Origin of the sequence: Pseudomonas karstica (assembly GCF_009707515.1) — a bacterium.
GTDB lineage: Bacteria > Pseudomonadota > Gammaproteobacteria > Pseudomonadales > Pseudomonadaceae > Aquipseudomonas > Aquipseudomonas karstica.
In genome coordinates this window covers 168,213-223,686 of the sequence record NZ_WLYI01000004.1, presented here as the reverse complement: position 1 = coordinate 223,686, position 55,474 = coordinate 168,213, and the positions used below count along the sequence as shown (strand labels likewise).

Genomic DNA, 55,474 nt, shown 5'->3' with positions numbered 1-55,474 from the left:
CCAAGCTCACTTGCAGAAGTATTACGAGCGATACGGATTTGTGGTGGCTGGAAAGGAATACCTGGAAGATGGTATTCCCCATACCGGTATGCGTCGGGCTCAAGGGTAGCCCAGCACCTGCTTGATCTGCCTCAGGTTGCCTTCGATCCAGCGCCGATCGATCGCGCCCCAACTACGAATCCGATAGCGCCCGGCATGATTGCGGGCGCCATCCTCCTGCTCAAACTCACAGACGATATCCAGGTCCGCCAACGCCGCAAGGGTGTCCTGGGCCGTGCGTCGAGGCATACCGGTGGCTTCGGTCAGTGCTGGAACGCTGCTGGCCAGTTGGCTGTCAATCAGGTACGCCACATACAGGCGGCGGTAGAAACTGCTTTTGGTCTTGCTGACTTCCATGCTCGCTGTCCTCTTTCGTTTATTCCCGCGTCTTGCCCTGCAAATCCCGATACGTCAGGTACACCCGCAGGTCGAACTCCACCTGGTGGTAGCCCGGCAGCATATGTTCGCAGAGTTTGTAGAACGCCTTGTTGTGGTCCGATTCCTTGAAGTGCGCCAACTCGTGCACAACGATCATCCGCAAAAACTGCGGCGCCGCACCCTTGAACAGAGATGCGATGCGAATCTCTTTTTTCGATTTGAGATTGCCACCCTGGACCCGCGAGATAGTGGTGTGCAGGCCCAGGGCGCGATGGGTCAGGTCCAACCGGTTGTCGAACAGCACCTTGTCGATGGCCGGCGCGTTGCGCAGATGCTCCTGCTTCAAGGCCAGGGCGTAACTGTACAGCGCCTTGTCACTCTGCACGTCATGGCGCTCTGGGTAGCGCTGGTTCAGGTAGGCGCCCAACTGATCCTTGGCGATCAATTGACGGATCTGGTCCTGCAAGGCAGTGGGGTAGGCCTGAAGGTATTTCAGTGCGGTCATTGGCTCGGCGACAGAAGACTTGGAGGGCGCCAGTGTAACGAATTCAGCGAGACGCGGTGTGCAGGGCAACAGTGGCGACAGTAAAGGAGGCGCAAAGGCGACTTTTGCCAAGCTGGCCATTGATCACCAATAAGGCTGATTCGCTTCAGCGAGGCATCCCACGACGCTTTAGGACAGAACCGCGACGCAGGGTCTCGACTTTCCTGTAGGACAATCTGAGTATGGCGCCGCGCGCACGCGCCACACCTATAAGAAAGTCACGGAGACCCACCCAATGCCCTTCCCGCGTACCCTGCTCGCCCTCTCTCTGGGCATGGTTTTGTTGCACAACCCGGCCTTCGCCGCCCCACCGTTGTCCATGAGCGATGGGGTAGCCCAGGTCAATATCCAGGACAGCAATGCCTGGGTCGAAATCAACAAACTCGCCTTCGAACACAACATCCGCACCTTGCAAGCGACCCTCGCGGATAAATCGAAAATCTGCGCCGTACTCAAGGCCGATGCCTACGGCCACGGCATCGGCTTGCTGATGCCTTCGGTAATCAAGCTGGGCGTGCCCTGCGTCGGCATTGCCAGCAACGAAGAAGCCCGCGTGGTTCGCCAAAGCGGCTTCAAGGGCCAACTGATCCGCGTGCGCACCGCCGCCTTGAGCGAGCTCGAAGCGGCGCTGGCGTATAACGTAGAAGAATTGGTGGGCAACCTCGACTTTGCCGTACGCGCCAGCCTGATCGCCGAAAATCACGGCCGTCCGTTGGTGGTCCATCTGGGCCTGAACTCCAGCGGCATGAGCCGCAACGGCGTGGAAATGACCACAGCCAAGGGCCGTCGCGATGCCGTGGCCATCACCAAAGTGCCGAACCTCGAAGTGAAGGCAATCATGACCCACTTCGCCGTCGAAGACGCCGCCGACGTGCGCACCGGCCTCAAGGCCTTCAACCAACAAGCCAACTGGTTGATCAACGTCGCCCAACTGGACCGCAACAAAATCACCCTGCACGCCGCCAACTCCTTCGCCACCTTGGAAGTACCCGAGTCGCGCCTGGACATGGTTCGCCCTGGCGGCCTGCTGTTCGGTGACACCGTACCCTCGTTCACCGAATACAAGCGGGTGATGCAGTTCAAATCCCACGTAGCATCGGTCAACATCTATCCGAAGGGTAATACCGTCGGTTACGACCGCACCTATACCCTGGCGCGAGACTCAAGACTGGCGAACGTCACCGTGGGCTATTCCGATGGTTATCGTCGGGCATTTACCAACAAGGGCATTGTGCTGATCAACGGGCATCGGGTGCCGGTGGTGGGCAAGGTGTCGATGAATACCTTGATGGTCGATGTTACCGATGTACCAACCGTGAAAAGCGGAGATGAGGTGGTGTTATTCGGCAGCCAGGGGAATGCGCAGATTGCCCAAGCGGAAGTAGAGGACATCAACGGCGCGTTGTTGGCGGATTTGTACACGGTGTGGGGCAACTCCAACCCGAAGGTATTGGTGGACAAATAGAGAACAGCTGAATCATGACCACAAAAAAACCCGCATCACTGCGGGTTTTTTCTAAACACCTGAGACTTAGTTGACCTTGGCGTTCAACTCACCTTTCAGGTAACGCTGGTACATGGCTTCCAGGGAGACCGGCTTGATCTTCGAAGCATTACCGGCTGTACCAAACGCTTCATAACGCGCGATACACACATCACGCATCGCGGTAACGGTGGCACCGAAGAATTTACGCGGGTCAAATTCGCTCGGGTTGGTGGCCATCAGGCGACGCATCGCACCGGTGGACGCCAGGCGCAGGTCGGTGTCGATGTTGACCTTACGCACGCCGTGCTTGATGCCTTCAACGATTTCCTCAACCGGCACACCGTAGGTTTCCTTGATGTCGCCGCCGTACTGGTTGATGATCGCCAGCCACTCTTGCGGAACCGAGGAAGAGCCGTGCATCACCAGGTGAGTGTTGGGGATGCGCTTGTGGATTTCCTTGATCCGGTCGATGGCCAACACGTCGCCAGTAGGTGGCTTGGTGAACTTGTAGGCGCCGTGGCTGGTGCCGATGGCAATAGCCAGGGCGTCGACCTGAGTGCGCTTGACGAAGTCGGCGGCTTCTTCCGGATCAGTCAGCATCTGGCTGTGATCCAGCACACCTTCGGCACCGATGCCGTCTTCTTCACCAGCCATGCCGGTTTCCAGCGAACCCAGGCAGCCCAGCTCACCCTCTACCGATACGCCGCAGGCGTGGGCCAGGGCCACGGTTTGTTGAGTAACACGCACGTTGTAGTCGTAGTCGGTCGGAGTCTTGCCGTCTTCGCCCAGGGAGCCATCCATCATTACCGAGGAAAAACCCAGTTGGATGGAGCGCTGGCAGACGTCAGGGCTGGTGCCGTGGTCCTGGTGCATGCACACCGGGATATGCGGGAACTCTTCAATGGCCGCGAGGATCAAGTGACGCAGGAACGGAGCACCGGCGTATTTGCGGGCGCCGGCCGAAGCCTGGACGATCACTGGGGAGTCGGTCTTGTCAGCGGCTTCCATGATGGCGCGCATCTGCTCAAGGTTGTTGACGTTAAAGGCTGGAACGCCGTAGCCGAACTCGGCTGCGTGGTCCAGCATTTGACGCATGCTGATAAGTGCCATTGTGTGTCTCTCCCGGTCGAGGGTCGTTAATCGTGCAAGCCTGCCGTAGCGGCGGCTGCTATTCAAGTTATTGAGGGTCAGGGTTTCACACCCTGCCCTGCTGAATCGTTATTGCTGTCAGGTTTACGGTGCCTTGCAGCCCCGCCCGATCAAATCGTCGGTGGCAACCCAGTAAACCAGGCCTTCCTCACCCTTTGTGTGAAACGCCAACTGGTCGTTGCTGTACAGCACGCCCGAGGCGGCAGGTTCCTGCTTGAGACGATAGAGCTTATCCGAGCCGCCCAAGCGTACATCCACCTGGCTGCGGCTGGCATCGGCAAACCGCCAGAACACCTTTGCCTGGCTGTCGCAGGCCCAGGCAGTCCATGTGTCTTGCGGTTCTGCCTGGTTGCTGAACATGTTCAGGTTGCTGCAGCCGGCCAATAGAGCCAAGGCTGCCAGGGCGATAACGCCTTTCATTGCCAATCCTCGAACGGCGGCCTGGCGCCGCCACTGCTGTCGGTTAATCAGTCAGACCCGTCAAGGGCAACCCTGTTCCTTACCTTTGGGCGGGGAGTCGTACTTTTCCAGCCTGTCCGGCCCGATGCGCTTGCTGATCACCGGCATCGTCTCCGCTTGCCAGTCCGCTTGATAGCAGCTCTTGTCCGGCGCTGCCTGTTCTGCCTCGTGCGTTGCTTTGGATGCACTGCCGCAGCCGGCCAGCAGGCCCGCCACAATTACCAGTGCCAACGACTTGCCCATGGGAATGCTCCTTTTCCTGATCGCAAGCCTTAGCCTTTGGCCCGGCCTTCCAGAACTTCCACCGCAGGCAGCACTTTGCCTTCGACAAATTCGAGGAACGCGCCACCACCGGTAGAAATATAGGAGATCTGGTCAGCCACACCATATTTATCGATGGCCGCCAGGGTGTCGCCGCCGCCGGCGATGGAGAATGCCGAGCTTTCAGCGATGGCGTGAGCCAGCACTTTGGTGCCGTTGCCAAACTGCTCGAACTCAAATACGCCCACTGGACCGTTCCACAGAATGGTCCGGGAGGACTTCAACAACTCAGCGAAGTTGGCTGCCGTTTGCGGGCCGATATCCAGGATCATATCGTCCGCCGCAACGTCAGCGACCAGCTTGACCGTGGCTTCGGCGCTTTCAGCGAACTCCTTGGCCACCACCACATCCACCGGCAGCGGTACGCTGACCTTGGCGGCGATGGCGCGAGCCGTGTCCAGCAGATCCGGCTCGTACAGGGATTTGCCAACCGGGTGACCAGCCGCCGCCAGGAAGGTATTGGCAATGCCGCCGCCAACGATCAGTTGGTTACAGATCTGGCTCAGGCTGTTGAGCACGTCCAGCTTGGTCGACACCTTCGAGCCGGCCACGATCGCCGCCATCGGCTGGGCCGGTGCGCCCAGGGCCTTGCCCAGTGCGTCCAGTTCAGCGGCCAGCAATGGACCCGCAGCAGCAACCTTGGCGAACTTGGCCACGCCATGGGTCGAACCTTCGGCGCGGTGAGCAGTGCCGAAGGCGTCCATCACGAACACATCACACAGGGCCGCATATTGCTGGGCCAATTCGTCGCTGTTGTTTTTCTCGCCCTTGTTGAAGCGCACGTTTTCGAACAGCACGATGTCGCCGGCCTTTACGTCAACGCCGCCCAGATAATCAGCTACCAACGGCACTTCACGGCCCAAGGCTTTGCTCAGGTAATCGGCTACCGGCTTGAGGCTGTTTTCGACGCAGAACTCACCTTCGGTCGGACGCCCCAGGTGGGAGCAGACCATCACGGCCGCGCCTTTTTCCAGGGCCAGCTTGATGGTCGGCAGCGAGGCCAGGATTCGCGCATCGCTGGTGACAACACCGTCCTTGAGTGGGACGTTGAGGTCTTCGCGAATCAGTACGCGCTTTCCTTGCAGATCGAGGTCGGTCATCTTCAACACGGTCATGGGTCGCAATTCCTGAGTTTCTGTCAATTAGAGAGCAGGTTTTGGTGAGGCTGTTTGCAGATAGTGCTCTGCAACGTCCAGCATTCGGTTGGCAAACCCCCATTCGTTGTCGAACCAGGCCAGGATGTTCACCAGCCGTGGGCCGGAAACGCGAGTCTGGCTGGCGTCGACGATGGCCGAATGCGGGTCATGGTTGAAATCACAACTGGCGTGAGGCAACTCGGTGTAGGCCAGAAGCCCCTTGAGCGGGCCGCTGGTGGCGGCTTCGCGCAGGATCCGGTTGACCTCGCCGGCGTCGGTGTCGCTGACAGTCTGCATCGTGATATCCAGGCACGACACGTTCACCGTCGGCACCCGCACTGCTTTGGCCTGGATTCGCCCGGCAAGTTCCGGCAACAAGCGCTCGATGCCACGGGCCAGCCCGGTAGACACCGGAATCACAGACTGAAACGCCGAGCGTGTGCGGCGCAGGTCTTCATGATGGTAGGCATCAATCACCGGTTGGTCATTCATCGCCGAGTGAATGGTGGTGATCGACACGTACTCAAGACCAATGGCCTGGTCCAACAAGCGCAACAACGGTACGCCGCAGTTGGTGGTGCAGGACGCATTGGACACCAGCAACTCCGCACCTGTCAGGCAATCCTGGTTGACGCCGTAGACGATGGTGGCGTCGACGTCCGCCTCGCTGGCCATCGGCTGGGAAAACAGCACACGCGGCGCGCCGGCGTCGATGAAACGCTGGCCATCGGCACGGGTGTTATAGGCACCGGAGCATTCCAACACCAGGTCGACGCCCAGCGCCGCCCAGTCGATGCCCTCGGGCGTGGCGCTGCGCAAGACCTGCACGCAGTCGCCATTGATATTCAGACAATCGTCCTCGATTCGCACTTCGCCGGGGAACCGGCCGTGGGTGGAGTCAAAGCGTGTCAGGTATTCGATGCTGGCCAGGTCCGCCAGATCGTTGATTGCAACAATTTCAAACCCGGCAGCCGGCCCTCGCTCGAACAGCGCACGCAAGACACAACGACCAATGCGGCCGTAGCCATTGAGTGCAACTTTGTAGGGACGCGGTTGAGGCATGGGGTTCTCACATTATGGGCGACACAAACCATTGCAGGAGTGAGGGGACGCCTGGTGCTTGCTCGCGAAGAACTCAAGAGCGCCGCGTTAAACCAGAAACGCTGCGTTATCGTTGACGATCTTCGCGAGCAAGCTCGCTCCTACAGTGGGTGCGGCAACCAAATGGCCACCGCGCTCAGGCTGTTAGTCTTCCAGCAGCTCTTCAGCCTGACCCAGGATGTTTTCCAGGGTGAAGCCGAATTCTTCGAACAACGCTGGCGCCGGCGCCGACTCACCGTAGGTGGTCATACCGATGACGCGGCCCTCCAGGCCCACATACTTGTACCAGTAGTCGGCGTGAGCCGCTTCGATGGCGATACGAGCGCTGACCTGCAACGGCAGGACCGCTTGCTTATAGCCCGCATCCTGGGCTTCGAAGACGCTGGTGCAAGGCATGGAAACCACACGCACATTACGACCTTGCTCGGTCAGCTTGTCGTAGGCCTGAACCGCCAGGCCTACTTCGGAACCGGTGGAGATCAGGATCAACTCCGGCTCGCCAATGCAGTCCTTGAGCACGTAGCCACCACGGCTGATGCCTTCGATCTGAGCGGCGTCGCGGGTTTGATGCTGCAGGTTCTGACGAGAGAAGATCAGCGCCGAAGGGCCATCCTTACGCTCGATGGCGTGCTTCCAGGCCACGGCCGACTCGACCGCGTCCGATGGACGCCAGGTATCCAGGTTCGGCGTGGTGCGCAGGCTGGTCAGTTGTTCGATCGGCTGGTGAGTCGGGCCGTCTTCGCCCAGGCCGATGGAGTCGTGGGTGTAGACATAGATCACACGCTTCTTCATCAGCGCCGACATACGTACGGCGTTGCGAGCGTACTCCATGAACATCAGGAAGGTTGCGCCGTAAGGCACCAGGCCGCCGTGCAGGGCCACACCGTTCATGATGGCGCTCATGCCGAACTCGCGCACGCCGTAGTACATGTAGTTGCCGCTGGCATCTTCAGCCGAGACACCTTTGCAACCTTTCCACAGGGTCAGGTTGGAACCGGCCAGGTCAGCCGAGCCGCCGAGGAACTCCGGCAGCAGCGGGCCGAAAGCGTTCAGGGTGTTCTGGCTGGCTTTACGGCTGGCAATGGTTTCGCCCTTGGCAGCCACTTCGGCGATGTAGGCCGAGGCTTTTTCAGCGAAGTCTGCAGGCAGGTCACCGGCCAGGCGACGGACCAGTTCGTTGCCCAACTCAGGGAATTCGGCGCTGTAGGCGGCGAAACGCTGATCCCACTCGGCTTCGGCAGCCTGGCCGGCTTCCTTGGCGTCCCACTCGGCGTAGATATCGGCCGGGATTTCGAACGGGCCGTGGCTCCACTTCAGCGCTTCACGGGTCAGGGCGATTTCCGCGTCACCCAATGGGGCGCCGTGGCAGTCTTCCTTGCCTTGCTTGTTCGGCGAGCCGAAACCGATGGTGGTCTTGCAGCAGATCAGGGTCGGCTGCTCGCTCTTGCGAGCAGTCTCGATGGCGGTCTTGATCTCTTCAGGATCGTGGCCGTCGACGTTGCGGATCACCTGCCAGTTGTAGGCTTCGAAACGCTTTGGTGTGTCATCGGTGAACCAGCCTTCGACTTCGCCGTCGATGGAGATCCCGTTGTCATCGTAGAAGGCAATCAGCTTGCCCAGGCCCAAGGTACCGGCCAAGGAACTGACTTCGTGGGAAATGCCTTCCATCATGCAGCCATCACCCAGGAATACGTAGGTGTGGTGGTCGACAATGTCGTGGCCAGGGCGATTGAACTGCGCCGCCAGGACTTTTTCAGCCAGGGCGAAACCCACAGCGTTGGCCAGGCCTTGACCCAGGGGACCGGTGGTGGTCTCGACGCCTGGGGTATAACCGAGTTCCGGGTGGCCCGGGGTACGGCTGTGGAGTTGGCGGAAGTTTTTAAGGTCGTCGATCGACAGGTCGTAGCCGGTCAGGTGCAACAACGAGTAGATCAGCATCGAACCGTGGCCGTTGGACAAGATGAAGCGGTCACGGTCGGCGAACGATGGGTTGCTCGGGTTGTGTTTCAGGTAATCACGCCAAAGTACCTCGGCGATATCCGCCATGCCCATCGGGGCACCGGGATGGCCGCTGTTGGCTTTTTGCACGGCATCCATGCTGAGGGCACGAATGGCGTTGGCACGCTCACGACGGCTGGGCATCGCTGATCTCCTGGGGGTTGAATAAGAGAAACCGAAAAAAGGATCGGCATTTTCCCTCAGCCACGGCCCTCGGGGCAATGACAGATAGTCACTTGAGGGTGTTTTTCCTGCCTATTGGCCCGCAATCCCATGGAGAAACCTTTCACCCCCTCACCTAAAGGTCATAGCGCCTGCTTATAACTACCGATTATCGTCCAATATCAAAACTTTTTGATATTGGCCTTGCGAGGACTCCCCCCCATCACTAGACTGCTGGCCTTATGAACTTACGCGCGCCCTCCCTTCGTCCCGACGACTGCGATGAGCTGGCGGCCTTGTGCAAGGCCGGCGGCGACCCGTTGCGATTGACTGTATTGCGTGCACTGACCAACGACTCATTCGGCGTGCTGGAGCTGGCACAGATCTTTGCCATCGGCCAGTCCGGCATGAGCCATCATCTCAAGGTACTGGCCCAAGCCGACCTGGTAGCCACGCGTCGTGAAGGCAATGCCATTTTTTATCGTCGCGCCCTGCCCCACACCGAACAACCGGGTGGCAAGCTGCATGCCGCCCTTTTGGAAGAAGTGGACAGCCTGACCCTGCCGACGGACGTGCAATCCCGGATCAGCCAAGTCCACGGGCAACGCGCAGCGGCCAGCCAGGACTTCTTCTCACGGGTGGCAGAAAAGTTTCGCGCCCAACAAGATTTGATCGCCGGATTAGCGCAGTACCGCGAAAGCGTGCTGGCACTTTTGGACAAGCTGAGCTTCAGTGCAGAAGCGACAGCCTTGGAAATCGGCCCTGGCGACGGCGGTTTCCTGCCGGAACTGGCGCGCCGCTTTCATCAGGTTACGGCGCTGGACAACAGCCCGGCAATGCTGGAATTGGCCCGTCAGCTGTGCGAGCGCGAGGCGTTACACAATGTCAGCCTGCAACTGGCCGATGCCTTGAATGAAACCAGCCTGCGGGCCGATTGTGTGGTGCTGAACATGGTACTGCACCATTTCGCCGCACCAGCCGATGCCCTCAAGCAGATGGCCAGTTTGCTGCAACCAGGCGGCAGCCTGTTAGTCACAGATTTATGCAGCCACAACCAGAGTTGGGCCAGGGAGGCCTGCGGTGATCTCTGGCTGGGTTTTGAACAGGACGACCTGGCCCGCTGGGCCACCGCTGCGGGACTCGTTCCCGGGGAAAGTCTCTATATAGGCTTACGTAATGGTTTCCAGATCCAGGTCCGCCACTTTCAGCGGCCGACTGGCGACACTCACCATCGGTAAATATCAGGAAAACATCGAGATGAGCGAATACTCCCTTTTCACCTCCGAGTCCGTGTCTGAAGGGCATCCGGACAAAATCGCCGACCAGATTTCTGATGCGGTGCTGGACGCCATCATTACCGAAGACAAGTTCGCCCGCGTGGCGTGCGAGACGCTGGTGAAAACTGGCGTGGCCATCATCGCTGGCGAAGTCACCACTTCGGCCTGGGTCGACCTGGAAGACATCGTTCGCAAGGTGATCCTCGATATCGGCTACGACAGCTCCGCCGTTGGTTTCGATGGCGCGACCTGCGCGGTGATGAACATCATCGGCAAGCAGTCGGTGGACATCGCCCAAGGCGTCGACCGCAGCAAACCGGAAGACCAGGGCGCCGGCGACCAGGGCCTGATGTTTGGCTACGCCAGCAACGAAACCGACGTGCTGATGCCAGCACCGATCACGTTCGCCCACCAACTGGTCAAGCGCCAGGCCGAAGCGCGCAAGTCCGGCCAGTTGCCGTGGCTGCGTCCAGACGCCAAGTCCCAGGTCACTTGCCGTTATGAAGACGGCAAAGTGGTGGGTATCGATGCCATCGTATTGTCGACCCAGCACAACCCGGAAGTCTCCTACAAAGACCTGCGCGAAGGCGTGATGGAACTGATCGTCAAGCACGTGCTGCCTGCCGAGCTGCTGACCAAGGACACCCAGTTCCACATCAACCCTACCGGCAACTTCATCATCGGTGGCCCGGTAGGCGACTGCGGCCTGACCGGTCGCAAAATCATCGTCGACAGCTACGGCGGCATGGCTCGTCACGGCGGTGGTGCGTTCTCCGGCAAGGACCCATCCAAGGTTGACCGCTCCGCCGCCTACGCCGGTCGTTACGTGGCCAAGAACATCGTCGCCGCTGGCCTGGCCGAGCGCTGCGAGATTCAGGTGTCCTACGCCATTGGTGTGGCGCAGCCTACGTCGATCTCGCTGAACACCTTCGGCACCGGCAAAATCAGCGATGACAAGATCATCAAGTTGGTGCGTGAAGTGTTCGACCTGCGGCCGTATGCGATCACTGCCATGCTCGACCTGCTGCACCCGATGTACCAGGAAACCGCGGCCTACGGCCATTTCGGCCGGACCCCTGAACAGAAGACTGTCGGCGACGACACGTTCACCACGTTCACCTGGGAAAAAACCGACCGCGCCAATGACCTGCGTACTGCGGCCGGCCTGTAATCGCTGCGGGTGATATCCGCAGCCCTGGGCGGTCCATTCAGGTAGATAGAAACACCCGGTAAAAAGCCCTGCAATCGCGGGGCTTTTTTATGCTTGGGAAGATGCTTTAGGCTGGGCAACCTTTCAGAGCAAGGATGCTCATGATGAAGTCCCGTATGCGTCTGCTGGCCGGCCTGCTAATCAGCTTTTTTCCTCTCGCCTCGTGGGCTCGGGATTGTCCTGGCTGGACAACTGAGCATGCCGGGACGCAGATCAGCGCACTGCAACAGCAAATCACTCTCTGGGATGACAGCTACCACCGCCTCGGCCAGTCTCTGATCGGCGATGAGCTTTACGACCAGGCCCGGCAGCAACTGTCCCTGTGGCGCAGCTGTTTTGCCCTGCCCACGCCCACCTCAGACAACCCGCTGGTCAGCTCACGAGGCACGCTGGCCCATCCCACACCTCACACTGGGCTGGAAAAGCTGCTGGATGAGCGCGCTGCCGGCGCCTGGATAGCTAGTCGCGAGGACGTGTGGATTCAACCCAAGGTCGACGGAGTCGCAGTGACCCTGGTCTATCGCCAGGGCCAACTGGCCCAGGTCGTCAGTCGTGGGGATGGCAATCTGGGGCAAGACTGGTCGGCGTCTGCCCGCAAGATTCCCGGCATCGTGCAACAACTGCCACAGCCCATCGACCTGCAACTACAAGGCGAACTCTATTGGCACCTGAGCGATCATGTGCAGGCGGTGCAAGGCAGCCGCAATGCCCGCAGCAAAATTGCCGGGCTGATGAACCGTCAACAGTTGAGCGACACCGACGCTGCCGGGATTGGCCTGTTTGTCTGGGCTTGGCCCCAAGGCCCCGCGAACCTTAAAGAACAGCTCGATACCCTGACGCAATGGGGCTTTACCAATAGCCAGCGCTACAGCCAGCCGATCAAGAACATCACCGAGGCTGGACACTGGCGCACCTACTGGCACACCCATCCACTGCCCTTCGCCAGCGACGGCGTAGTACTGCACCAGAGCCAGCGCGCGCCGGCCAATCGCTGGCAGGCCAGCGCGCCTTATTGGTCAGTGGCCTGGAAGTATCCCGTGGTCAAGGCCCTGGCCACAGTGCGCAAGGTGTATTTCAACATTGGCCGTACCGGGCGCATCACACCGATCCTGGAACTTACGCCAGTGCTGCTGGATGACCGCCAGATCAGGCGTGTCAGCGTCGGCTCCCTGAAGCGCTGGCAGACGCTGGATATCCGCCCTGGCGACCAGGTATCCATCAGTCTCGCCGGCCAGATCATCCCGCGACTTGACCAGGTGGTCTTGCGCAGTCAGCCACGGGTCGAAGTCCAGGTCCCGGCGGCCGAGGACTTCCACCCCTTGAGTTGCTGGCGCTTGAGCCCCGGCTGCGAAGAACAACTGCTGGCCCGCCTGACCTGGATGAGTGGGAGCCAGGGACTGGCGCTGCCCCATATTGGCCGCGAAACCTGGAATACTCTGATTCAGTCCGGCCGAATCACCGGCCTGCTCGATTGGTTGACCCTTGATGAGGCAGAGCTTGCTAACATTGATGGCTTCGGCGAACGCAACAGTGCTCGCCTGCTCGACAGCCTGCGCAGCGCCCGGCAACGTCCGTTCGTACAATGGCTGAAGGCCTTGGGGGTACCATCCACGGCTCGCAACAACGTGCAAGGCGGCTGGCAAGTCCTGGCCGCCAGAGACACTCAAGCCTGGCAGGTCGAAGCAGGAATCGGCCCGGGACGCGCGGCGCTACTCAGCGCTTTTTTTCGCGACCCGCAAGTCCAAGCCTTGGGTGAAATACTACGAGCTACCGGGATAGACGGTTTTTAATCCTTCCCGGCAGCATTCAACAGTGCCGGCAGAATTCATCCCGCCCACTTGATTACGCCTTGTTCACCTTGGAGTCTTTATGAAATTTCTTGCACCTTTCGCCCTGCTGACCCTCGCAAGTTTCATGGCCACGCCATCGCTGGCGGCCGAAGAGGCCCCACAACTCACTGGCTGCGCCGCCAAACGCCAGGCCATCAGTACCCAGATCGAACAAGCCAAGGCCCACGGCAACAGCGCCCAACAAGCTGGCCTGGAGAAAGCCCTGGGCGAAGTCACCGCCCATTGCACCGACGCCTCCCTGAAAAAGGAACGGGAAAACAAGGTGCTCGACGCCAAGCACGAAGTCAGCCGTCGTCAGGCCGACCTCGACAAGGCGATGAAAAAAGCTGACTCGGAAAAAATCAACAAACGCAAAGACAAGCTCGCCCAATCACGCAAAGAGCTGCAGGAAGCCCTGGACGAATTGGACAAGTAAGTCCTATCCAGATCAATGATCACGAAACTGTTTATGGCAAGCCGTGCAGGCATCTTCGACTTTTTGCACGGCAGGCCCCAGGTTGCCGGCCTTATAGGGCTGGACCTGGCTGGCGATCACCAGTTCACCGGTGGCCGTCTCAAGGTTTCGGGCCATCTCCTGAAAACGGGCCTGTTTCTGCCAGACATCATCCTTGGCGCTGGTATGGTCTTCTTCACGCACGCTCGGAAAATGCTTCCACGGTTCATGGGACAAGGCGTCAAGCTTGACCGCACCTTCGGCAAATTTTGCTCCGTCAAAGGGGATGCGCCCTCGCAGCATGCCACCCAGGTTTTCACTGTTATTGAGCATCTGCTTGAAAATCGCCTTGCGCTGACCCAATGGCGAGTTCGGGTCAACACCACCGCAGGCAGACAGCGTCAGGCAGGCCAGCAATACAACAGTCAGTCTTTTAAGAGTCATGGTGGCTATCAGGTCACGGGAAACGGCGGCCAGTATCCTCGTCCCATCCACAAAGACCAATAGCCCTATTAATAATACGGGTTGCTCGAACCTTGATCGGCTCGAGGCAATCGTCTCAGGAATAGTTTTCATGAATGTCACGCTTAAACCCTGGAGCCGCCGCCTGGCGTGGGCTCTGCCGATGATGGCGCTGCTTGCCGGCTGCGATACCGGCAAGCACGAGAAAGACCAGCCGCACGCGATTGCAACGTATGTCAGCGCAACCTGGGAAGCCTTGCCGGCCGTCTCGGATAACGATTTGCAAGCCGGCTTCGAGTCCTGGCGCAGCGCCTGCCAACGCCTCAAGAACGATCCAGTATGGGGTGCAACCTGCGCAGCAGCGGCCAATGTGCCCGCAACGTCCGTGGCCATTCGCGGCTTCCTCAAGGAACACCTGGATGTCTATGGCTTACGCTCGGCAGACAACAGCCCCAATGGGCTGATCACCGGCTACTACGAGCCGGTTTACCCTGGCAGCCTCACTGAAACAGCCATCGCCCATGTGCCGGTTTTCGGTGTGCCGGATGACCTGATCATCGTCAACCTGGAAAGCATCTACCCGGAACTCAAGGGCAAACGCCTGCGCGGACGACTGGAAGGTCGAGTGCTCAAGCCCTATGACGATGCCAGCACCCTCAACCAGCAAGGCTCGACCGCCCAGCCTATCGCCTGGCTGACCGACCCGATGAACCTGCAGTTCCTGCAAATCCAGGGTTCGGGTCGTATTCAACTGGAAGACGGCCGCCAGTTGCGCATCGGTTATGGCGATCAGAATGGCTTTCCCTACCGCCCCATTGGCCGCTGGCTGGTGGAACAAGGCGAGTTGAAGAAAGAAGACGTGACCATGGGCTCCATCAGTGCCTGGGCCAAGGCTCATCCCCAGCGGATTCCCGAACTGCTGGCAAGCAACCCCAGCTATGTGTTCTTCAGTGCCCGCCCCGACAGCAACGAAGGCCCTCGCGGCTCGCTGAACGTACCACTGACCGCTGGCTACAGCGTTGCGGTGGACCGCAAGGTGATTCCGTTGGGCAGCCTGCTGTGGTTGTCGACGACCCGACCGGATGGCACGCCGATCGCTCGCCCCGTGGCCGCGCAGGATACCGGTGGCGCGATTACTGGCGAGGTGCGAGCCGATCTGTTTTGGGGGACCGGCGATGCGGCGGGCGAGTTGGCTGGCAATATGAAGCAGCAGGGTCAAATCTGGATGCTGTGGCCTAAAGGCGCGGCGCTGCCGAAAGTACCGGATGCGCCTGCGGGAAGCTGAAGATTGATCGTTCCCACACTGGGAACGATCCCTATTTCACGGGCCCCACTCGTTCCCATGCTCCGCGTGGGAATGCCTCCTGGGACGCTCCGCGTCCCGCTATGCGCGCACGCCTCATGCCTTGCGCAAGATGTGACGCTCTGGAGTGCCCTCTAGATCGACACAAAAAAGAAACTCGCAATCAGCGCCATCCCCACAAACCACACCAACGAACGCAACATTGCCCAGTCCGCCAGGTAGCAAATGATGTAAAGCAACCGACTGGTGATAAACAGCACCGCCAGCACGTTGATAGTCACCAGCGACGCATTACCGGCTATATGGGCAATGACTACCGCCGCCGCAAACGCCGGCGTCACTTCAAAGCTGTTGAGTTGTGCACTGTGGGCCCGCTTGGCAAACCCTTCAAGGGTCTCCAGGAAAGCCCGGGGGTCATGGTTTTGTCGAGGCCCGAACTTACCGCCGCTGAACTTGGCTACGCCTATGCACAGGTAAGGCAGAAAAATTGCAATCAACACACACCAGAAAGCGACTGTCATAACCCATTCCTTTTTTAGTTTTATCCAGCAGTTAGAGTTTCATCACGAACATACCGATCAGCACCAACCCACAGGCTATGAGCCGTGGCCGGCCGAAAGGTTCTTTCAGGTATCGCATGCCGAACAGCACCACCAGGATCACACTGACTTCCCGCAGCGCGGCGGCTTCGGCGATCGAGCCCAACTGCATCGCCCAGAGCACCAGAGCGTAGCTCAACAATACACACAACCCGACACTCAGCCCCAGCCGCCACTGCGTACGCCAGAACAGGCTGAACGCCGCCCGCTTGCGTACCACTGCCAGTAACGGGAACGGCCAGGCGCTGGCCAATGTCAGCCACACCAGGTAATCCAGCGGGTGCGGCCACCGCCGCAGGGCTTGACCGTCGAGAAAGGTGTAGCAGCCAATGCACAGACCGATCAATGCCACCACCGGCAACATCGACCAGGGCAACCGTTCCCCCCCACCGCCCTGCCACAACAGGCATAGCATGCCAAACGGGATCAGCAGGATGCCAAGAATCTGCTGGGTACTGAGCACCTCCCCTGCAAACACAAAGGTCAGCGTCAACACCACCAACGGTGACAACCCACGCATCAGCGGATACACCAACCCCAGGTCGCCCACCCGGTAGGCCTGGATCAACAGGTAGCGGTAGAGCAATTCGAACAGCGCCGAAGCGATAATCCATGGCCAGATTTCCAGCGGCGGCAACGATACAAACCCTACCGCCAGCAACACAAACAGCAAGGCTACGCTGTCCATGCAAGCAATCACCAACAGGCGCTCGCCACTGAATTTAATCAAGGTGTTCCACGTCGCATGCAACAGCGCCGCTACTAATACCAAAGCCGTTGCAACCACAGGCCACTCCTAGGGAGAGCAAACAGAATTGATTCGCCAGTAGCTGCTTATACTAAAATCGACCACGCCGCACATTAGCTGCGTACAGGCCAACACCTATGAACATGATATTCCTGAACCCTGGAGGAGCCTGTAACTACGACACGCAGGGTTCAGGGCTGTTCAATGACCGGGACTAAACCGGCAGACACCAGGCCTTGGCCATTTCTATGCGGGTGGAACTGGCTTATTCGCTGAGACCGTCTTCCGTGAACTGATCCTTCACATATTTGATTTCAGTGCGGCCATGTGGGGCGGGCAAGCCGTCTTCCCCGAGGTTGACGAAGACCATTTTTTCCACAGTCAGGATGCTCTTGCGGGTGATCTTGTTGCGCACTTCACAGGTCAGCGTGATGGAAGTGCGGCCGAACTCGGTGGCGGTGATGCCTAACTCGATAATGTCGCCCTGGCGCGAAGCACTGACAAAGTTGATTTCGGAGATGTACTTGGTCACCACGCGCTGATTGCCCAGCTGGACAATGGCGTAGATGGCCGCTTCTTCATCAATCCAGCGCAGCAGGCTGCCACCGAACAGAGTGCCGTTGGGGTTGAGGTCTTCGGGTTTTACCCATTTGCGGGTGTGGAAGTTCATGGGGGCGAGGCTCCGAGGTGTTTGGGCGAAAGACTTACTGCACCCAGCTTCAAGTTTTAAGCGACAAGCTGCAAGTTAAAAGCCGACCTGCTCTTACTTGCAGCTTGCCACTTGCCGCTCAAAGAAAGCTATAATCGCCACCGTTTCAAAACGGCTAATGCCGTTCTCCCGCCACCTGTCCGAGGGGCGCTGCAGCAGGCTCGACCTGTCAGGCTCGGATGGGGCGTTGTCCGGCCTGGTTGCCCTGGCCTGATACTAAACGCACAACGGCGCCCATTCGCACACTACGAATGGAGGCTCTTCATGAGCGCTGTTATCACGCCTGCAGATTTTAACGACTACAAAGTCGCCGACATGTCCCTCGCTGCCTGGGGCCGTCGCGAAACCTTCATCGCCGAATCCGAAATGCCAGCCCTGATGGGTTTGCGCCGCAAGTACGCAACTGAGCAGCCGCTCAAGGGCGCGAAGATTCTCGGCTGTATCCACATGACCATCCAGACTGCCGTGCTGATCGAAACCCTGGTTGCCCTGGGTGCCGAAGTGCGTTGGTCGTCCTGCAACATCTTCTCGACTCAAGACCAGGCCGCTGCCGCTATCGCCGCTGCCGGTATCCCAGTATTCGCCTGGAAAGGCGAGACTGAAGAAGAGTACGAGTGGTGCCTGGAGCAAACCATCCTCAAGGATGGCGCGCCTTGGGATGCCAACATGATCCTCGACGACGGCGGCGACCTGACCGAGTTGCTGCACAAGAAGTACCCACAGATCCTCGACCGCGTCCACGGCGTGACCGAAGAGACCACTACCGGCGTACACCGCCTGCTGGACATGCTGGCCAAGGGCGAGCTGAAAATCCCGGCCATCAACGTCAACGACTCGGTGACCAAGAGCAAAAACGACAACAAGTACGGCTGCCGCCATAGCCTGAACGATGCCATCAAGCGTGGCACCGACCACCTGTTGTCTGGCAAGCAAGCGCTGGTGATCGGCTACGGTGACGTGGGCAAGGGTTCGTCTCAGTCCCTGCGCCAGGAAGGCATGATCGTCAAGGTTTCCGAAGTCGACCCGATCTGCGCCATGCAAGCCTGCATGGACGGTTTCGAAGTGGTTTCGCCGTTCATCAACGGCCAGAACGACGGCACCGAAGCGAGCATCGACAAGGCACTGCTGGGCAAGATCGACCTGATCGTGACTACGACCGGTAACGTCAATGTCTGCGATGCCAACATGCTCAAGGCCCTGAAAAAGCGCGCTGTGGTATGCAACATTGGTCACTTCGACAATGAAATCGACACCGCTTTCATGCGCAAGAACTGGGCATGGGAAGAAGTGAAGCCGCAAGTGCACAAGATTCACCGCACCGGCGCCGGTAGCTTCGACCCACAGAACGACGACTACCTGATCCTGTTGGCCGAAGGCCGCCTGGTGAACCTGGGCAACGCCACCGGTCACCCAAGCCGCATCATGGATGGCTCGTTCGCCAACCAGGTACTGGCGCAGATTCTCCTGTTTGGCCAGAAGTACGCCGACCTGTCGCCAGCCCAGAAAGCCGAGCGCCTGACCGTGGAAGTACTGCCGAAGAAACTCGACGAAGAAGTGGCCCTGGAAATGGTCCGCGGCTTCGGTGGCGTGGTGACTCAACTGACCAAGACCCAGGCCGACTACATCGGCGTGACAGTTGAAGGTCCGTTCAAGCCGCACGCCTACCGCTACTAAGTAACCGGCGTTTCCTGCTCTTCCTGTAGGAGCGAGCTTGCTCACGAAAAACCCAAGGGCACCGCGTGTAACCTGATTACACGCGTTATCGTTGACGTTCTTCGCGAGCAAGCTCGCTCCTACAGAGTGAGAGTGCACTGTCGGCTTTTGAGCTTTCAAGGGTATTACCATGTCCCAAGACCGTCGCTACAGTTTCGAGTTCTTCCCGACCAAGACCGATGCTGGGCATGAAAAACTGCTCGCCACTGCCCGCCAACTGGCCAGCTACAACCCCGACTTCTTCTCCTGCACCTACGGTGCCGGCGGCTCGACCCGTGATCGCACGATCAATACCGTGTTGCAGCTGGAAAGCGAAGTCAAAATCCCGGCCGCTCCGCATTTGTCTTGCGTGGGCGACAGCAAGGACGACCTGCGCAGCCTGCTGACCCAGTACAAAAGCGCTGGCATCAAACGCATCGTTGCCTTGCGCGGTGACCTGCCGTCCGGCATGGGCATGGCCAGCGGCGAGCTGCGCTACGCCAATGACCTGGTGAGTTTTATCCGCGAAGAGACCGGTGATCATTTCCATATCGAAGTGGCCGCTTATCCGGAGATGCATCCCCAGGCGCGCAACTTCGAAGACGACTTGCAAAACTTCGTACGCAAGGCCAACGCCGGCGCCAACAGTGCGATCACCCAGTACTTCTTCAACGCCGACAGCTACTTCTACTTTGTCGAACGTGTACGGAGCATGGGCGTGGACATTCCGATCGTGCCAGGCATCATGCCTATCACTAACTACAGCAAACTGGCGCGTTTTTCTGACGCCTGCGGCGCGGAAATCCCACGCTGGGTTCGCAAACAACTGGAAGCCTATGGCGATGACGTCAAAAGCATCCAGGCGTTCGGCGAACAGGTCATCAGTGAAATGTGTGAGCGACTGCTGCAAGGGGGAGCGCCAGGGCTGCACTTCTACACCCTGAACCAGGCTGAACCGAGCCTGGCCGTGTGGAACAACCTCAAGCTGCCCCGCTGACACCTGCCCCCCCCCTGCACCGCCGGCCCTTATTCACCCAGGGCTGGTGGCGCAATGGCGGGCCTGGGCGCCAAAACGGCCTTGTTACCCAAGCCTGTGCACACCGTTGAGCAGCAGGAAAGCAGCACACAGTGATTGCTCTGTTATACTGCGACCTTTCCGCCAGGCTTACGCCCGGACGCTTGGGTCTGCAAAAGACACCCGAACCCGCTACTGCGCAGCTTTCAGCCCGCGCGAGCCATCGAGGTGCCTGCCGCCCCCAGCAGGACCGGACGGGATTGCGTTCATCTAAACGCCATTCGCGCCAGGCAAGACTATCCCTCTGGGCCAAGCCCTAACTAAAACAGGATTACTCATGTCCTTTGCTTCCCTCGGTCTCTCCGAGGCTTTAGTCCGCGCCATCGAGGCAGCGGGCTATACCGAGCCTACTCCGGTGCAACAGCGGGCCATTCCCGCCGTGTTGCAAGGTCGCGACCTGATGGTTGCGGCACAGACAGGTACTGGTAAAACCGGCGGCTTCGCCCTTCCGATCCTGGAGCGGTTGTTCCCCAACGGTCACCCGGACAAATCCCAGCGTCATGGCCCGCGCCAACCACGCGTACTGGTCCTGACCCCTACCCGCGAACTCGCAGCGCAAGTGCATGACAGCTTCAAGGTGTATGCCCGCGACTTGAAGTTCGTCAGCGCCTGCATCTTCGGCGGCGTTGGCATGAACCCACAGGTTCAGGCCATGTCTCGCGGTGTCGACGTCCTGGTGGCCTGCCCGGGCCGCTTGCTCGACCTGTGCGGCCAAGGCAGCGTCGACTTGTCCCACGTGGAAATCCTCGTGCTCGACGAAGCCGACCGCATGCTCGACATGGGCTTTGTCCATGACGTGAAGAAAGTCCTCGCGCGCCTGCCGGCCAAGCGCCAGAACCTGCTGTTCTCGGCGACGTTCTCCAACGACATCACCGCCTTGGCGGGCAAGTTGTTGCATAACCCCGAGCGCATCGAAGTCACGCCGCCGAACACCACTGTCGAGCGAATCGAGCAACGCGTATTCCGCCTGCCGGCCAGCCACAAGCGTTCACTGTTGGCGCATCTGATTACCGCCGGCGCCTGGGAACAGGTCCTGGTCTTCACCCGTACCAAGCATGGCGCCAACCGCCTGGCCGAGTACCTGGACAAACACGGCCTCACCGCCGTCGCCATCCACGGTAACAAGAGCCAGAACGCGCGGACCAAAGCCCTGGCCGACTTCAAGGCCGGTACCGTGCGCATCCTGGTCGCCACCGATATCGCGGCCCGCGGCCTGGACATCGACCAGTTGCCACACGTGGTCAACTTCGAGCTGCCAAACGTCGATGAAGACTACGTACACCGCATTGGCCGTACTGGCCGCGCCGGTCGTTCGGGCGAAGCCATTTCCCTGGTGGCTCCGGACGAAGAGAAGCTGCTCAAAAGCATCGAGCGCATGACCAAGCAAAAAATCGCCGACGGCGACCTGATGGGCTTTGATTCCAGCGCCGTGGAAGCCGAGAAGCCGGAAGTGCGCGAGCGTCCAGACGTGCGCAATCCACGCAACCCACGTGGCCCCAAGGGTGATGGCCCGAACGGCGGCGGCGGCGGTGGCGGTCGTAAAGACAAGGGCAAGGACAAGGGTGGCAAGGACAAACCTGCCGCCGGCCGTGGCGAACGCCCGGCCCGTGAGCACAAGCCCCGTGAAGGCAGCCCGGCCCGCGAACAGCGCCAACCGAGCCAGCCACCACGCGCTGCCGCTGACCGTGCTCCGGACGAGTTCCTCGACGACGATGTGGATAACTTCGGTAACCGCGTTGACTACGTGCCCCAGGCCAAACCGGCCCAGGGCCGTGGCCGTCGTCCAGGTGCGCCAGCTCAGGGCGCAGGCGCAGGTGCTCCGCGCACCGGCGGCCAGCCACAAGGCCGCCAGAACGGCCCGCGCAGCAGCAACGGCTCCACCACTGGCACCCCGCCAGCCAAACGCAGCGGCCCACGCAACGGCGCACCGCGTGACGGCCAGGCCCGTCGCGAAGAGTCCCGCAACCGTCGCCCAGCCCGTGACGATCAGCCAAGCTCCTCGGAGCCGGCCGTGCAAAACCCGCGTGGAGGCCCAGCACCGAAGATCATCCATAAAGAGTCGAAAAGCGATCGGACCCTGACACCTGAGCAGTTGGACCAACTGCCAGGCCGTCCTCGTGGTGAAAAACCAGCGTTGCTGACTCGCAACCGCTGATTTTCAAAGCGTCATAAAAAATGCCCCGCATCGAAAGATGCGGGGCATTTTTGTGTGCGGGCGAAAATTATTTCGCTTTGACACCTTCCAGCGAGATGTCCAGATCCAGCGTTTGCGACGTTGGGCCTGGGCCCTTGATGCCGAAGTCATTCAGGTTAAGCGTGGTCTTGGCGTTGAAGCCTGCACGTTCGCCACCCCATGGATCCTTGCCTTCACCGTTGAAAACAGCCTTGAATACTACTGGCTTGGTCACGCCGTGAAAGGTCAGGTCACCGGTCACGTCAGCAGTTTTCTCGCCAGTGGTTTTAACACTGGTGGAGACAAACGTGGCTTGCGGGTACTTGCTCACGTCCAGGAAGTCTTTGCTGGCAATGTGCTTGTCACGCTCGGCGTGGTTGCTCCACAGGCTAGCGGTTTTCAGGTCAACTGCGATTTTGCTGGCTTCAGGCTTGGCTGCGTCCCAGCTGAACGTACCGTCAAAATCCTTGAACGTACCGTGGATGAAACTGTAGCCCAAGTGGCTGATTTTCCAATCAACGAAAGCGTGCTGGCCTTCCTTGTCGATTGTGTAATCAGCAGCCATCACCTGACCGGCAGTCAGCAGGGCAGAACCGATGGCCAGAGCGGCAAGAGTCTTTTTCAACATGCTTTCTATTCCTTGTGAGTCGAGGTTGAACATCAGGCTTTGCGGCCCAGCATACGAGCCAGGGTCGCGTCACGATCGATAAAGTGGTGTTTCAACGCAGCCACGCCATGCAAGCCGGCGAAGACCACCAACACCCAGGCGAGGTACAGGTGCACCACACCGGCGGTGTCTGCCTGGTCCGGTAGCCCGGAAACCACGGCAGGAATTTCAAACAGGCCAAACACCGGGATCCCGACACCGTCTGCGGTGGAAATCAGGTAACCGGCAATCATTACGGCAAACAGTCCCAGGTAAAGGAATGCATGGCCAAACGCAGCACCCAAACGGGTCAAGCGGCTATAGCTGGCAAGCGGTGGAGGTGGCGGGCTGAGCAGGCGCCAGACGATGCGTAACAGCATGATGGCGAACAACGTGATGCCTATGCTCTTGTGCAGGTCGGGAGCGTCTTTGCGCCAGGCGCTGTAGTAGTCGAGACCGACCATCCACAAGCCCAAAGCGAACAAACTGAACACAACCAGGGCCACGCCCCAGTGCATGACAATGCTGACCCAGCCGTAGCGAGCCGATGAATTACGTAGTTGCATGTACCCAATCCCGTAAGAGCTGCGCCCAAGACTAGCGGTTTACCTATCGAATTAAAGCGGAAAATTTTGCTTTGAAATATCGAGAAAATCGATCTAGAGCCTATGGAGGTGTGGTTAAGGAAAGATTAACAATTTATATAGGCCAAAATTGTAGGAAAATACTTTAAAACCTCGGCGCCTCAAACGTACGTCATGGGTTGTTCCCCGTCCGCGTATTGCATAGGCTTGCGCGATTGTTTTACCGCACACGTTGCGGGCCGCTTCGAGGAGACTGATGATGGGATTGAATAACCAGTGGATGCAACGCGACCTGGCGGTGCTGTGGCATCCCTGCACCCAGATGAAAGACCACCAGCAACTGCCCCTGGTCCCGATCAAACGCGGTGAAGGCGTCTGGCTGGAAGACTTCGAAGGCAAACGCTACCTCGATGCCGTCAGTTCCTGGTGGGTCAACGTGTTTGGCCACGCCAACCCGCGGATCAACCAGCGCATCAAGGATCAGGTGGACCAACTGGAACACGTGATTCTCGCCGGCTTCAGCCACCAGCCAGTGATCGAACTGTCCGAGCGCCTGGTGCAAATGACCCCGGAAGGCCTGACCCGGTGCTTCTATGCCGATAATGGCTCATCGTGCATCGAAGTCGCGTTGAAGATGAGCTTTCACTACTGGCTCAACCGCGGCCAGCCGAACAAGAAACGCTTCGTCACCCTGACCAACAGCTACCACGGCGAAACCATTGCCGCGATGTCGGTGGGCGACGTGCCGCTGTTCACCGAAACCTACAAGGCCTTGCTGCTGGACACCATCAAGGTGCCGAGCCCCGACTGCTACCTGCGCCCCGAGGGCATGAGCTGGGAAGAACATTCGCGCAACCTGTTCCAGGCCATGGAGCAGACCCTGGCCGAAAACCACGACACCGTCGCCGCCGTGATCGTCGAACCGCTGATCCAGGGCGCCGGTGGCATGCGCATGTATCACCCGGTGTACCTCAAGCTGCTGCGCGAGGCCTGTGATCGTTATGGCGTGCACCTGATCCACGATGAAATCGCCGTAGGTTTCGGCCGCACCGGCAGCATGTTCGCCTGTGAACAGGCCGGCATCCGCCCGGATTTCCTCTGCCTGTCCAAGGCATTGACCGGTGGCTATCTGCCCCTGGCGGCGGTGGTCACCACCGAGGATGTCTACAGCGCCTTCTACGACGACTACCCGACCCTGCGCGCCTTCCTGCATTCCCACAGCTACACGGGCAATCCTCTGGCATGTGCGGCGGCCCTGGCGACCCTGGACATCTTCGAAGAAGACAACGTCATCGAAAACAACAAGGCACTGGCCCAACGAATGGCTACAGCCACCGCACATCTGGCGGATCACCCCCATGTGTCGGAAGTGCGCCAGACCGGTATGGTGCTGGCCATCGAAATGGTCCAGGACAAGGCCACCAAGACCGCCTACCCGTGGCAGGAGCGCCGTGGGCTCAAGGTGTTCGAACATGCCCTGGAGCGCGGTGCGCTGTTGCGACCGTTGGGCAGCGTGGTGTATTTCCTGCCGCCTTACGTGATCACGCCAGAGCAGATCGACTTTTTGGCCGAGGTGGCCAGTGAAGGGATTGATATCGCCACCAACAGTAAAGTCAGCGTGGCCGTGCCAAAAGACTTCCACCCTGGTTTCCGCGACCCCGGCTGAATACCGCCCCCCCTGTAGGAGCGAACTTGCTCGCGAACGTATTCCAAGCGCATCGCGACGTCGGATGTACCTTTTTCACGAGCAAGCTCGCTCCTGCATAACCTTTCCAGAGAACATAAATGAGACTGTCGCGCTTTTTCACCGACACCCCGCTGAGCATTGGCGACCACGAGCTACCCGAAGCCCAGGCCCACTACATCAGCCGCGTATTGCGCATGAGCGAAGGCGACGCTGTGCAGTTGTTCGATGGCTCCGGCCAGGAGTTTCGTGGCAGCCTGCTGGAAGTCGGTAAAAAGCGCGTGATGGTACAACTGACGGAAAGCTTCGCCGGGCCAGTCGAGTCCCCGCTGCACATCCACCTTGGCCAGGGTTTGTCCCGGGGCGAACGGATGGACTGGGCGATTCAGAAAGCCACGGAACTTGGGGTCAACGAAATCACCCCGATCTTCAGCGACCGCTGCGAAGTCCGCCTCAAGGACGAGCGCGCCGACAAACGCCTGCAGCATTGGCGCCAGGTAGCGATCAGCGCCTGTGAGCAATGTGGTCGTTCAACGGTGCCGGTGATTCACCCACCGCAGTTGCTGGCGGACTGGTTGAAACAGACCCAGGCGGATTTGAAGCTGGTGCTGCACCCGGTGGCCGAACCGTTGGTCAGCCATGCAAAACCTGTGAGCCTGGCGTTCCTGATCGGGCCTGAAGGTGGATTGACGGATGGGGAAGTCGAGATGGCGCAAGGTGCAGGTTTTCATTCGGCCCGCCTGGGCCCACGGGTACTGCGCACCGAGACCGCGCCCGTAGTGGCATTGGCAGTAGCCCAACAGCTGTGGGGCGATTTCTAACCCTGATCATTCCCACGCTCCGCGTCGCACCTTGCGCAAGGCTTGAGCCGTGCGCGTATGGCGGAACGCAGAGCGTCCCAGGAGACATTCCCACGCGGAGCATGGGAACGATCAAGCGAGCGGGCCCTGGGCTATTACTCCACCGGATCACTCACAGGCTTGGCAATAATCGCTTTCAACTCAGGGGTCATCGGAAACTCCAGGTTCAAGCCTTTCGGTGGAATCGGCTGTTCAAACCAACGCTGGTAAATCTCGTTGATCTCCCCCGAGCGGTACAAGCCCGCCAGGGTTTCATTGACCACCGCGAGTAATTGCGGGTCGTCCTTGCGCACCATGCAGCTGTAGATTTCCCGGGACTGCTCCTCACCCACCACTACCCACTTATGCGGATCCCTGGCCTTGGCACGCTCGCCATAGAGCAGGGCGTCATCCATGTAGAACGCCACCGCCCGCCCGGACTCCAGCATCTGGAAGGCTTCGCCATGGTCTTTGGCACTGATCACGGACATATTGAGCTTGTGATCGACGTTATAGCTTTTGAGGAACCGTTCGTTGGTAGTACCCGCCGTGGTGACCACGTTCTTGCCTTGCAGGTCGGCGAAGCGCTTGATGCCGCTGTCCTTGGCCGTCAGCAACTGGCCCTTCACGTAGATAAACCCGTAGGAGAACGACACCTGCTTTTGGCGCTCGGCGGTAACCCCCGTGGAGCCGCATTCCAGGTCCACGGTACCGTTCTGCACCAGGGCAATGCGGGTCTGGGACGTCACCAGGTTGTACTTCACGTTGAGTTTCGGCACGCCGGTTTTCTGTTGGATACCCTCGACAATCTTGTTCGCCAGGTCCACGGAGTAGCCCATGGGTTTACCCGTGTGATCACCCACATAGGAAAACGGTACCGAAGCATCGCGGTAGCCGAGGGTAATGCTCTTGGCGTTGGCGATCTTGCTCAACGTGCCTTCCAGTGGTGCTTCGGTGGCATGGGCCTGAGCCCCTAGCAACAGCCCCAGGGTGCAGCCGATCAACGTGATTTTTTGCATTGTTATTCTCCGTTGGTTTTTATTATTCAGGCGCGGCGAGCAGCGATAACGCTGATTTCCACCAGTACGTCCGGGCGCGCCAGCTCCGCTTGCAGGGTGGTACGGGTCGGCGCCCTATCCGGCGAAAGCCAGGCTGACCAGACGTCATTCATCGGCGCAAAACCGTCCTGGATATTTTTCAGGTAGATGGTCGCATTGAGCAGATGATCCTTGTCGCTGCCGGCCTCGGCCAGCAATGCATCGATCTTGGCCAGGACTTCCTGGGTCTGGGTGCTCACATCACGCCCCTCCCCCGGGACCTGGCCGGACAAAAACACCAGATCCTGAAAAGTGACGGCGCCAGAGAGCCGGTTGTTGCCGTTGATTCGAGTAATGGTCATGGGTCAATCCTCAGGCGGCGCGGGGAGCGAGGCCCTGCATATCAATGGAGGGGGAGTGTTGGCCGATCAGCTCGGCCAACAGTTGGCCACTACCACAGGCCAGGGTAAATCCCAACGCACCATGGCCCAGGTTCAACCACAGGTTGCGATAGGCACTGACACCGATCAGCGGCACACCGCTGGGGGTGGCCGGGCGCATGCCGGCCCATTCAATCGCCTGTTCATAATCGCCGGCCAACGGAAAAGTCTCACGGGCCTGGCGCTTTATCAGGGCCAGGCGCTTGGGCTCCAGGCGCGGGTCGAAACCGACAATGTCCACCATCGCCGCCACCCGCAGTTGTTCACCGATGCGAGCGTAGACAATCTTGCGGTCGTAGTCGGTGATACTGACACCCGGCGCCTGGTGCTGTTCGCCAATCGGCACGCTCAGGCTATAGCCCTTGAGGGGGTACAGCGGCAGCGACACGCCGGGCAAGGCCAACTCGACGCTACGGTGACCGGCCGCCAGCACCAAATGCTCCACCGGCAGCACTTCGGCGCCCAATTCAATGGCTTGCACACTGCCGTTGGCATGACGAATGCCGGTTACCTTGCTCCCCAGCCGAAACGTGCAGCGCCCCGATGCCCGCAACCTGAGTGCCAGTTGCTGGCAGAAGCCGTGACAGTCCGCCACTTCTTCATTGGGCGTGTAGATGCCGCCGACAAACTCGCTGCCACTCAAGGCCGGCTCCAACCGGGCACAGTCCGCTGCCGAGAGCACGTGTTGTTGCAGGCGATCCGTCAGCTTGTGCCGTGCATGTTCGAACGTACCGTGGTTACGAAAGGTCACCAGCTTGCCGTTGCGCCGCCAATCAAAACCTTCCAGGGCGTCTTCCTGACGCCAGCGTTGCAACACGTCCTGGCTCAGGCTGGCCAGCCGCAGCAAGTGCCCGGTATTGCGCTGGTTGACTGAGGTGCGACAGGCGTTGAGAAAGGAGGCCATCCAGCGCCACTGTGCCGGGTCCAGGCGCGGGCGCAGCTTCAACGGCGAGTCGCCCCGCAACAGCCAGCCGATGGCTTGCAACGGTACACCTTTGTCGGCCAGGGGCGCGACGTAGCGATAGGACAATTGGCCGCCGTTGGCGAAACTGGTTTCGCTGCCCAGGGTTTCCCGCGCTTCGACCACCGTCACCTCGCAACCCGCACGTACCAGGGCGTAAGCGCTGGCCAGGCCGATAACCCCGCCTCCGATGATGCAAACCTGCCGAGCCATATCAGTCCTTAAGCCGCGTGTAATCAGGCTTGAAGATTAGGCGTAGGTGACAACCGCTGGACAATGAATAAAGATGGGTTACCCATAAACAAAGGTTATGGACTCATCATGCGCTTGCGACATATCGAAATTTTCCAGGCCATCCGCCAAACCGGCTCCGTCAGCGCCGCCGCGCAATTGCTGCACGTCTCGCAGCCAGCAGTGAGCAAGGTTCTGCAACATGCCGAATTGCAGTTGGGCTTTCCACTGTTCCTGCGTGTACGCGGCAAGCTGCAGCCCACCCCGGAAGCCCTTGCCCTGGAGCAGGAAGTCGACAAGGTGACCGAGAGCTTGCAAGGCGTACGACGCCTGGCACAGAACCTGAGGCGCGCCCCCGGCCAAAGCTTGCGTGTCGGCGCCACACCGGCGCTGGCCCTGTCGCTGCTACCGCCGGCCATTCGCGAGTGGACCCAACGCTATCCGGACATCGCCTGTGAGCTGTCCAGTGCCCACAGCCGTGAGCTGGTGCAGAACCTGTTGATGCGTGAGATGGATGTGGCACTGACGCTCAAGTCGCCGGATCATCCTGGCCTGAACGCTCAGGTTTTGGCCCATGGAGTGCTGGTGGCGCTGGCGCCACGGGGTTACTGGCCAGAGGCCGAACTAGGAAAACCGCTGCCATTGATGGCCCTGGCGGATGCGCCGCTGATTGGCCTGTCCAGCGCCGACCCGCTGGCGGCAAAACTCGACAGTTACCTGGAAGCCGTCGACCCACCACCACGGGTCAGTATCTCGGTGCAGACCTATTCACTGGCTCGAGCAATGGTCGAGTCTGGTGCGGGACTGGCGGTGATCGATCCGTTTACGGCACTGGGTGCATCAACGGCGACCACCTGCATTCGCCCACTGGCGCCAGCACTGCCCATCACTTTGTACGCGCTGACCCGCGCCGATGAGGCGCCGCCGCATATGCTGGCCAGCTTGCTGGATATCTTCGGCACCCGGGCGCAGGAGCAGTTGGATCGGTTATAGACGACAAATCGCCTTCACAGCACGTAGCGCATGATCGCCACAAAGTGCAGCAAGCTCCCACCGATCACGAACAGATGCCAGATCCCATGGGAGTGTCGCAGCCGGTCCTCCAGGGCAAAGAAAATAATGCCCACGGTGTACAGCACCCCGCCCAATGCCAGCCAGGTAAATCCCGTGGTGCCTAACCCGGCGATCAGCGGCTTGACCGCCACCAGCACGATCCAGCCCATCACCGCGTAGATCACGATCGACAGGATTCTCGCCTCGGAACGTGGCTTGATCTCCTGCAAGATACCGATCACCGCCAGCCCCCAGACAATCCCGAACAGCGTCCAGCCCCACGGCCCGCGCAAGGTCACCAGGCAAAACGGCGTGTAACTGCCAGCGATCAGCAGGTAGATCGAGAAGTGATCGACCTTCTGCATAATCGCTTTCTTGCGCCCGCGCACGCTGTGGTAAACCGTTGATGCGCTGTACAGTATCAACAACGTGACCCCATAAATCGCCACGCTGACAATCTTCCAGGGGCTGCCGTCCAGGCTGGCAACCACCAACATCCACACCGCGCCGACAAACGCCGCGACCGCCCCAAGCAAGTGGCTCCAGGCGTTGAACCGTTCCCCGTGATACATGCGTCACTGACCTCCCATCGCAATTACTACTTGGCTGCGCATTGCCGGACAAGGCTCCAGCCTTGCACGCGATAGTGCAAGACCGTTGTGACGCCTGTGAGCGCGGATCCGCTACATGACTGGGAGCTGGCTGGTTTTAGGGGCACAATCGACAGCATTCGAACAAGAGTCACGCCCATGCTGATTGACGAAGAATTCACCCTGAAGAAGCTGGAAATCTTCCTGGCGTTCATGCGCACTGGCAACCTGGCCCGAGCTGCCGCCCAATTGCAGACCAGCAACGTCAGCGTGCACCGGGCGATTCACTCCCTGGAAAACGCCTTGCGCTGCCCATTGTTCAAGCACGAGGGCCGCAACCTTACCCCGCTGGAAAGCGCCTACGTACTCGAAGAGCGCGCCCAGAAACTGATTCAGGATGTGGTCGACAGCGTACGCCTGACCCGTGAAGCCGCGGGGTTCTCCGCCGAACGGTTCAAGCTGGGCTCTCTGTATTCACTGACGGTGAAGACCGTGCCGCAACTGATCATGGGCCTGAAAATCCGTCGCAGCGAGCTCAACATCGACCTGATTCTCGGCTCCAACTTCGACTTGCTGTACAAGCTCAAGAACATGGAAGTGGACGCGATCCTGATCGCCCTGGACGAGCACACCCACGACCCTGATTGCGCACAGATCGCACTGTTTTCCGACGACATCTACCTCGCCACCCCCGCCGACTCACCCTTCGACCGCGAGCAGGCAATCGACCTGGCCGATGTGCGCGAGGCCACCTTCATCACCCTGACCCAAGGCTTTGCCACCCATCAGGATGGCAGCCGTGTGTTCAAGCAGGCGGGCTTCGAGCCCAAGGTGGCGATGCAGGTCAATGACATCTTCACCCTGCTGAGCATGGTCAGCTCCGGGGTAGGTTATGCACTGCTGCCGGGACGGATTGCGGCAGTGTATGAGAACCGGGTGAAGCTGATCCCCCTGCAACCACGCTATCGCTTGCAGCAACATATTGGCGTGGTGTTTTTAAAGGCCAAGGAGCGGGACCCGAACTTGCTGGCGTTGCTGGCGGAGTGCCGGATGTATGCCAATCGGCAGGTGTGACACTGATCAATGATCAAGAACACCTGAAGGCCTGGTTTTCTGTAGCCGCTGTCGAGGCACGAGGCTGCGATAAGGGCCGAAGGACCTTCAACGGTTTCAACATCCTGGCGACTCCTGCGCAGCCGATCGCAGGCTGCGCCAGCGGCTACAGGTTTTTACCTATGACTGTCGCAGGAGCATTCAACAGAAATGATAACGCTAGCCCACCAACCCCCGCATGATCAGAAACAATAACGACGGCCCAAGCAAACAGCCCAGCGCCGTGTAAAACGCCGCCGTCAGGCAACCATACGGCACCAGTTTCGGATCGGTCGCGGCCAGCCCGCCGGCCACGCCGCTGGAGGTGCCCATCAATCCACCGAAAATCACCGCGCTACGCGGGTTGTTCAGGCCAATCAACGGCGCCACGAACGGTGTCATCACCATCACCAAAATAGCCTTGATCAACCCGGCGGCAATGGACAGCGCCATGACCTCGGAACTGGCTCCAATAGCAGCGCCCGTCACGGGCCCGACGATATAGGTAACAGCACCTGCGCCGATGGTGGTCAGGCTCACGGCATCGGTGTAGCCAAACGCCATGGCTACACCCACTCCGGCGATAAACGATGAACCAACGCCCACAAACAACGCCAGCACCCCGACGTACCCGGCCCTTTTGAGCTCATCGACACTTACACCAAACGCCGTGGCCACAATCGCGAAGTCTCGCAGCATCGCACCACCGAGCAAACCGATCCCCGACAGCAACGGAATGTCCACTACGCCTTTTGAGCCACCGGTAAAGGCTCCGCCGATATAAGACAGGACCAACCCCAGCAAAATCGCAATGGCCGAACCATGCAAGCGACCCTTGGTGAAGGTATCGGACATCCAGTAAGAGACCCACATGGTCAGCCCGACCACCGCAAACCCGCTGATCAAGCCATAGCCGGTGATCACTTTCATCATTGATTCATACATGGCAATCACCCCGCAGTCTTGGTGGGAACAACGGAATCCGGCTCGCTGTTACCGATCCTGACCAGCACAGGCACCAAGGCGAATGCCACCACTACAGCGGTAGTCCCGGCGAGAATCGCCATGGGGCCGCCACTGATCGCACCGTAGACGTTCTGCTGGGCAGCCATCGCCACCACAATCGGAATATAGACCGCCGACCAGAAGCTGACGCCCTGCTCCGACTTGCCGACAAACAAGCCCCGCTTGTTCAGGTAGCTGCCCAACCCGATCAACAGCAACATCGCAATACCCACCCCGCCGACGTTGGCCGGGATACCCATCCACTTGCCCAGCAACTCGCCTATAAACAGGCCTGCCAACGTACAGAACGCAAGAAACGCCACACCGTAAATAATCATGCTGGTTATCCTCAAAGTGCTTCATCGAAATTGTTGTTTTTGTGCTTCGAAAGCCTTGGGTGATGCTTTATCGGTGGTGGTCTCCCTCCTCTCGCAGCAGGGCCTGCAAGGTATCCAGGCGGGCGCCCTCGTATGCGATGACGGTGCCTTGTTCAAATACACGCCGCGCCAGGCCGCTGAGCACAGCACCCGGGGGCATCTCGATCTGCAGGCGCACGCCACGCTCATAAGCGCCCTGCACGGTGCCGCGCCAGTCGACGATGCGGCACATGTTGAAAGCCAGGTCATCACGCAGTTGCGCGGGATCGCGGATCGGTCGCGCGCGGGTGCTGCTCAGGTAAGTGATGCCTGGAGCCTTGAGCGTGACCTTTGCGAAGGCTTCGGCCAAGGCTTGCGCAGGTTGCTCCAGCAGCGCGCAATGGGACGGCACACTGACGGCCAGCCGCTTGGCAATGCCGCGGCCTTTGACTCGGTTTGCGACAAGCTGCATGGCCTCATCGCTGCCGGCGATCACGGTCTGGTTATCGGCGTTGATATTGGCCAGGTACACCGGGGTTTGCGGGCTGTGGATTTCTGTCAGCAAGGCCTCCACTATAGGTAACTGCAGGCCGATAAGAGCGGTCATGCCGTAGCCTTGTGGATACGCCTGCTGCATCAGTTCGCCGCGCAGGCTGACCAGCTTGAGCGCATCCGCAAAGTCCAGCGCGCCAGCGATCACCGCTGCCGGGTAGGCACCAATGGACAAGCCCGCCACGTAGTCCGGGGTGTGCTGCAGCAATCGGGCATGGGCCACGCCGGCGATCAACAGGCATAGTTGCACGGCGCGGCTGCTCGCCAAGGCTTGCGCAGAGTCGAGCTGACAGACGTCTTCACCCAATGCATCACTGGCCTCTTCCAGCGCACGTGCGGGCAGTTGCTGGAGCATGCCCGAACGTTGGGCGCCTTGCCCCGGGAAGACCAGAAGGCTGCTCATGCCACGGCCTGCCACGGATCGAGAACCAGGTGCGCACCGCCAGAGGTTTTCAGGAGCACCCGGCGTGAGGGGCCGGCCCATTCACGCAAGGCGACGGCGCCAAAAAGGGTTTGCAGTTGCATGTCGACGACGCACACCGCTGTGTCCAATATGGCCAGGAGATCCTCTGCATCGCCTCGATCCAGCCGCTGGGGCGTGCGCAGAATCAAATCCAGATCACTCTGGGCATGCAGCACTTCGATGCCGCTGGCCAACTCGAAACCGGCACTGCCGGTGACGCCCCAGTTTTCCTTCGCCAACACAGGGCGCAGTTGATCTAGCGCCCGCAACGCCGGTAAATCCCGTGGCGAGATCACGCCACACAGGGCTTCCGGCACCACTCGCCGCCGCACTGCCGTCACCGGCATCACCGCCGCAAAACGCTGCTCACGCAAACGCCCGCGCACGCCCACCGCCACGTGACCCGGTTCGGCGATGGCACGGCGCACCACCACCGGGTGACCGGCGCTGATCACGTCCAGCACCCAGGCCGGAGCGTCAGCGGGCACATGCGCCGGGGTCATGCCCCAGAGCAAGTCATGGGCGTTCACCATTGCTCCCGCAGCAACTGGCGAACATGGCTGGAGGCAGCGCGATTGGTCGCCCCCAGGCGAGCGCTCAAATCACGGCCAGAGGCCTGTACATCCTTGATCGCCTGCACCAGGCAAGCGCTCACCCGCTCCAGGTCATCCGCGGTTGGCTGTTCAATCTGCTTGACGGTCAAGGTTTCCCACAGCAAACCCAGGCTGGCGAAACTGTCGATGTCATAGGCCATGGGTGGCACGCTGGCAGCCAGGGCTTCCAGCTCTTCGACGCTGCGCAAGGTCACTCGCGCCGCCGAGGCCTTGCCCATCGCATGGACCATCACCCCGGGATCGCGCAACGCGATCAGACGGTTGGCTTGATAACCGTGGGCAAGGAACGCACCGGACATGGCCTTGCCCACCAATAACCCGATCACCGGGTGACCGGCCAATCGCGCGCGGGCATAGCTGTCGGCAGCGCCAGCCAGGGCTTGATGAATCCCCAGGGCTTCCTCACGGCGACCATAAGCCTGGCTGGGTACATCGACAATGGCGATCAGCGGGCGTTTGTCGCCCGCCTCAATCATGTCATCGACCGCTTTGGCCAGGCCCCAGCCTTCGAGTAACCCGACCTCACCGTTGCGAGCGCGCGAGAAGCGATTTTGCGGATCGGTGACCACGGCAATGAAGCGCACCTGTTGCCCATCGAGCATGCCATCGGCGACTTTCAGCGAATCCGGCAAGCCATCTACGGCCACCGCGCCGACACTCAATGCGTTGAACCACTGTAACCCTCTCATGAGCGTTCTCCCTGATACAGCTCGCGAACCGTCGCCGGGTCGATTTGCGGTTCGACGTCAAGCACCGCCAGGCGCTCCAAATAATATTCGGCCTGGCGACTGCGCTGTTTTTCCGGCAAGCCTTGCTGCAACAGCCCAGTAACTTGCTGCCGAATCTGCGCCACATCGTCCGCCACGTACCGGTCGACCAGGCCGCTGGCAAAGCGTTGTTCGCCACCGGTCAGGCTCCAGATAAAGGGCCGGTCGCGGGAGTCGTACTCTTCGAGTCCGGCTTCCTGTTCGATCACTTGCGGGCCATTGAGTCCGAGCCGGGCTTCGCGGGTTACCAGCAGGTAACTGCACAGGCCCGCCGCAATCGACATGCCGCCGAAACAGCCGACACTGCCCGCCACCACGCCGATCACCGGCTGGTACTGACGCAGGTCGACAATCGCTGCGTGGATATCGGCGATGGCAGCCAAGCCCAGGTTGGCCTCCTGCAAGCGCACGCCGCCCGTTTCCAGCAGCAGCACGGCGCGAGTGGGAATGCCTTTTCGGTTGTCTTCAGCTGCCAGCTCCAAGGCACCAGCGATCTTTGCACCGCCGACCTCACCGAGGCTGCCACCCTGGAAGTTGCCCTCGATGGCTGCAATCACTACCGGTAAACCGGCGATGCTGCCCTTGGCGATCACCACCCCGTCATCGGCCTGGGGAACAACACCCTGGCGGCTCAACCACGGCGACATGACCCGCTGGAACGGGTCGATCAGCTCACGGAAGGTGCCAGTGTCGAGCAACGCCTTGGCCCGCTGTCGGGCGCCCAGTTCGACGAAGCTGTGTTTTGCACGCAAGTCAGTCATGACCGATCTCCTCGAAGCCTTGCTCCAGCCGCAAGCGCACCACGCCTGGCGTCGCGCCGAAGTCGTGGATATCGATGTTCAGTGCCGGTGGCGTCTGCTCCCGGAAAATCCGCTCGAACAGATGCTGCCAACGTTGCTGCGCACCATTGACCGATGTCTGCACCTGGATCGTCAGTGTTCCGGCAATGCCTGGTTCCAACAGCACTTCCAGGTCACCCGAACCGACGCAACCCACCAACGCCCGGCCCTTGGCCGGCTGCCCGGCAGGGAATTCAAAGGATAAGGTTTCCATCAAGACGCTCCATCGATGCGGTCGATAAACAGGCAAGCGGCCAACAAGTCGGCAGCACCACCCGGGGAGGCATTCAGCGCCAATAGTTGTTGGTCCAGTTCATTTAGCTGGCGGCGGCCGTCCAGGCTGGCGCTACCGCCAGCCTCAAGGACTGCCTGCGCGCCCTGTTGCATGGCCAGCAGGCCCTCGGGCCCGGCGCGATAGAGCACGCAGGTGTCGGCCAGTCCGGTCATGATCGCCAGCAAGGCGTCAAGACGGGCGTTCTGTTCGCCGTGTTGCTGCAAGCGGCTTTTTTTCAGTTGCGGCAAACCGCGTTGCAGTACGGACGGGAAGCCCAATTGCGCCTCTTCACGAGCACCGCGCGCGCCGTAGCGTTGAGCGACTTGGGCACCGTGGCTGAAGGGTTGCGGGGCGTAGCGGTCGTTGAGCAAGGCCAGCTTTGCGGCGCGCAGTGCCAAGGCACTGGCCGTGCTGGATTCAGGTGCCAGCGCCGCAGCGGCCACCAATAATCCAAGTGCCCAGATCGCCCCGCGATGGGTATTCACCCCACCTGTGGTGGCGAGCATCGCCTGTTCACCTTCACGACCGAGGCGGCCGAGGGCTTCGCGCAGGGGCAAACCCACCTCGCCCAATTCGATTGCAACTTCAGCCATTTCCTTGAACGCCGGCCATAGGGACAACGCCGACGCGTGCATCAGGCCCAGGTGCAGATCGCTATGGGCGCCGTTACCACGTCGGTCGACCAAGGCGGGTTTGGGCGACAGGTCGGCTTCATCGAGCAACGCGTCTACCGCCAGGTCGGCCAGGTGTTCGGCCAGGCTCAGGTGGGGCAATTTAAGTGCATGCATTTACCAGCTCCTGAACTTGGCAGGCGGGTTGTACAAGCCACCGGACCATTCCACCAGATCGGCCACGCTTTTGGCCGCCAGCAGTTCGCGGGTGGCATCGGTGCGACGGATACCGAGGTCTTCAGGCAAGGCGATCAGGCCTTCACGGCGCATGCGCGCGGTGTCCTTGGGGTTGTGACGCAAACCAATGGCAGTGACCCCGGCCACGGCGGCGATCATCGCCTGACGCTCTTCCAGGGATCGGGCCTTGTACAGGTAGGCAATGCCTTCTTCGGTGAGCAAGTGGGTAACGTCATCGCCGTAGATCATGATCGGCGCCAGGGGCATGCCGCTTTTACGTGCCACCTCCACAGCATCGAGGGTTTCGACGAAGGTTGGTTTGCCACCTTCCTGGAAGGTCTCGACCATTTGCACCACCAGTTTCTTGCCCCGTTCGAGCAAAGCCTCTGGGGCATCGTCGTGGCGCATGTCGAGCCAGGCGGGCGTGGCATGGCGGCGACCGCGCGGGTCGTGGCCCATGTTCGGCGCACCACCAAAGCCGGCGAGGCGACCACGGGTCACGGTGGAAGAATGACCGTCGCCATCCACCTGCAAGGTGGCGCCGATAAACAAGTCCACGGCGTACTGGCCCGCCAATTGGCAGAACATTCGGTTGGAACGCAGGGAGCCGTCGCGGCCGGTAAAAAATACGTCCGGGCGGGCGGCAATGTAGTTTTCCATGCCCAGTTCGGTGCCGAAACAATGCACGCTCTCGACCCAACCGCTTTCAATCGCGGGAATCAAGGTGGGATGCGGATTGAGGGTCCAGTTGCGACAAATCTTGCCCTTCAGGCCCAGGGATTCACCGTAGGTCGGCAGGATCAACTCGATGGCGGCGGTGTTGAACCCGATACCGTGATTGAGGGACTGGACGTTGTGCTTCTCGTAGATACCGCGGATCGCCATCATCGCCATCAACACATGCACCGGCTTGATGTGCCGGGGGTCGCGGGTAAACAGCGGCTCGATGTAGAACGGCTTGTCGGCCACCACCACAAAATCGACCCAGGAGGCGGGAATATCCACCCGGGGAAGGTCGCTGACGTCGTCCACCAACTGGTTGACCTGGACGATGACAATGCCATCGCTGAACGCCGCAGGCTCGATCAATGCCGGGGTATCTTCGGTGCTGGGCCCGGTGTAGATATTACCGGCACGGTCGGCCATGAAACCGGCGGACAGCACCACGTTGGGGATCAGGTCCACCACCAGCCGCGCATAGAGTTCGATATAGGTGTGAATCGCACCGACTTCCAGCAGGCCATCTTCCAGTAACTGGCTGATGCGTAGGGATTGGGTGCCGGCAAAAGAAAAATCCAGCTTGCGGGCGATGCCCTTTTCAAACAGGTCCAGGTGCTCGGAACGGCCGACACTGGGCATGATCATGTGCAAATCGTGAAGCTTGGCCGGATCGGCCTTGGCCAGGGAACGCGAGAGGAAATCCGCCTGCTTCTGGTTATTGCCCTCCAACACCACCCGGTCGCCGGGCAGGATCAGCGCTTCCAGCGCCTCGACGATTCGCTCACCGGGCAACACGGCGCCATCGGCAAACGAGCGCACTAACGCCAGCCGACGTTGCTTCTCATCGCGCCGCCGCGTCCAGCGCGAGTCGGGGGTCATTGTTGTTGTCATGGTCGCTCCACGGGTTCGCTGTCGTGGGCTGTACCATAGGAGTGAATGAGGGGGGTATCAATCAAGCCGGGTGACGAACTGTTCCGGTTTAGGTAATGAATATTCAATGAATGCAGTAGATTTCAAGCCAAACCCTAAAGGCCTGTTCCTACACTCCTGAAAAAGGTGGCAGCTGTACGCAGGTGTGCAAGGCCGGGCATATCGGACCCGGCAGACCTGAAGGCCTCCCCGCACATTTGCGATGACCGACGAAGACTAGGCGCGAATGTAGCCCAGCCACAAGTTCATGCATTGCGCGGTTGTGGCTGTCGATGCAGAGCAGCTACGACTTGTGGCAAGCCGAGCATCGCGAGCAGCCGCCGATTGAGCGCTTTGCCCGGATTAAGTGAGACTGTCTCCTAAGCCAGCCCAGACTCTACCAACAACGCTTCCAACCCCATCAAGTCCGGTACCTTTGCCACATGTTCGCCCACTTGCACCGCCGCCAGCTCCAGTGTGCACAGCGGCACATCCACATAACTCAACTGGCTATCGACTTTGTAAGAGCGCGGAATATCCTGGATCACCAGCGCAATAAATTTCAACGTCGCCCGCCCGCCCAGGGTATTGAGCACCACGATCCGCGCCCGCTCCCCCACCACGCTCGTACTACCACACGTCGCCTCGAAACTGATCAATGGCAATTGCCGATCCCGCCATATGATCTGTCGCAGGTACCACGGCGGCGCATCACTGGCCGGCTCGCCGCGTTGAAAGTCGATCAATTCGGCCACTGCGACGTTGGGCAACAGCAGCAGGCGGTCAGCCAAGGGCAACAACAACCCGGTCAGTTGACTGGCGCTATGGTCAAGCATGAAGCGTGCTCCAGTAGGCGATGCTTTCCAACAACACCGACTCCTGATACGGCTTGCCGAGGTAGTCGTTGACGCCGATGGCCATGGCGCGGTCGCGGTGTTTCTGACCGCTGCGGGAGGTGATCATAATGATCGGCAGCGCTTTGAGGCGCGGATCGTTGCGTACCTGGATCGCGACTTCAAAACCATCCATGCGCGGCATTTCGATGTCCAGCAGCATCAGGTCCGGGGTGTGTTCTTCAAGGACGGCGATGGCATCCAGGCCATCCTTGGCAGTGATGACACTCATCCCGTTACGCTCCAGCAGGCGGCTGGTAACCTTGCGTACAGTGACCGAATCGTCCACCACCAGCACCAGCAGCGAGCGCTGTTGTTGGGGGTCGTTGACGCTGGTCGGCGAACTCACCACACGCTTGGGCACAGCTGGTTGCAGCGCCCGCAAGTGGGCCAGCAGGTCGATAATCAGCACTACCCGGCCATCTCCGAGAATGGTCGCTCCGGTCAAGCCCTGGACCCCGGCAAATTGCGGACCAAGCCCCTTGACCACAATCTCGCGGGTGCCGGCCATGGCGTCCACCTGGACGGCGATGCGCCGCTCGTTGCAGTGCACCAGCAGTACCGGCAGCGCTAAGCTCTGGCCCAGTAATTTCGGGCGAGCGACGGTGTGCAGCAGTTCGCCCAGGTAATACAGTTCGTAACGTTGCCCGGCGTATTCATACTGGGGCGGATCCAGCTGGTAGTGCCCCTCCAGCTCGTTGGGCAGCACCCGCACCAGGCCCTCGATGGTGTTCAGCGGGATCGCGTACTGATCATCCGCACACTGCACCATCAGCGCCCGGTTGACCGATACGGTGAACGGCAAGCGAATGCGAAAGTGCACGCCCACACCGGGCGTGGAGTCGATGACCATCGAACCACCAAGCTGGCGCACTTCCTCATGCACCACATCCATACCCACGCCACGCCCAGATATCTGGGTGATTTTTTCGGCGGTGGAAAAGCCCGGCTGCAAGATGAACTGGAGCACATCGCGGTCACTGATCTCCAGGTCGGGGTCCAGCAAGCCCCGCTTGAGCGCCTTGCGCCGCACCGCATCCAGGGGCACGCCAGCGCCGTCGTCGCGCATGTCGAAAACGATGTCGCCACCTTCATGAGTCAGGTCCAGGCTGATCCGCCCCCTTGAAGGCTTGCCCGCCGCCAACCGCACTTCACGAGACTCCAGGCCATGGTCGACGGCGTTGCGCAGCATATGTTCCAGGGGGGCGACCATACGCTCAAGGACATTACGGTCCATCTCCCCTTCGGCATTGCCCACCACAAACTCAACGTCTTTGCCCAACTCCTCCGCCACTTGCCGCACGATGCGCTTGAGTCGCGGCAGCATGCGCTCGAACGGCACCATGCGCGTACGCATCAGGCCTTCCTGCAATTCAGTATTGATCCGTGCCTGCTGCTGTAGCAGGGTGTGGGCGTCCTGGTTGCGGAGCTCGAGGGTTTCCTTGAGATCCAGCAGGTCAGAGGCCGATTCGAACAAAGCCCGCGACAACTGCTGCAACTGCGAATGGCGATCCATTTCCAGCGGGTCGAATTCTTCATAGCCCAGGCGCTCAGCCTCCGCCTGCTGGCGGCTGAGGATGCGACCCTGGGTTTCGGTATCAAGGCGCCGCAACTGGTCACGCATCCGTTCGATGGTGGTTTCTACCTCGTTGAGAGCGATGCGTGCATCGTTGACTTGCTGTTCGATACGCCCCCGAAAGTTCGAGGTTTCCCCGGCCAGGTTGACCAGGTCGTCCAGCAGCTCGGCGGAGATTTTCACCATGTCGGCGGCCGGATCATTGACCGGTGCAGCCTCGGTTTTCGCCCCGGCAAGCCCTGTGGGTGCGACCTGAACCTCGCTGGGGTGGACCAGGCTCTTGATGCGTTCGATCAAGCGCTCGACGGAACCGACCGGCATCCCCGCCACCACCGCATCGACCATCTGTGCCAGCCGGTCGTGACAACCTTGCAACAGCGCAAACAATTCCGCAGACGGCGCCAGTAAACCCGTCGACAGGCCTTCGTAGAGAAACTCCAGCTCATGAGCCAAGTCGCCGATGGGGCCGATCTCGACCATCCGCGCGCCGCCCTTGAGGGTATGCAGGTCCCGCAGCAGGGTTTCCACTTCCTGACGACTCGAAGGTTCAGCCTGCCAGCGCACTAGAGCGGCACTGGAGCTATCGAGAATGTCGGCGGCTTCTTCGAGGAAAATCTCCAGCAGTTCAGGATCGCTGCCCGTGGCCTCGGGCGACACGGGCGGCGCAACTTGCCCGGTAGTGTGGCGCAGTTCGCGCAGGTGGCTGATCAACTCGCTCGAATCGCTTAGCGGTTGCTGGTGCTGCAGTTGCTCCAACTGCAGCGCCAGTTCCTCGTGGCTGGCCATCAAGGCCTGCGCCAGCCCGTTGGAATAGCTGTAGCGACGGTCCACCAACCCTTCGTAAAGAGTTTCCAGTTCCAGCGCCAAGTCACCCACTGGGCCGATTTTGGCCATGCGCGCGCCACCCTTGAGGGTGTGCAAGTCCCGTTGCAAGGACGACAGCGGCGCCGGGCTGCCGGGATCCAACAGCCAACGCTTGAGGGACTGCCCGGCGCTGTCGAGGATGTCTACCGCTTCCTCAAGGAATATCTCGACAATGTCGTCATCCACCGCCGTCTCTTGCCTCAATTGTGCGGTGGCTTCTCCCAGCTCGCTGATGCTCAGGGCCCGGCTGCCATCGCTCTTGATCAGGCCTGTGGCGGACGGTTCGAGACCTTCACCCAGCAACTCGCGCAATGCTCGCACCCGCGCCGGCGCAACGCTGATCTCCTGTCCTGCGGCCAGTTGATCAAGCATGCTGATCAGCGCCTCATGGGCCTGTTCGGCCTCATGAAAAAACCGCTCACTGACCGCCAGGCTGCTCTCCTCCACCGCACCATAGAGGTCAAGCAAGGCTTCGCAAAGCTCGTCCATCGGGTGCAGGTCGGCCAGGTGCGCGCCCTCGCCCAGGGTGGTCAATTCATCCAGCAGCGCACTGAGTTCCTGGCGCTCACCGGAGTGCTGCTGCCAGCGGCGCAGCAGGCTTTCTGCGTCCAACAGGATATCCATGCCCTGGGCCAGGAAGCTGGCGATCAGTGGTGGATCGTGCTTGATCCGAAGGCCCGTAGTGGGCGCGTTGAGCAGCGCTTCCAGTTGGTTATCCAAGCGGTCTTGCGTGCGCTCGATCAAAGCCTGTGCGCCGCTGATCGGGGCGTCCGGGGTACAGTCCAACTGACCCACGCCACGCTGGAACAGCACTTGGGCTTCCCGTAGCAATTGGATCTCATCCAGGCCCAGTGGCAGGCGATGGGCCTTGTATTCACGGGTCAGTTGATCCAGCGGTCGCGCCAGCTCAGCGATGGGCAATACACCGGCCATGTAGGCACTGCCCTTCAGGGTATGCAGGGCCCGTTGCAATTCATCACTGACTTGCAGGGGGATATGTTCGGTGGCCTGGCACAGAAAATGATTGAGGCTGTCGAGATGGCTCAGGGCTTCGTGGCGAAAAATGTCCAGCAACAGCGGGTCCAGGACCGACGGGGCTTCCTCGGTTTCTTCGAGGACCACGTCCCGCAGCTCATCGTCCGTATTTTCCTCTACGAGAGACGGCAGTTCCTGACGCCAGGACGGTTCGGCCGGCAAGTAACCCAGTGCCTCCAAGCCCTGGGTGGCCACGTCCAGCACTCGTTCGCCAGGGGCGTCATGATCCAGCAGCATGCGTTCCAGGTAGTACTCAAGTGCGGTGAGCACATCGGCAAAATGCGCGAGCTGTGTTGGTGAAGGCGCCGTCGCGTTGACCATCAACTGCTCGTCGACATAATCATTGCAACCGCGCATCAGGTTCGCCGCACGGGGCAATGGGATCATCGCCAAGGCGCCGCGTACCTGTGTCAGCAATTCGGGCAGCGACTCCAGGCGCTGTCGGTCCCACTGGGCTTCTATACAGTCGATGATCAGCTCTTTGGCCTGCTTGAGGCACTGGCATGATTCCCTGATGACAAGCTGGTGGATCTGGGTCAGGTCAGTGGTGGGCAGACGGCTTTCTTCGCGGCGCTCCGGCTCGACGGTGCCGACCATTCCGGCCAATGTCGCCTCGACGTAAAGCAAGGCTCCAGCCACATCCATCAACACCGCATCATTGGGTTCACGCAGCCCTTGGGCCAGGCCTAGCACCACCGCCAGTTGGTCGATGATCACTTTGCGCGGCTGGCCGAATCCCAGTACCGCCAGGGTATCGGCGATTTGCCGCAGGGGTGCCAGGAGGCTGTCGAGTTCGCTGGCGTGCTGGCGGTCGCTGCGCACGAACAGGTCCAGGCGCTCCTTGACCCGCACCAACTCCTCGCAGAGCGCGCCGAGCACCGAGCCCATGGCATCGCGGTCGGGGCCGGCCAGGCGGGCGCGCTCGGCATCCACCACGGCGCTATCGGGCAGTGCTTCGTCGAGGCCATAACGTTCTTTCAGGCTTTGCATGCGCGGTGTCGGACGGGTGACTTTGGCGATGTAGAACAGCAGGCTTTTGAGCAACTCATCGGGTGCCGGCTGGTTGATGCCGCCAATACCCTGGGCCTGCAGGCGCTTGAGTTCCTTGTCACAGGCCTTGAGCAAGCTGCGCAGGGCCGGGCTGTTGGCGATGACTCCCGTGAACATGCCCTCCACCAGTGCCGAGGTCACTTGCCACAGCGCCAGCAATGGTGCGCCTTGGCACAGGGCTTCGAGCTGGGCGAAGAGCCGCGCCATATCGTCCAGGTTGCTGGGGCCATGCTCTTCTCGTAACAGCCCGGCCAGGGCCTGTTGCAACATATGCCGCCATTGGCGCAGCAGCTCGGGAAAATCGTCCGGCGTGCGCTGGGCCAAGATGTCGTCGGGCAGCGCAGGCACCACCAGCAACTGCGGGCTGAACAGGCTGGTTTCCGAGAGCAGGCTTTCACCCCGCGCGCTGCGCAGATCGTTGAGCAGCGGCAATACCACCAACGGCAGGTCGCGGCGGGCGCTGTGGACGCGGTCCAGGTACAGCGGAAGTTGTCCGAGGGCTTGCTGCAACAGGCGCAAGCCCTCGTCGCGCTGGCTGACACGCCCGGCCTGCAACGCCAACACCAGGTGTTCGATTTCTTCGGCCAGCAGCGCCGCGCCATAGAACTCGACCATCAACAGGCTGCCATGGACCTGATGGACGCACTCAAGGCACAGGTCAATCGCGTCCCTGCTCGCATCATCGATGAAGGCGTCCAGCGCCGAACGAGCCTGCTTCAGAGTTTCGGCGATTTCGTCTTTGACCCATTCGAGGGCGACGTAGTCGTGCCGGTCAACCATAACTGCTCCCGTTTGAATTCATTAGCTGATGAAGGTGATTCCCCCTCGCTCCTACAAGGGTGGCGGCAAGGTGAACCCCGACACCGAACGCCGCAATTGGCTGGCCATTTTCGCCAGGTTGCCGATGCTTTCTGCAGTCGCCGTGGAACCCGACGACGTCTGGCTGGTGATCTGCTGGATGACGTTCATGGTCAAGGAAATCTGACCGGCTGACGAGGTCTGTTGTTGCGCCGCATTGGAGATACTCTGGATCAACGCTGCCAACGTCTTGGACACACCTTCGATCTCTTCCAGCGCCACCCCGGCGTCCTGGGCCAGCCGCGCCCCCCGCACCACTTCGGTGGTGGTCTGTTCCATAGAAATGACGGCCTCGTTGGTGTCGGCCTGGATCGCCCGTACCAGGGTCTCGATTTGCCGGGTGGCGGCCGAAGAACGCTCGGCCAGCCGTTGCACTTCATCGGCCACCACCGCAAAGCCCCGCCCGGCATCACCGGCCATGCTGGCCTGTATCGCGGCGTTAAGGGCAAGAATGTTGGTCTGGTCGGCGATGTCGTCGATCAGGCTGACGATGTCGCCAATTTCCTGGGACGACTCCCCCAGGCGCTTGATGCGCTTGGCGGTGTCCTGGATCTGTTCGCGGATGTTGTCCATCCCATGGATGGTGTTGTGCACCACCTCATTACCCTTGTTGGCAATTTCCACCGAGCGCTCGGCCACAGCCGAGGATTCGGCGGCGTTGGCCGAGACCTGGTCAATGGACTGCACCATCTGGTTGATCGCGGTGGAGGCTTCAGCGATCTGCTGGGCCTGGTGTTCCGAAGCCTGGGCCAGGTGCATGGCGGTGGCCTGGGTATCTTGCACAGCGCCGGCCACTTGGCCGGCGGTGAGGTTGATGGTGGCAACCAGATCCCGCAGTTGGTCCACGGAATAGTTGATGGAGTCGGCGATGGTGCCGGTGAAGTCTTCGGTCACCGAGGCTGTGACCGTCAGGTCGCCATCTGCCAGGTCTTCGATTTCGTCCAGCAAGCGCATGATCGCATTTTGATTGCGCTCGTTCTTTTCGGCGGTTTCCCGCAACTGGCGGTTGGTCTCGCGGACCATCACCAGGCCAATCAGGATGATCGAGGCCAGGGCCAGCAAGCCCAATACGTAACCGCCGATGGCGTCGAAGCTGCGACCATCGGCCAGGTTTTCAAAACCGGTGGCCAGGTGCGAGGCTTCATCAAGCAGGGTTTGTGACAGGCTGAAAATATTGCTCGCCGAGGCACGTACCTGGAACAGTTGCGGCGAGGTTTCGAGGATTTCATCCACGGAGCCTGAGACAAACTCGAACAGCTCGGAAATCTCCGCCAGGCGAGCGCGGGCGTCGTGGTCTTCGACCTGGCTGATGCGCAGCCCGGCATTGCCCTGGAGCATGCCGTTGAGCACCTCGCCGAAGCGGTTGGCGTCGCGACCAAAGGCATCGGCGGCCTGCACGGCGGTCTCATCGCCGGCAAGTACGGTATTCACCGCACCCAGGATACGCTCGGCCAGCAACGACTGGCGCTGGGCCAGCGCTACCTGGCTGGCGGGGGCGCCTCCTTGCAGGAGGATGTCCACGACCCGCTCCGATTCGACCTGCAATTGCGGCACGGTTTCGGCCAAGGTAGCGGCCACTTGATGCAGGGACAGCACGGTCTGCTCGCTGGCCAGAATCGCGTCGGTGTCTTTCAGCAGCGCTTCCCAGTCGGTCTGCACCGCGCGCATTTGCGTACGCAACACGTGGGGCGCCGCCGGCAGCCCGGTGGCCGGGTCGCCTTTTTTCAGGTAGCCCCAGCGCTGGGAAAAATCGTTGCGCGCCTCCCCCAACAGCTTGAACGCGGCAGACTTGCCCGCCGCGGCTTCCGTGGCATTCTTGGCGATACGCTGGGACAGCACCCGCAACTCACCGGCGTGGCTGATGTACTGCTTATCATAGGTAGATTGGGTGTTGAGGTACGCGAAGTTGGCGAACAACAACATGATGAAGACGATCAGCGCGATAAACAGCACGATGATCTGCGAGCGGCTGCGAGAGGCTTCCCGCGGCTTGGGGGTGGTGATGCTGGTCATGGGTTGACGTCCATGAAGCCTGGGGCCTGGACCAGGGCGAAGGGGCTGAAGATCTGCCACACCGGATCGCCATTGAACTGGCCCTGGATAAAGGAGGCGCTGGCGGTTTCGTCCGACGTTAGCACAGTGCGTACCTGCAACTCTTGGGCAAAATGCTGCATCCCCACCACCTCATCCACCAACAGGCCGACAAATACGTCCTGATACTCCACGACCAATACTCGCCGTTGTTTGCGCGGCGTCGACAGTTCGTGACAGAGGAACCCGCGCAGATCCATCACCGGCAACAGCCGCCCGCGCAGGTTGGCCACACCCTTGACCCACGGCTTGACCCCGGGAATCAACGTGCAACGCGGCTCGTGGAGGACTTCGGCGATTTCGCCCATGGGCGCCACGTACCAATGATCGCCCAGTCGAAAGCCGATGCCGCTCCAGCTTTGCACCCGGGCTTCCTGGGAGGGCAGGTCGGCAGCCAACAGACGGCAGCGGCGGTCGATGTCCAGCAACAACTCGAAGGCGGTTTGCGACTCGGTCATGGGAACCTGCCGTCAGCCCACCAACACCTTGTTCAGGGTGGCAATCAGGGTGTCTTCGTCCACGGGTTTGGTCAGGTAGTCTTTCGCGCCCTGGCGTTCGCCCCAGATCTTGTCGGTTTCCTGATCCTTGGTGGTGATGATGATGATCGGGATCGAACTGATGCTCGGGTCAGTGTGCTTGCTCAACTGGCGAGTGGCCTGAAAGCCGTTCAGGCCTGGCATGACGATATCCATCAATACGGCATCAGGCTTCTCCAGGGAGGCCAGGGCCACGCCATCAGCACCGTTCTCGGCCTTGAGGACCTGGTGGCCGTGCTTTTCCAGCATGCCGGTCAGTTTGTACATTTCAGTCGGCGAATCGTCGACGATCAGAACACGTGCCATGGTTTTCCCCACTACATTGGTAGACGCAAGCGCTCAGAGGCTTGCCGTCAATGTGCTTGTTCTACTGCGGCGAAACCCGGCACATACGCCTTGATCGCACTCAGCAGTTCTTCCTTGCTGAAAGGTTTGGTCAAAAACTGATCTACGCCCACGATGCGGCCCTTGGCCTTGTCGAACAGGCCGTCCTTGGAGGACAGCATGATCACCGGTATCGACTTGAACGCCGGGTTGTTCTTGACCAGGGCGCAGGTCTGATAACCGTCCAGGCGCGGCATCATGATGTCGACGAAGATAATGTGCGGATGATGGTCAACGATCCTGGCCAGGGCATCGAAACCGTCAATGGCCGTGATGACTTCGCACCCCACGTTCTTCAACAGTGTTTCGGCGGTGCGGCGAATCGTTTTCGAATCGTCGATTACCATCACTTTCAAGGCGTTGGGTTGCTGTTCCATATCTGCTCTACCATCGCCACAGCGAATCGGTTTTCGGTGTGTGTGCATAGGGTCGACGCCAAACCCTTGCGATTCAAGGGCTGATACGCCATGGCAGCCTTTTTAGCACAGACTGGGAAGGCAATCTATCGGCCGACCGGCAAGGTGGTTTTTCCTTGACCCACAACAGTCTCAGCGCCACTCTGACGCCACTTTTATGCGCCCTTATTTGCTAGAGGAAATCCCCCATGAGCGTTCGCGTTGGCATTGTCATGGACCCTATCGCCAGCATTTCCTATAAAAAGGATAGCTCGCTGGCCATGCTGCTGGCCGCCCAGGCCCGCGGTTGGACGTTGTTCTATATGGAGCAGCGCGATCTTTACCAGGGCGACGGTGAGGCACGGGCCCGGATGCGTCCCTTGCAAGTGTTTGCCAACCCTGAGAAGTGGTTCGAGCTTGCCGACGAGATCGACAGCCCGCTGAGTGACCTGGACGTGATCCTGATGCGCAAGGACCCGCCTTTCGACATGGAGTTCGTCTACTCCACCTATCTGTTGGAGCAGGCCGAGCGTGCCGGCGTGCTGATCGTCAACAAACCCCAGAGCCTGCGCGACTGCAATGAAAAGCTGTTCGCCACCCTATTCCCGCAGTGCACCCCGCCGACCGTGGTCAGCCGCCGCGCCGACGTGCTGCGCGAGTTTGCCGCCAAGCACGGGGATGTGATCCTCAAGCCGCTGGACGGCATGGGCGGCACCTCGATCTTCCGTCACCGCGCCGGCGATCCGAACCTGTCGGTGATCCTGGAAACCCTGACGGCCCTCGGCGCCCAGCAGATCATGGGCCAGGCCTACCTGCCGGCAATCAAGGACGGCGACAAGCGCATCCTGATGATCGACGGCGAGCCAGTGCCATATTGCCTGGCACGCATCCCCGCCGCCGGCGAGACCCGAGGCAACCTGGCGGCCGGTGGTCGTGGCGAAGCGCGTCCATTGACCGACAAAGACCATTGGATTGCTGCACAAGTCGGCCCGACCCTGCGGGAAAAAGGCCTGCTGTTTGTAGGCCTTGACGTAATTGGCGAGCACCTTACGGAAATCAACGTCACTAGCCCGACCTGCATCCGCGAGATTGACAATGCGTTTGGCACCAATATCGGCGAAATGCTGATGGCCGCGATTGAAGCGAAGTTAGAGACCTCAAGCGCCAAGCCGCAAGTTTGAAGCGCGTCACCTAAAGCTTGTAACTTGTCACTTGAAGCTAAAAACCAACATTGCGTTATCATGCCGAACCTTGAAACACGCGATGTTGGTTTTATATGTCACTCCCCTCCGATCTGCCCCCAGAACTCTCCCACAGCGGCGTGCGCCCGGCTGATCGGCTCGGATTTACCCTGTTTATTGCGGCGTTGATTCACCTGGCGCTGATCCTCGGCCTGGGTTTCACCTTCGCCGAACCCAAGCAGATCAGCAAAACCCTGGAAATCACCCTCGCCACCTTCAAGAGCGAAAAAAAGCCGGAAAAGGCTGACTTTCTCGCCCAGGACAATCAACAAGGCAGCGGCACCCTGGACAAGAAAGCGGTGCCCAAGACCACAGAAGTCGCACCGTTCCAGGACAACAAGGTCAATAAGGTCACGCCACCGCCAGTGCCCAAGCCCGAGGTCAAGCAGGCAGCGCCCAAGGCAGCCGTCGCGACCACAGCGCCCAAACCGCAAAAGACCATTACCCGGCGGGAAAAGGTCAAGACCGAGCCCGCACCGAAGACGTCCCCCCCCACCTTTGACAGTTCCCAGCTCTCCAGTGAAATCGCCAGCCTGGAAGCGGAGTTGGCCAACGAGCAGCAGCTCTACGCCAAGCGTCCTCGGATTTATCGCCTGAACGCCGCGTCCACCATGCGCGACAAGGGTGCCTGGTATAAGGACGAATGGCGCAAGAAGGTTGAACGCATCGGCAACCTCAACTACCCGGACGACGCCCGCCGCCAGCAGATCTACGGCAACTTGCGGCTACTGGTGTCGATCAACCGCGATGGTTCGTTATATGAGGTGCTGGTGCTGGAGTCGTCCGGCCAGCCGTTGCTGGACCAGGCAGCACAACGCATCGTGCGCCTGGCCGCACCGTTCGCCCCCTTTACCGGGGACCTGTCAGACATCGACCGCCTGGAAATCATCCGCACCTGGAAGTTTGCCAAGGGCGACCGCCTTTCCAGCAACTGATCGAATGCAACCTGATGAATGTCGATATCTTGCGGCCTGCTCGTTCCCATGCTCCGCGTGGGAATGCCTCCTGGGATGCTCCGCGTCCCGCCATATGCGTACGACTCAAGCCTTGCGCAAGGCGTGTAGCCAGAACGATCACACTCAAACAATTTCCTACACATCCCCAGCTTGTCAGTTCGCCCCTCCAGCGCCACACTAGCCGACATGAAAAATGTCAGCCCGACCTACCTCAAGCACCAATTCCTGATCGCCATGCCCCATATGGCCGACCCGAACTTTGTGCAGACCTTGACCTATATCGTCGAGCACACAGCCAATGGCGCCATGGGCCTGGTGGTCAACCGTCCACAGGAACTGAACCTGGCCGATATCCTCGAGCAATTGCGCCCGGAGATCGAGCCGCCAGCCAACTGCCAGGACGTGCCGATCTACATCGGCGGCCCGGTGCAGACTGACCGGGGTTTTGTGCTGCATCCCAGCGGCCCCACGTTCCAGGCAACGGTGGATCTGGACGGGCTGTCCCTGTCCACTTCCCAGGACGTGCTGTTCGCCATTGCCGATGGCGTCGGGCCCAAGCAGAACCTGATTACCCTGGGTTATGCCGGCTGGGAAGCCGGTCAACTGGAAGCAGAATTGGCCGACAACGCCTGGCTGACCTGCCCGTTTGATGCCGACATCCTGTTCAACACCGCCAGTGAACTGCGCCTTACTGCCGCAGCGGCGCGGCTGGGCGTCAACCTCAGCCTGTTGACCAGCCAGGCGGGGCACGCCTGATGGCCTTGCGCCTGGTCCTCGGCTTTGACTACGGCACCAAACAGATCGGCGTCGCCGTCGGCCAGGTGATCACTGGGCAGGCTCGCGAGCTGTGCACCTTGAAAGCCCAGAATGGCGTACCCGACTGGAACCAGGTGGAAGCCCTGATCAAGGAATGGAAACCCGACGCCGTGGTGGTTGGCCTGCCGTTGAACATGGATGGCACCCCGAGCGAGATGTGCCTGCGGGCCGAAAAGTTCGCCCGGCGCCTCAACGGCCGCTACAACCTGCCCTTCTATACTCACGACGAACGCCTGACCACTTTCGAGGCCAAGGGCGAACGGCGAGCACAGGGTGGGCAGAAAGGCAGCTACCGCGACCATCCGGTAGATGCCATCGCCGCCGCCTTGCTGTTGCAGGGTTGGCTGGATGAAAACACCGCTTTATTTGAATCCTGACTGACGCGGCTTGCCGCGCCTTCTTACATTTGAGCCCGGACCTTGCCAGCCCCACGCTGCGCAAGGCCCTGAAGGAGCCACCATGAGCCTGCCCAATCCCGCCGAACTGATCAGCCAGATGGCGTTACGTCTCAAGGCCCATCTGGAACACCGAGCCATCAGCGAGCCGCGATTTATCGGCATCCGCACCGGCGGCATCTGGGTGGCCCAGGCGTTACTGGAAGAACTGGGCAGCGATTCGCCCCTGGGCACCCTGGACGTGTCCTTCTACCGCGACGATTTCAGCCAGAACGGCCTGCACCCACAAGTGCGCCCTTCGGCCCTGCCCTTCGAAATCGAAGGCCAGCACCTGGTACTGATCGATGACGTGCTGATGAGTGGCCGCACGATCCGCGCTGCCATGAACGAACTGTTCGACTACGGCCGCCCGGCCAGCATTACCCTGGTGTGCCTGCTGGACCTGGACGCGGGCGAACTGCCCATCAGCCCGGACGTGGTGGGCGCCACCCTGTCGCTGGAAGCCACCCAACGGGTAAAATTGTCCGGTCCCACGCCGCTCGAACTCGAACTGCAAGACCTCGCCCTTTAAACCGCCTTGTAAAGAGTCCCCGCGATGACGCCTCTAGATGCCAAGCGCCCGCTGCAGCTCAATGCTCAGGGCCAGTTGCAACACTTTCTATCCCTCGACGGTTTGCCCCGCGAACTGCTCACCGAAATCCTCGAAACCGCCGACTCATTCCTTGAAGTCGGCGGCCGGGCGGTGAAAAAAGTCCCGCTGTTGCGGGGCAAGACCATCTGCAACGTGTTCTTCGAGAACTCCACCCGTACCCGCACCACCTTTGAACTGGCAGCCCAGCGGCTGTCGGCCGACGTAATCACCTTGAACGTCTCCACATCGTCGGCGAGCAAGGGCGAAACCCTGCTCGACACTCTGCGCAACCTGGAAGCCATGGCCGCCGACATGTTCGTGGTGCGCCACGGCGATTCCGGCGCGGCGCACTTCATCGCCGAGCACGTGTGCCCGAATGTGGCGATCATCAACGGCGGCGACGGCCGCCACGCCCACCCCACCCAGGGCATGCTCGACATGCTGACTATCCGTCGGCACAAGGGCAGCTTTGAAAACCTCTCGGTGGCTATTGTCGGCGACATCCTGCACTCGCGGGTGGCACGGTCGAACATGCTGGCCTTGAAAACCCTGGGCTGCCCGGACATCCGGGTAATTGCACCAAAAACCCTGCTGCCGATCGGCATCGAGCAATACGGGGTTAAGGTCTACACCGACATGAGCGAAGGCCTCAAGGACGTCGACGTGGTGATCATGTTGCGCCTGCAACGCGAACGCATGGCCGGGGGCCTGCTGCCAAGCGAGGGTGAGTTCTACCGCCTGTTCGGTTTGACCACCGCACGCCTGGCCAAGGCCAAGCCCGATGCCATCGTCATGCACCCGGGCCCGATCAACCGTGGAGTGGAGATTGAGTCGGCAGTGGCCGACGGGCCGCAGTCAGTGATCCTCAACCAGGTGACCTACGGCATCGCCGTGCGCATGGCGGTGCTGTCCATGGCCATGAGCGGGCAAACCGCACAACGTCAATTCGAGCAGGAGAACGCCCAGTGAAGCTCAGCATTCTCGGCGCCCGAGTCATTGATCCGGCCAGCGGCCTGGATCAAGTCACCGACCTTCATCTGGAAGCCGGCAAGATTATTGCCATCGGCGCTGCCCCGAGTGGCTTCAGCGCCACCGACACCATCGACGCCAAAGGCCTGATAGCCGCACCTGGGCTGGTGGACCTGAACGTCGCCCTGCGCGAACCGGGCTACAGCCGCAAAGGCACTATCGCCAGCGAAACCCGCGCCGCAGCGGCCGGAGGCGTCACCAGCCTGTGCTGCCCGCCGCAGACCAGGCCGGTACTGGACACCTCGGCCGTGACCGAGTTGATCCTCGACCGCGCCCGGGAAGCCGGCAATTGCAAAGTGTTCCCCATCGGCGCCCTGAGCAAAGGCCTGGACGGCGAACAGCTTGCAGAGCTCATTGCGCTGCGCGACGCTGGCTGCGTGGCTTTTGGCAACGGCCTGGAGAGCTTTCGCAGCACCCGCACCCTGTGCCGCGCCCTGGAATACGCAGCGACTTTCGACCTGACAGTGATTTTCCACTCCCAGGACCGCGACTTGGCCGAAGGCGGCCTGGCCCACGAAGGCGCTACTGCCAGCTTCCTCGGCCTGCCAGGCATCCCGGAAACCGCTGAGACCGTGGCCCTGGCCCGAGACCTACTGCTGGTGGAACAAAGCGGTGTACGTGCGCACTTCAGCCAATTGACCAGCGCCCGGGGCGTGGCGCTGATCGCCCAGGCTCAAGCCCGTGGCTTGCCGGTAACCGCGGATGTGGCGCTGTACCAGTTGATTCTGACGGATGAGGCACTGATCAACTTCTCCAGCCTGTACCACGTGCAACCGCCGCTGCGCACCCGTGCGGACCGCGATGGTTTGCGGGCGGCGGTGAAGTCCGGGGTGGTTTCGGCTATTTCCAGCCATCACCAACCTCACGAGCGGGACGCCAAGCTGGCACCCTTTGGCGCAACAGAACCTGGGATCAGCAGCGTAGAGCTGTTGCTGCCATTGGCGATGACGTTGGTGGAGGATGGTTTGCTGGATCTGCCGACGCTGCTGGCGCGCTTGAGCGTCGGCCCGGCCGAGGCGCTGCGCCTGCCGGCGGGCAAGCTGGCAGTGGGTTCGGCGGCGGACCTGGTGCTGTTCGATCCGCTCAGCTCCACGATTGCCGGAGAGCATTGGCTGTCCAAGGGTGAAAACTGCCCGTTCATTGGCCACAGCTTGCCGGCCAATGTGCAATACACCCTGGTGGATGGGCGGATTACCTACAGCCACTGATAACCCTGTAGCCGCTGGCGCAGCCTGCGATCGGCTGCGCAGCAGCTGTTTGGGCCTTGAGATTATTGAAGGTCCTGCGGCCCTTATCGCAGCCTCGGGGCTCGACAGCGGCTACAGACTCAAGTGCACCTTATCGACCGCCAACCCGCTCGGCATTGCGAATTGAAATCTGGGTATTCAACGTCCAGAAGTCATACAGCACCCCAACCAGGAACAAACCGCCGGTCAACAGATAAAGAATGCCGGTCAACCATTTGCCCTGATACATCCGGTGCAAACCAAATACCCCCAGGAACGTCAACAGTATCCAGGCCACGTTGTACTCGATGGGCCCAGCGGTAAAACGCAGGTCCGCTTCCCGATCCATGGCCGGGATCAGGAACAGGTCGATCAGCCAACCAATTCCCAACAATCCGAAGGTGAAAAACCAGATCGTCCCGGTCACCGGTTTGCCGTAATAAAATCGATGAGCACCGGTAATACCGAAAATCCAAAGCAGGTAACCGATCACCTTGCTGTGGGTATCTTGCTGCGGAAAATCCTGTCGATAGGTGTTCATGGAGTACTTCTTTTACCTCGATAGATAAATATTTCTGGTTTTTTTGTGACTTTTTTACGGGTGCTAAACATACGAAAAATGATATCGTCTCGCCTCTCAAAGCCTTATACCACCTGGCTTGTGTAGGAAAATAGCAGTAATTCGTCGCG

Annotated in this window: 55 protein-coding genes, 1 pseudogene and 1 riboswitch (1 of these 57 running past the window's edge); of the genes and pseudogenes, 22 read left to right on the top strand and 34 right to left on the bottom strand. The window is 60.3% G+C overall.

All coding sequences use genetic code 11. The features are described from left to right. Positions 1-109: the final stretch of a GNAT family N-acetyltransferase gene (locus tag GIR22_RS05065; protein ID WP_154742254.1), read on the top strand. The gene continues 350 nt to the left of window position 1, outside the view; the window shows 109 of its 459 coding nt (coding positions 351-459); its start codon lies off the left edge, out of view; the stop codon is at positions 107-109. Here the strand turns inward: GIR22_RS05065 and GIR22_RS05060 are convergent. Together GIR22_RS05060 and GIR22_RS05055 are read right to left on the bottom strand one after the other, a co-directional pair. Further along, entirely contained in the window at positions 100-396 is a 297-nt protein-coding gene (locus tag GIR22_RS05060; protein WP_154742253.1) for a winged helix-turn-helix domain-containing protein, read from the bottom strand. The genes GIR22_RS05065 and GIR22_RS05060 overlap by 10 nt on opposite strands. Positions 397-415: 19 nt before the next feature. After that, positions 416-922 carry a M48 metallopeptidase family protein gene (locus tag GIR22_RS05055; protein WP_154742252.1) on the bottom strand — a complete coding sequence of 169 codons (507 nt, stop codon included), beginning with the start codon at positions 920-922 and terminating at the stop codon, positions 416-418. Between the two features lie 274 nt (positions 923-1,196). Between GIR22_RS05055 and alr the strand changes: the two genes are divergently transcribed. Continuing rightward, positions 1,197-2,426 carry an alanine racemase gene (alr, locus tag GIR22_RS05050; protein ID WP_154742251.1) on the top strand — a complete coding sequence of 410 codons (1,230 nt, stop codon included), beginning with the start codon at positions 1,197-1,199 and terminating at the stop codon, positions 2,424-2,426. A gap of 66 nt (positions 2,427-2,492) precedes the next feature. Here alr and fba read toward each other — a convergent pair whose 3' ends face one another. The 6 genes from fba to tkt all read right to left on the bottom strand — a co-directional run bounded on the left by fba (position 2,493) and on the right by tkt (position 8,755). Next, a complete protein-coding gene (fba, locus tag GIR22_RS05045) occupies positions 2,493-3,557 on the bottom strand; it encodes a class II fructose-bisphosphate aldolase (RefSeq protein ID WP_029297347.1) in 1,065 nt (354 codons plus the stop codon). 123 nt (positions 3,558-3,680) lie between these two features. After that, positions 3,681-4,016 (bottom strand): MliC family protein, encoded by a 336-nt coding sequence (locus GIR22_RS05040; protein ID WP_154742250.1) that lies wholly within the window; start codon positions 4,014-4,016, stop codon positions 3,681-3,683. 60 nt (positions 4,017-4,076) lie between these two features. Next, on the bottom strand, positions 4,077-4,298 hold the full coding sequence (locus tag GIR22_RS05035) for a hypothetical protein (protein WP_154742249.1): 222 nt from the start codon (positions 4,296-4,298) through the stop codon (positions 4,077-4,079). A 29-nt stretch (positions 4,299-4,327) separates the two neighbouring features. Beyond that, entirely contained in the window at positions 4,328-5,491 is a 1,164-nt protein-coding gene (locus GIR22_RS05030) for a phosphoglycerate kinase (protein ID WP_154742248.1), read from the bottom strand. A 27-nt stretch (positions 5,492-5,518) separates the two neighbouring features. Next, entirely contained in the window at positions 5,519-6,574 is a 1,056-nt protein-coding gene (gene epd / locus GIR22_RS05025) for an erythrose-4-phosphate dehydrogenase (RefSeq protein WP_154742247.1), read from the bottom strand. A 183-nt stretch (positions 6,575-6,757) separates the two neighbouring features. Next, positions 6,758-8,755 carry a transketolase gene (gene tkt / locus GIR22_RS05020; RefSeq protein ID WP_154742246.1) on the bottom strand — a complete coding sequence of 666 codons (1,998 nt, stop codon included), beginning with the start codon at positions 8,753-8,755 and terminating at the stop codon, positions 6,758-6,760. Between the two features lie 260 nt (positions 8,756-9,015). Here tkt and GIR22_RS05015 point away from each other — a divergent pair, with 260 nt between their 5' ends. The 4 genes from GIR22_RS05015 (at position 9,016) to GIR22_RS05000 (ending at position 13,525) form a co-directional block, all read left to right on the top strand. Continuing rightward, positions 9,016-10,011, top strand: a complete 996-nt coding sequence (locus tag GIR22_RS05015) for an ArsR/SmtB family transcription factor (protein WP_154742245.1) — start codon at positions 9,016-9,018, stop codon at positions 10,009-10,011. Between the two features lie 19 nt (positions 10,012-10,030). Continuing rightward, the gene (gene metK, locus GIR22_RS05010) at positions 10,031-11,221 is read left to right on the top strand and encodes a methionine adenosyltransferase (protein WP_154742244.1); all 1,191 of its coding nucleotides are present in this window, start codon (positions 10,031-10,033) and stop codon (positions 11,219-11,221) included. A gap of 155 nt (positions 11,222-11,376) precedes the next feature. Then, positions 11,377-13,050 carry an NAD-dependent DNA ligase LigB gene (ligB, locus tag GIR22_RS05005; RefSeq protein WP_178122096.1) on the top strand — a complete coding sequence of 558 codons (1,674 nt, stop codon included), beginning with the start codon at positions 11,377-11,379 and terminating at the stop codon, positions 13,048-13,050. A 79-nt stretch (positions 13,051-13,129) separates the two neighbouring features. Beyond that, the gene (locus GIR22_RS05000; protein ID WP_154742243.1) at positions 13,130-13,525 is read left to right on the top strand and encodes a DUF1090 domain-containing protein; all 396 of its coding nucleotides are present in this window, start codon (positions 13,130-13,132) and stop codon (positions 13,523-13,525) included. A gap of 12 nt (positions 13,526-13,537) precedes the next feature. Here the strand turns inward: GIR22_RS05000 and GIR22_RS04995 are convergent, their stop codons facing one another. Then, positions 13,538-13,987: a c-type cytochrome gene (locus tag GIR22_RS04995; protein WP_154742242.1), complete on the bottom strand. Its 450-nt coding sequence runs from the start codon at positions 13,985-13,987 to the stop codon at positions 13,538-13,540. Positions 13,988-14,117: 130 nt separating this feature from the next. On the opposite strand from GIR22_RS04995, the gene mltA reads away from it, so the two are divergent. Then, entirely contained in the window at positions 14,118-15,290 is a 1,173-nt protein-coding gene (gene mltA, locus GIR22_RS04990; RefSeq protein ID WP_154742241.1) for a murein transglycosylase A, read from the top strand. A gap of 152 nt (positions 15,291-15,442) precedes the next feature. On the opposite strand, the gene GIR22_RS04985 is transcribed toward mltA, so the two are convergent. The 3 genes from GIR22_RS04985 to GIR22_RS04975 all read right to left on the bottom strand — a co-directional run bounded on the left by GIR22_RS04985 (position 15,443) and on the right by GIR22_RS04975 (position 17,325). Next, positions 15,443-15,829, bottom strand: a complete 387-nt coding sequence (locus GIR22_RS04985; protein WP_154742240.1) for an MAPEG family protein — start codon at positions 15,827-15,829, stop codon at positions 15,443-15,445. A gap of 31 nt (positions 15,830-15,860) precedes the next feature. Continuing rightward, complete coding sequence (locus GIR22_RS04980) at positions 15,861-16,694, bottom strand: EamA family transporter (protein WP_178122091.1); 834 nt, start codon at positions 16,692-16,694, stop codon at positions 15,861-15,863. Positions 16,695-16,920: 226 nt separating this feature from the next. Then, complete coding sequence (locus GIR22_RS04975; RefSeq protein WP_154742239.1) at positions 16,921-17,325, bottom strand: acyl-CoA thioesterase; 405 nt, start codon at positions 17,323-17,325, stop codon at positions 16,921-16,923. 175 nt (positions 17,326-17,500) lie between these two features. Further along, positions 17,501-17,607: riboswitch (S-adenosyl-L-homocysteine riboswitch) on the top strand. A gap of 21 nt (positions 17,608-17,628) precedes the next feature. Between GIR22_RS04975 and ahcY the strand changes: the two genes are divergently transcribed. The 3 genes from ahcY to rhlE2 all read left to right on the top strand — a co-directional run bounded on the left by ahcY (position 17,629) and on the right by rhlE2 (position 22,286). After that, on the top strand, positions 17,629-19,038 hold the full coding sequence (gene ahcY / locus GIR22_RS04970) for an adenosylhomocysteinase (protein ID WP_154742238.1): 1,410 nt from the start codon (positions 17,629-17,631) through the stop codon (positions 19,036-19,038). 169 nt (positions 19,039-19,207) lie between these two features. Continuing rightward, positions 19,208-20,053 (top strand): methylenetetrahydrofolate reductase [NAD(P)H], encoded by an 846-nt coding sequence (metF, locus tag GIR22_RS04965; protein ID WP_154742237.1) that lies wholly within the window; start codon positions 19,208-19,210, stop codon positions 20,051-20,053. Between the two features lie 355 nt (positions 20,054-20,408). Then, the gene (rhlE2, locus tag GIR22_RS04960; protein ID WP_154742236.1) at positions 20,409-22,286 is read left to right on the top strand and encodes an RNA helicase RhlE2; all 1,878 of its coding nucleotides are present in this window, start codon (positions 20,409-20,411) and stop codon (positions 22,284-22,286) included. A 67-nt stretch (positions 22,287-22,353) separates the two neighbouring features. Here the strand turns inward: rhlE2 and GIR22_RS04955 are convergent, their stop codons facing one another. Continuing rightward, positions 22,354-22,932 (bottom strand): YceI family protein, encoded by a 579-nt coding sequence (locus GIR22_RS04955; RefSeq protein ID WP_154742235.1) that lies wholly within the window; start codon positions 22,930-22,932, stop codon positions 22,354-22,356. 32 nt (positions 22,933-22,964) lie between these two features. Beyond that, a complete protein-coding gene (locus GIR22_RS04950) occupies positions 22,965-23,516 on the bottom strand; it encodes a cytochrome b (protein WP_154742234.1) in 552 nt (183 codons plus the stop codon). A gap of 277 nt (positions 23,517-23,793) precedes the next feature. On the opposite strand from GIR22_RS04950, the gene GIR22_RS04945 reads away from it, so the two are divergent. Together GIR22_RS04945 and GIR22_RS04940 are read left to right on the top strand one after the other, a co-directional pair. Beyond that, positions 23,794-25,200, top strand: a complete 1,407-nt coding sequence (locus GIR22_RS04945; protein ID WP_154742271.1) for an adenosylmethionine--8-amino-7-oxononanoate transaminase — start codon at positions 23,794-23,796, stop codon at positions 25,198-25,200. A gap of 119 nt (positions 25,201-25,319) precedes the next feature. Continuing rightward, on the top strand, positions 25,320-26,039 hold the full coding sequence (locus GIR22_RS04940; protein WP_154742233.1) for a 16S rRNA (uracil(1498)-N(3))-methyltransferase: 720 nt from the start codon (positions 25,320-25,322) through the stop codon (positions 26,037-26,039). 134 nt (positions 26,040-26,173) lie between these two features. Here the strand turns inward: GIR22_RS04940 and GIR22_RS04935 are convergent, their stop codons facing one another. From GIR22_RS04935 to GIR22_RS04925, 3 genes are read right to left on the bottom strand one after another with little or no spacing between them, the layout of a single operon-like run. Next, entirely contained in the window at positions 26,174-27,076 is a 903-nt protein-coding gene (locus tag GIR22_RS04935) for a transporter substrate-binding domain-containing protein (protein ID WP_154742232.1), read from the bottom strand. 26 nt (positions 27,077-27,102) lie between these two features. Continuing rightward, complete coding sequence (locus tag GIR22_RS04930) at positions 27,103-27,456, bottom strand: RidA family protein (protein ID WP_154742231.1); 354 nt, start codon at positions 27,454-27,456, stop codon at positions 27,103-27,105. Between the two features lie 10 nt (positions 27,457-27,466). Beyond that, positions 27,467-28,708: a D-amino acid dehydrogenase gene (locus GIR22_RS04925; protein WP_154742230.1), complete on the bottom strand. Its 1,242-nt coding sequence runs from the start codon at positions 28,706-28,708 to the stop codon at positions 27,467-27,469. A gap of 108 nt (positions 28,709-28,816) precedes the next feature. Between GIR22_RS04925 and GIR22_RS04920 the strand changes: the two genes are divergently transcribed. Then, positions 28,817-29,719 (top strand): LysR family transcriptional regulator, encoded by a 903-nt coding sequence (locus tag GIR22_RS04920; protein WP_154742229.1) that lies wholly within the window; start codon positions 28,817-28,819, stop codon positions 29,717-29,719. A gap of 14 nt (positions 29,720-29,733) precedes the next feature. Here the strand turns inward: GIR22_RS04920 and trhA are convergent, their stop codons facing one another. Beyond that, positions 29,734-30,351, bottom strand: a complete 618-nt coding sequence (trhA, locus tag GIR22_RS04915; protein WP_154742228.1) for a PAQR family membrane homeostasis protein TrhA — start codon at positions 30,349-30,351, stop codon at positions 29,734-29,736. A gap of 177 nt (positions 30,352-30,528) precedes the next feature. On the opposite strand from trhA, the gene GIR22_RS04910 reads away from it, so the two are divergent. Next, positions 30,529-31,443, top strand: coding sequence for a LysR family transcriptional regulator (locus GIR22_RS04910; RefSeq protein ID WP_154742227.1), 915 nt, complete (start codon positions 30,529-30,531; stop codon positions 31,441-31,443). Positions 31,444-31,641: 198 nt separating this feature from the next. On the opposite strand, the gene madM is transcribed toward GIR22_RS04910, so the two are convergent. The 9 genes from madM to mdcA all read right to left on the bottom strand — a co-directional run bounded on the left by madM (position 31,642) and on the right by mdcA (position 38,790). Continuing rightward, positions 31,642-32,406 (bottom strand): malonate transporter subunit MadM, encoded by a 765-nt coding sequence (gene madM, locus GIR22_RS04905; RefSeq protein ID WP_154742226.1) that lies wholly within the window; start codon positions 32,404-32,406, stop codon positions 31,642-31,644. Positions 32,407-32,411: 5 nt separating this feature from the next. After that, positions 32,412-32,804: a malonate transporter subunit MadL gene (gene madL, locus GIR22_RS04900; protein WP_154742225.1), complete on the bottom strand. Its 393-nt coding sequence runs from the start codon at positions 32,802-32,804 to the stop codon at positions 32,412-32,414. 67 nt (positions 32,805-32,871) lie between these two features. Next, complete coding sequence (gene mdcH, locus GIR22_RS04895) at positions 32,872-33,777, bottom strand: malonate decarboxylase subunit epsilon (RefSeq protein ID WP_154742224.1); 906 nt, start codon at positions 33,775-33,777, stop codon at positions 32,872-32,874. Further along, the gene (locus GIR22_RS04890; protein ID WP_154742223.1) at positions 33,774-34,370 is read right to left on the bottom strand and encodes a malonate decarboxylase holo-ACP synthase; all 597 of its coding nucleotides are present in this window, start codon (positions 34,368-34,370) and stop codon (positions 33,774-33,776) included. Before GIR22_RS04890 ends, mdcH begins: the two co-directional genes overlap by 4 nt. After that, positions 34,364-35,140: a biotin-independent malonate decarboxylase subunit gamma gene (gene mdcE, locus GIR22_RS04885; RefSeq protein WP_154742222.1), complete on the bottom strand. Its 777-nt coding sequence runs from the start codon at positions 35,138-35,140 to the stop codon at positions 34,364-34,366. Before mdcE ends, GIR22_RS04890 begins: the two co-directional genes overlap by 7 nt. Next, a complete protein-coding gene (locus GIR22_RS04880; RefSeq protein WP_154742221.1) occupies positions 35,137-35,979 on the bottom strand; it encodes a biotin-independent malonate decarboxylase subunit beta in 843 nt (280 codons plus the stop codon). The genes mdcE and GIR22_RS04880 overlap by 4 nt, the downstream gene beginning before the upstream one ends. Continuing rightward, complete coding sequence (locus GIR22_RS04875) at positions 35,972-36,271, bottom strand: malonate decarboxylase subunit delta (protein WP_154742220.1); 300 nt, start codon at positions 36,269-36,271, stop codon at positions 35,972-35,974. The genes GIR22_RS04880 and GIR22_RS04875 overlap by 8 nt, the downstream gene beginning before the upstream one ends. Then, a complete protein-coding gene (locus GIR22_RS04870) occupies positions 36,271-37,119 on the bottom strand; it encodes a triphosphoribosyl-dephospho-CoA synthase (protein ID WP_154742219.1) in 849 nt (282 codons plus the stop codon). Before GIR22_RS04870 ends, GIR22_RS04875 begins: the two co-directional genes overlap by 1 nt. Next, complete coding sequence (gene mdcA, locus GIR22_RS04865; RefSeq protein ID WP_154742218.1) at positions 37,120-38,790, bottom strand: malonate decarboxylase subunit alpha; 1,671 nt, start codon at positions 38,788-38,790, stop codon at positions 37,120-37,122. Between the two features lie 293 nt (positions 38,791-39,083). On the opposite strand from mdcA, the pseudogene GIR22_RS04860 reads away from it, so the two are divergent. Continuing rightward, a pseudogene (locus GIR22_RS04860) lies at positions 39,084-39,179 on the top strand (HigA family addiction module antitoxin); the annotation flags it as partial. Positions 39,180-39,188: 9 nt separating this feature from the next. On the opposite strand, the gene GIR22_RS04855 reads toward GIR22_RS04860, so the two are convergent. The 6 genes from GIR22_RS04855 to pilG are packed head-to-tail and all read right to left on the bottom strand — an operon-like array spanning position 39,189 to position 48,472. Next, positions 39,189-39,644, bottom strand: coding sequence for a chemotaxis protein CheW (locus GIR22_RS04855; RefSeq protein WP_154742217.1), 456 nt, complete (start codon positions 39,642-39,644; stop codon positions 39,189-39,191). Then, positions 39,637-45,006 carry an Hpt domain-containing protein gene (locus GIR22_RS04850; RefSeq protein ID WP_154742216.1) on the bottom strand — a complete coding sequence of 1,790 codons (5,370 nt, stop codon included), beginning with the start codon at positions 45,004-45,006 and terminating at the stop codon, positions 39,637-39,639. Before GIR22_RS04850 ends, GIR22_RS04855 begins: the two co-directional genes overlap by 8 nt. Before the next feature lie 51 nt (positions 45,007-45,057). Beyond that, positions 45,058-47,097, bottom strand: coding sequence for a methyl-accepting chemotaxis protein (locus GIR22_RS04845; protein ID WP_154742215.1), 2,040 nt, complete (start codon positions 47,095-47,097; stop codon positions 45,058-45,060). Continuing rightward, positions 47,094-47,633, bottom strand: coding sequence for a chemotaxis protein CheW (locus GIR22_RS04840; RefSeq protein ID WP_154742214.1), 540 nt, complete (start codon positions 47,631-47,633; stop codon positions 47,094-47,096). Before GIR22_RS04840 ends, GIR22_RS04845 begins: the two co-directional genes overlap by 4 nt. Positions 47,634-47,645: 12 nt before the next feature. After that, positions 47,646-48,017 carry a twitching motility response regulator PilH gene (gene pilH / locus GIR22_RS04835; protein ID WP_154742213.1) on the bottom strand — a complete coding sequence of 124 codons (372 nt, stop codon included), beginning with the start codon at positions 48,015-48,017 and terminating at the stop codon, positions 47,646-47,648. Positions 48,018-48,064: 47 nt separating this feature from the next. Continuing rightward, complete coding sequence (pilG, locus tag GIR22_RS04830; RefSeq protein WP_154742212.1) at positions 48,065-48,472, bottom strand: twitching motility response regulator PilG; 408 nt, start codon at positions 48,470-48,472, stop codon at positions 48,065-48,067. Positions 48,473-48,699: 227 nt separating this feature from the next. Here pilG and gshB point away from each other — a divergent pair, with 227 nt between their 5' ends. The 7 genes from gshB to GIR22_RS04795 all read left to right on the top strand — a co-directional run bounded on the left by gshB (position 48,700) and on the right by GIR22_RS04795 (position 54,766). Next, positions 48,700-49,671, top strand: coding sequence for a glutathione synthase (gene gshB / locus GIR22_RS04825; RefSeq protein ID WP_154742211.1), 972 nt, complete (start codon positions 48,700-48,702; stop codon positions 49,669-49,671). A gap of 95 nt (positions 49,672-49,766) precedes the next feature. Further along, positions 49,767-50,666, top strand: a complete 900-nt coding sequence (locus GIR22_RS04820) for an energy transducer TonB (RefSeq protein WP_154742210.1) — start codon at positions 49,767-49,769, stop codon at positions 50,664-50,666. 207 nt (positions 50,667-50,873) lie between these two features. Then, on the top strand, positions 50,874-51,443 hold the full coding sequence (locus GIR22_RS04815; protein WP_154742209.1) for a YqgE/AlgH family protein: 570 nt from the start codon (positions 50,874-50,876) through the stop codon (positions 51,441-51,443). Further along, complete coding sequence (gene ruvX, locus GIR22_RS04810; protein ID WP_154742208.1) at positions 51,443-51,880, top strand: Holliday junction resolvase RuvX; 438 nt, start codon at positions 51,443-51,445, stop codon at positions 51,878-51,880. The genes GIR22_RS04815 and ruvX overlap by 1 nt, the downstream gene beginning before the upstream one ends. Positions 51,881-51,962: 82 nt before the next feature. Continuing rightward, positions 51,963-52,469: a bifunctional pyr operon transcriptional regulator/uracil phosphoribosyltransferase PyrR gene (gene pyrR, locus GIR22_RS04805; protein WP_154742207.1), complete on the top strand. Its 507-nt coding sequence runs from the start codon at positions 51,963-51,965 to the stop codon at positions 52,467-52,469. Between the two features lie 24 nt (positions 52,470-52,493). Beyond that, positions 52,494-53,498 carry an aspartate carbamoyltransferase catalytic subunit gene (locus tag GIR22_RS04800; protein ID WP_154742206.1) on the top strand — a complete coding sequence of 335 codons (1,005 nt, stop codon included), beginning with the start codon at positions 52,494-52,496 and terminating at the stop codon, positions 53,496-53,498. Beyond that, the gene (locus GIR22_RS04795) at positions 53,495-54,766 is read left to right on the top strand and encodes a dihydroorotase (protein WP_178122090.1); all 1,272 of its coding nucleotides are present in this window, start codon (positions 53,495-53,497) and stop codon (positions 54,764-54,766) included. Before GIR22_RS04800 ends, GIR22_RS04795 begins: the two co-directional genes overlap by 4 nt. Positions 54,767-54,896: 130 nt before the next feature. Here the strand turns inward: GIR22_RS04795 and GIR22_RS04790 are convergent, their stop codons facing one another. Beyond that, positions 54,897-55,325 carry an NINE protein gene (locus GIR22_RS04790; RefSeq protein ID WP_154742205.1) on the bottom strand — a complete coding sequence of 143 codons (429 nt, stop codon included), beginning with the start codon at positions 55,323-55,325 and terminating at the stop codon, positions 54,897-54,899. Between the last annotated feature and the right edge of the window lie 149 nt (positions 55,326-55,474).

What these genes read in the sequence shown, in the direction of transcription:
- GIR22_RS05060 (WP_154742253.1), bottom strand. Translation starts at nt 396, where the DNA reads ATGGAAGTCAGCAAGACCAAAAGCAGTTTCTACCGCCGCCTGTATGTG.
- GIR22_RS05055 (WP_154742252.1), bottom strand. Translation starts at nt 922, where the DNA reads ATGACCGCACTGAAATACCTTCAGGCCTACCCCACTGCCTTGCAGGAC.
- alr (WP_154742251.1), top strand. Translation starts at nt 1,197, where the DNA reads ATGCCCTTCCCGCGTACCCTGCTCGCCCTCTCTCTGGGCATGGTTTTG.
- fba (WP_029297347.1), bottom strand. Translation starts at nt 3,557, where the DNA reads ATGGCACTTATCAGCATGCGTCAAATGCTGGACCACGCAGCCGAGTTC.
- GIR22_RS05040 (WP_154742250.1), bottom strand. Translation starts at nt 4,016, where the DNA reads ATGAAAGGCGTTATCGCCCTGGCAGCCTTGGCTCTATTGGCCGGCTGC.
- GIR22_RS05035 (WP_154742249.1), bottom strand. Translation starts at nt 4,298, where the DNA reads ATGGGCAAGTCGTTGGCACTGGTAATTGTGGCGGGCCTGCTGGCCGGC.
- GIR22_RS05030 (WP_154742248.1), bottom strand. Translation starts at nt 5,491, where the DNA reads ATGACCGTGTTGAAGATGACCGACCTCGATCTGCAAGGAAAGCGCGTA.
- epd (WP_154742247.1), bottom strand. Translation starts at nt 6,574, where the DNA reads ATGCCTCAACCGCGTCCCTACAAAGTTGCACTCAATGGCTACGGCCGC.
- tkt (WP_154742246.1), bottom strand. Translation starts at nt 8,755, where the DNA reads ATGCCCAGCCGTCGTGAGCGTGCCAACGCCATTCGTGCCCTCAGCATG.
- GIR22_RS05015 (WP_154742245.1), top strand. Translation starts at nt 9,016, where the DNA reads ATGAACTTACGCGCGCCCTCCCTTCGTCCCGACGACTGCGATGAGCTG.
- metK (WP_154742244.1), top strand. Translation starts at nt 10,031, where the DNA reads ATGAGCGAATACTCCCTTTTCACCTCCGAGTCCGTGTCTGAAGGGCAT.
- ligB (WP_178122096.1), top strand. Translation starts at nt 11,377, where the DNA reads ATGCGTCTGCTGGCCGGCCTGCTAATCAGCTTTTTTCCTCTCGCCTCG.
- GIR22_RS05000 (WP_154742243.1), top strand. Translation starts at nt 13,130, where the DNA reads ATGAAATTTCTTGCACCTTTCGCCCTGCTGACCCTCGCAAGTTTCATG.
- GIR22_RS04995 (WP_154742242.1), bottom strand. Translation starts at nt 13,987, where the DNA reads ATGACTCTTAAAAGACTGACTGTTGTATTGCTGGCCTGCCTGACGCTG.
- mltA (WP_154742241.1), top strand. Translation starts at nt 14,118, where the DNA reads ATGAATGTCACGCTTAAACCCTGGAGCCGCCGCCTGGCGTGGGCTCTG.
- GIR22_RS04985 (WP_154742240.1), bottom strand. Translation starts at nt 15,829, where the DNA reads ATGACAGTCGCTTTCTGGTGTGTGTTGATTGCAATTTTTCTGCCTTAC.
- GIR22_RS04975 (WP_154742239.1), bottom strand. Translation starts at nt 17,325, where the DNA reads ATGAACTTCCACACCCGCAAATGGGTAAAACCCGAAGACCTCAACCCC.
- ahcY (WP_154742238.1), top strand. Translation starts at nt 17,629, where the DNA reads ATGAGCGCTGTTATCACGCCTGCAGATTTTAACGACTACAAAGTCGCC.
- metF (WP_154742237.1), top strand. Translation starts at nt 19,208, where the DNA reads ATGTCCCAAGACCGTCGCTACAGTTTCGAGTTCTTCCCGACCAAGACC.
- rhlE2 (WP_154742236.1), top strand. Translation starts at nt 20,409, where the DNA reads ATGTCCTTTGCTTCCCTCGGTCTCTCCGAGGCTTTAGTCCGCGCCATC.
- GIR22_RS04955 (WP_154742235.1), bottom strand. Translation starts at nt 22,932, where the DNA reads ATGTTGAAAAAGACTCTTGCCGCTCTGGCCATCGGTTCTGCCCTGCTG.
- GIR22_RS04950 (WP_154742234.1), bottom strand. Translation starts at nt 23,516, where the DNA reads ATGCAACTACGTAATTCATCGGCTCGCTACGGCTGGGTCAGCATTGTC.
- GIR22_RS04945 (WP_154742271.1), top strand. Translation starts at nt 23,794, where the DNA reads ATGGGATTGAATAACCAGTGGATGCAACGCGACCTGGCGGTGCTGTGG.
- GIR22_RS04940 (WP_154742233.1), top strand. Translation starts at nt 25,320, where the DNA reads ATGAGACTGTCGCGCTTTTTCACCGACACCCCGCTGAGCATTGGCGAC.
- GIR22_RS04935 (WP_154742232.1), bottom strand. Translation starts at nt 27,076, where the DNA reads ATGCAAAAAATCACGTTGATCGGCTGCACCCTGGGGCTGTTGCTAGGG.
- GIR22_RS04930 (WP_154742231.1), bottom strand. Translation starts at nt 27,456, where the DNA reads ATGACCATTACTCGAATCAACGGCAACAACCGGCTCTCTGGCGCCGTC.
- GIR22_RS04925 (WP_154742230.1), bottom strand. Translation starts at nt 28,708, where the DNA reads ATGGCTCGGCAGGTTTGCATCATCGGAGGCGGGGTTATCGGCCTGGCC.
- GIR22_RS04920 (WP_154742229.1), top strand. Translation starts at nt 28,817, where the DNA reads ATGCGCTTGCGACATATCGAAATTTTCCAGGCCATCCGCCAAACCGGC.
- trhA (WP_154742228.1), bottom strand. Translation starts at nt 30,351, where the DNA reads ATGTATCACGGGGAACGGTTCAACGCCTGGAGCCACTTGCTTGGGGCG.
- GIR22_RS04910 (WP_154742227.1), top strand. Translation starts at nt 30,529, where the DNA reads ATGCTGATTGACGAAGAATTCACCCTGAAGAAGCTGGAAATCTTCCTG.
- madM (WP_154742226.1), bottom strand. Translation starts at nt 32,406, where the DNA reads ATGTATGAATCAATGATGAAAGTGATCACCGGCTATGGCTTGATCAGC.
- madL (WP_154742225.1), bottom strand. Translation starts at nt 32,804, where the DNA reads ATGATTATTTACGGTGTGGCGTTTCTTGCGTTCTGTACGTTGGCAGGC.
- mdcH (WP_154742224.1), bottom strand. Translation starts at nt 33,777, where the DNA reads ATGAGCAGCCTTCTGGTCTTCCCGGGGCAAGGCGCCCAACGTTCGGGC.
- GIR22_RS04890 (WP_154742223.1), bottom strand. Translation starts at nt 34,370, where the DNA reads ATGGTGAACGCCCATGACTTGCTCTGGGGCATGACCCCGGCGCATGTG.
- mdcE (WP_154742222.1), bottom strand. Translation starts at nt 35,140, where the DNA reads ATGAGAGGGTTACAGTGGTTCAACGCATTGAGTGTCGGCGCGGTGGCC.
- GIR22_RS04880 (WP_154742221.1), bottom strand. Translation starts at nt 35,979, where the DNA reads ATGACTGACTTGCGTGCAAAACACAGCTTCGTCGAACTGGGCGCCCGA.
- GIR22_RS04875 (WP_154742220.1), bottom strand. Translation starts at nt 36,271, where the DNA reads ATGGAAACCTTATCCTTTGAATTCCCTGCCGGGCAGCCGGCCAAGGGC.
- GIR22_RS04870 (WP_154742219.1), bottom strand. Translation starts at nt 37,119, where the DNA reads ATGCATGCACTTAAATTGCCCCACCTGAGCCTGGCCGAACACCTGGCC.
- mdcA (WP_154742218.1), bottom strand. Translation starts at nt 38,790, where the DNA reads ATGACAACAACAATGACCCCCGACTCGCGCTGGACGCGGCGGCGCGAT.
- GIR22_RS04855 (WP_154742217.1), bottom strand. Translation starts at nt 39,644, where the DNA reads ATGCTTGACCATAGCGCCAGTCAACTGACCGGGTTGTTGTTGCCCTTG.
- GIR22_RS04850 (WP_154742216.1), bottom strand. Translation starts at nt 45,006, where the DNA reads ATGGTTGACCGGCACGACTACGTCGCCCTCGAATGGGTCAAAGACGAA.
- GIR22_RS04845 (WP_154742215.1), bottom strand. Translation starts at nt 47,097, where the DNA reads ATGACCAGCATCACCACCCCCAAGCCGCGGGAAGCCTCTCGCAGCCGC.
- GIR22_RS04840 (WP_154742214.1), bottom strand. Translation starts at nt 47,633, where the DNA reads ATGACCGAGTCGCAAACCGCCTTCGAGTTGTTGCTGGACATCGACCGC.
- pilH (WP_154742213.1), bottom strand. Translation starts at nt 48,017, where the DNA reads ATGGCACGTGTTCTGATCGTCGACGATTCGCCGACTGAAATGTACAAA.
- pilG (WP_154742212.1), bottom strand. Translation starts at nt 48,472, where the DNA reads ATGGAACAGCAACCCAACGCCTTGAAAGTGATGGTAATCGACGATTCG.
- gshB (WP_154742211.1), top strand. Translation starts at nt 48,700, where the DNA reads ATGAGCGTTCGCGTTGGCATTGTCATGGACCCTATCGCCAGCATTTCC.
- GIR22_RS04820 (WP_154742210.1), top strand. Translation starts at nt 49,767, where the DNA reads ATGTCACTCCCCTCCGATCTGCCCCCAGAACTCTCCCACAGCGGCGTG.
- GIR22_RS04815 (WP_154742209.1), top strand. Translation starts at nt 50,874, where the DNA reads ATGAAAAATGTCAGCCCGACCTACCTCAAGCACCAATTCCTGATCGCC.
- ruvX (WP_154742208.1), top strand. Translation starts at nt 51,443, where the DNA reads ATGGCCTTGCGCCTGGTCCTCGGCTTTGACTACGGCACCAAACAGATC.
- pyrR (WP_154742207.1), top strand. Translation starts at nt 51,963, where the DNA reads ATGAGCCTGCCCAATCCCGCCGAACTGATCAGCCAGATGGCGTTACGT.
- GIR22_RS04800 (WP_154742206.1), top strand. Translation starts at nt 52,494, where the DNA reads ATGACGCCTCTAGATGCCAAGCGCCCGCTGCAGCTCAATGCTCAGGGC.
- GIR22_RS04790 (WP_154742205.1), bottom strand. Translation starts at nt 55,325, where the DNA reads ATGAACACCTATCGACAGGATTTTCCGCAGCAAGATACCCACAGCAAG.